The sequence below is a fragment of the Vagococcus changpingensis genome (assembly GCF_058211775.1).
This window is the reverse complement of sequence record NZ_JBYVZB010000003.1, coordinates 288,357-346,027: the sequence shown is the minus strand read 5'-3', so window position 1 is coordinate 346,027 and position 57,671 is coordinate 288,357. Positions and strand designations below refer to the sequence as shown.

Sequence of the window (57,671 nt, the reverse complement as noted above, 5' to 3'; positions counted from 1 at the left end):
TCATTTTGCACCGGGTAGTATGTTACCAAAAATTGAAGCGGCTATTCAATTTGCAAAAAATAATCCAGGTAAACAAGCAGTGATTACCTCATTAGAATGCTTAGGCGAGTTTAATGGATCAAATTCTGTCGGAACAATCGTTACACTATAATATTTGTAAAGGTTGGTTAGATGAGTGTAGAAAAAGAAATTAGTACGCAATATAGAGAATTTCAATACTTATCAGCACAAGATATAACGAAATTAAATGATGTCTGTTTAGTTCGCCATTATAAAAAAGGACAAGTTTTATTTTATCCAGGCGATGAACGTAATCATGTTTTCTTCTTAAAATCAGGTGTTATACGGTTAGAAAAAATAGATAACACAGATTCTTTTTCTTGTTTAGATTTTGTGAAGCCTAAAACCATAATCCCTAAGATTGGTTTATTTAGCGATGCAAAATATTTTTTGTCCTGTGTCGCCTATTCAGATATTGATATTGTCTTGATTCCAACTAAAACTTATGAAGAGATTATTGGGAAAAATAGTTCGCAACTTATCCAATTAGTAAATGATCAATCAGAAATTATGAAACTTCAAATAATTAAGGTACAAAAAAGTAACATGAGTAATTCGTATTACAGAGTAGTTACTACACTGGCTATTATTTTTAAAAATTTAGGTGAGGTTCAGTACCCTATAAAAATAGTGACTGTTCCTTATCCTATTACAATTAGTGATATAGCAAAGTCAAGTGGAACGACCAGAGAAACAGCCAGTGGTGTCATTAAACAATTGATAAAAGAAAAAAAAATAAAATATAACAGAAAGTATTTTAGTTTCTTAGATATTGATTTCTTCAAAAAGATTCTAACCGATTAATAATAATTTATGGAGAGGAGAGGTATAACAACGACAAGCTGTTATACATAAAAAGACATGGCTGAGACAAAACAGAAAAAGCAAAAAAAACAACTAACTTCATTTAGTATTTTGTTTATTATTATCATTGTATTAGGTATTATCACAAAGTTATTAAATGGCCAAACATTTACGCCACAAATGATTGATGGCGGAAAAGAAATGATTGATCATGTTGTTGGGGCAACAGTGTCAGATGTTGTCATGGCACCATTTAATGGATTTAAAGAAGCAATTGACATTTGCGTGTTTATTTTAGTATTGGGTGGTTTTTTAAATATTGTAACATCAACAGGGGCTCTTGAAGCCGGAATTCAAAATGTTGTAAAAAAATTAAAAGGTAATGAAATCGTTATTATTGTTATTTTGATGATATTATTCTCAATCGGTGGATCAACTTATGGTATGAGTGAAGAAACGATTCCATTTTATGCTTTGCTTGGAGCAACGATGGTTGCTTCGGGGTTTGACTCCATTGTGACAGTAGGAACGATTCTTTTAGGATCTGGCTCAGGAGTAATTGGATCAACTGTCAACCCATTCTCAACCGGTACAGCGATGGATGCGTTAAAAGGGATAGGCATTCAACCGAATGTCGGTGTTATCCTAGGCGTGGGTACTGTTTTGTGGATTACAACTACTGCGTTTTCTATCTATATTGTGACTGGTTATGCGAAAAAAGTAAAAGCAGATAAAGGTTCTTCCATTTTATCTCTTCAAGAACGAGAAGAAATGGAAGAAACTTATGGTCAAAAAGGAACTACTGAATTAGAATTTACCAAAAAACATAAAACTGTTTTGATGTTATTTGCTGTAACGTTTGTTGTCATGATTGTATCATTAATTCCTTGGCAAGACTTTGGTATTAAGATTTTTGATGGTTGGACAGCGGTTCTTACAGGTAATAGTTTTGGTGAATGGTACTTTGGTGATTTGGCAATGTGGTTCTTTATTATGGCAGTCATCATTGCTGTTGTTAATAAAATTCCAGAAAAAGATATTGTTAACGAATTTGTTGCAGGGTGTGCAGACATGTTATCTGTTGTATTAATCATCGTTGTTGCTCGTGGAGCGTCAGTATTGATGTCTACTACCCACCTAGATTTATTAATTTTAGACCGTGCGGCAAATATGTTAAAAGATTTATCTCCAGTATTATTTGTCATTGGGGCATTTGTATTGTACTTATTCTTGTCATTCCTTATTCCATCTACCTCAGGATTAGCGTATGTATCAATTCCAGTTATGGGAGCGTTAGCTAAAGAAGTTGGATTAAGCCCAGATGTTATGGTAATGATTTTTGCTTCAGGGTGTGGGTTGGTTAACTTAATCACACCAACATCAGGTGTTGTTATGGGAGGATTGGAAATCTCTAAAGTTAATTATGCAACTTGGGTGAAATTTATAACAAAACCATTGATAATTATGACGATTATAAATCTAATTATTTTAATTGGGGCAATGCTTATTTTTAGTTAGATTTTTATGATAATTCTTGATACAATGAACACAGTAGGAATGATGTTCATTAATAACTATAAATGATAATAAAATAAGTTTTAGTCAATCGAATCGTAGACTGTTTTTAAGGATACTATATTGAATAAAAAACTTGATTTATGAATATTTATGACGTCTCCTATTAAGATATTAACTTAATAGGAGACGTTTTTTTATTAAAACGAGGGGGTTTATTTATGGATTTTAAAGAAATGATTGCTAAAGATTTAGCAGCAGTACTAGGTGAGCAATTGAGTTATGAGGAAATCTTAAACCTAATTGAAAAACCTAAAATGAGTAGCCATGGGGATTATTCTTTCCCAGTGTTTTCTTTATCTAAAATTCAAAGGAAAGCACCAAATGTCATTGCAGAAGAATTATCAAAAGAAATTGACACAAAAAATTACGAACAAATTACTCCAATGGGAGGGTATATCAACTTCTTCCTTAAAAAATCAGAAGTGAGTAACGCAGTGTTAAATGAAGTAGTATCTGAAAAAAATCATTATGGTGATTCAACTTTGGGTCAAGAGAAAAATGTTGTCATTGATATGTCTTCACCAAATATTGCGAAACCAATGTCAATGGGGCATTTACGTTCAACAGTTATTGGAAATTCATTAGCCGAATTAGCTGACAAAGTGGGTTATACACCTGTTAAAATCAATCACGTTGGTGACTGGGGAACACAATTTGGTAAATTAATTGTGGCTTATAAAAAATGGGGAGACGAAGCAAAAGTCAAAGAAAACCCAATTAGTGAGTTACTTGCTTTATATGTTCATTTCCATGAAGAAGCTGAAATATACCCTGAACTTGATGACCAAGCACGTGAATGGTTTAAAAAGCTAGAAGATGGTGATACTGAAGCTATCGAATTATGGACATGGTTCCGTGAAGAATCACTAAAAGAATTCCAAAAAGTATATGATATGTTAGGGATTGAGTTTGATTCATATAATGGTGAAGCCTTCTACAATGATAAAATGCAACCAGTTATAGATAGGTTACTTGAGAAAGAATTATTAGTTTCTGATGATGGTGCAGATATTGTAAATCTTGAAAAATATGACTTGAATCCAGCGTTGATTAGAAAATCAGACGGCGCAACACTTTATATTACACGTGATTTAGCGGCAGCTATGTATCGTAAAGAAAATTATGATTTCGACGAATCAATTTATGTTGTAGGAAACGAGCAATCTATTCATTTTAAACAATTAAAAGCTGTGCTAAAAGAGATGGGTTACGAGTGGTCAGATGACATTAAACATATTCCATTTGGCTTGATTACATCAAATGGTAAAAAGTTATCGACACGTAAAGGAAATGTTATTCTGTTGGAAGAAGTGTTGAATGAAGCCATTAATGCAACACAAAACATTATCAATGAAAAGAATCCAACATTAGAAAACAAAGAAGAAGTAGCACATCAAGTGGGTGTTGGGGCAGTTGTGTTCCATGACCTTAAAAATGATCGTCTAAATAATTTTGACTTCAACCTAGACCATATTATCCAGTTTGAGGGAGAAACAGGACCATACGTCCAGTATACTCGTTCAAGATGTGAAAGTATTTTAAGAAAAGCCGACTGGATCGCTCCAACTAGTGAGGCAAATTACTCACTATCAGATGATGAATCATGGGAAGTTGTGAAAGCTTTATATAATTTCCCAAATAAAGTACAAGAAGCTTATCGTAAATATGAGCCTTCTGTAGTGGCTAAATACGTGATCGATTTAGCTCAAAAATTTAATAAGTATTATTCAAAAACAAAAATATTAGAAGATAACAGTCAAAAAGATGCACGCCTTGCTTTAGTCTATTCAGTATCCGTTGTACTTAAAGAAGGATTGCGTTTACTTGGTATTCAATCACCAGATAACATGTAATAAAAAAGAAGAGGGAAACCTCTTCTTTTTTATGGATTTTTTTGACGGTTTTTGATTGATTTTGACGGTTTGTGATTGTATAATACAGGTATGGAGTGAGAGTTATGTTGACTGAAGAAAGACAAGAAAAAATTTTAGATGAATTAAAAGCAAAAAAGGTCATAAAAGTTCGAGAATTAATTGAAGAACTTGGGGTGTCTGAATCCACAATTCGTCGAGATTTACAGGAATTAGAGGCAGAAGGTTGGTTAATTCGAATTCACGGTGGGGCAAAGTTAACATTTCGTTTAGAACCAGAATTAACGATGAAGGAAAAATCTTTCAGAAACGTTCAAAAGAAACAAGAAATTGTTCAGTATGCGGCATCATTAATAAAAGAAGGCGATGTTGTTTATATTGATGCTGGCACGACAACCTTGGAATTATTATCACTTATAAAAGTAAAAAATGTGTCAATCGTAACAAATTCCGTGCATCATGCGTGCGTTTCGACTGATTTAGGTTTCGACACGATTATAATCGGTGGAAATATTAGAAAGAACACAACAGCATCAGTGAGTCAGCTTGGTGGCGAGCAATTGGAACGGTATTTTTTTGATAAGGCTTTCATGGGTGCGAATGGCGTTCACCCAGTTTATGGATTAACGACAGCTGACCCAGAAGAAGCCATGATGAAACGAACAGCGATTCATCAAGCACAACAAGTTTATTTTTTAGTTGATGATACAAAGTTTGATAAGCTAAATTTTTCTCAAATCGAGTCAATTGATACAGGGATTATCATAACGAATCAGTTAACAAAGAAACAACGCTCACGGTATCAAGGGGTTGCAACAATAAAGGAGGTAATAAAATGATTTATGCATTAACATTAAATCCAGCTATTGACTATGTGATTAGCGTACCAGGATTTGAAGAAGGTAAGTTGAATAAAACGACGAAAGAGTACAAATTTCCAGGTGGTAAAGGAATTAATGTCTCAAGAGTATTGGCACAACTAGGTGTCCAATCTCAAAATCTTGGTTTTATTGGTGGGTTTACAGGTAAATTTATTGAAGAGCAGTTAATCAATCATGGTCTGCAAAATAACTTTATCCATGTATCAGGTGACACACGAATTAACATCAAATTAAAAGGTGAAGAAGAGACTGAGATTAATGGTTTAGGACCTTCTATTAAACAAGAAGATTTAGATGATTTGAATGTCCAAATCAGTAGTTTAACACCAGAAGATTGGTTGATTTTATCAGGAAGTCTACCAATGGGCGTGCCAAAAGATATTTATGTCACATTATCAAAAATGGCACATGAACAACATGTTCCATTTGTAGTGGATATTAGTGATGCTAGTCTGTTCGATGTATTACAGTACAAACCATCATTAATTAAGCCCAACGAACATGAATTAGCCGATTTATACAATGTTGAGTTTAAAACATTTGAAGACATGTTGCCTTACGGGGAAAAATTAGTTCAACAAGGTGCTAGAAATGTGATTATCTCAATGGGTGCCAATGGAGCTGTCTTATTTAATGAAACAGGTATTTATCGTGCCAAAGGATTAACAGGAACATTAGTTAATTCAGTAGGATCAGGAGATTCTGTTGTTGCAGGGTTTGTTAGTCAGCTAAGTCAAGGTAGTGATGCTGTAGAGGCATTTAAAACAGGGATTGCGTGTGGAAGCGCGACAGCATTTAGTGCAGATTTAGCAACAGAAGAAGAAATTAAACACCAGTTATCACGTGTTGAAATTGACGTTTTAAAAGAATACTAGGGGGAAATAAAATGAAAATTAATGACTTGTTAGTTAAAGATTGTATGATCTTGGACTTAAAAGCCACTGATAAAAAAAGTGCCATCACAGAGATGGTAAACAAATTGTATGAAACAGGCCGTATTGATGATAAAGAAGTGTTTGAAGAAGGGATTCTAGCTAGAGAAGCACAAACAACAACAGGTTTAGGTGACGGAATCGCCATGCCTCATGCTAAAAATAAAGCGGTAGTTAAACCAACTGTTTTATTCGCTAGAAGCAAAGCAGGCTTAGATTATGAAGCATTAGATGGGCAACCAACTTATTTATTCTTTATGATTGCGGCTCCAGAAGGCGCAAATGATACCCATTTACAAGCATTAGCTAGTCTTTCTCGTTTATTACTAAATCCAGGAATGATTGCTGATTTGAAAGAAGCCAATACACCTGATGAAGTATTATCAATTGTTGATAAAGCAGAGAAAAAATTAGACGAAGAAGAAAAAGAAGTCGTTGAAGAAGTAGAAGATGCCCCATTTGTTGTGGCTGTTACTGCTTGTCCAACAGGTATTGCTCATACTTATATGGCAGAAGATGCATTGAAAAACAAAGCAAAAGAAATGGGTATTAACATTAAAGTTGAGACAAACGGTTCTGAAGGGGTTAAACACAAATTAACTGATGAAGAAATCGCAAGAGCAACAGGTGTTATTGTCGCAGCTGACAAAAATGTTGAAATGGCTCGTTTTGAAGGTAAAAAATTAGTTAACCGTCCAGTAAGTGATGGAATCAAGAAAACAGAAGAATTACTTCGTTTAGCAACTGACGGTAGTGCCTCTGTTTATCACCACTCATCAAGTGGAAATGAAGAATCCAGCGAAGAAACAACGTCAGGTTCAGTTGGAGCTAAAATCTACAAAGATTTAATGAACGGTGTTAGTCACATGTTACCATTTGTTATCGGTGGTGGGATTGCGATTGCTTTAGCCTTCCTAATCGACCAAATGATGGGTGTGCCACAAAATCAATTAAGTCAATTAGGAACGTATCATCCAATTGCGGCTTACTTTAAAACTATTGGGGACACTGCATTTGGTTTCATGTTACCAGTTTTAGCTGGATTTATTGCGTCAAGTATTGCTGATCGACCAGGTTTGGTTGTTGGTTTTGCTGCAGGTGCTATGTCAGCAAGTGGGGTGGCATTTGGTCAATTAACTGACACTATTCCTTCAGGTTTCTTGGGAGCTTTAGTTGGTGGTTTCCTTGCCGGTTATGTAATTGTTTTCTTGAAATATATCTTTAAAGGCTTACCAAAAGCATTAGATGGGATTAAATCTATCTTGTTCTATCCAGTGTTTGGGTTATTGATTACCGGATTTTTAATGTTATTCATTAATATTCCAATGTCTGCTATTAACAATGGATTGAACAACTTCTTAGCTAACCTTTCAGGTGGAAATGCGGCGTTATTAGGAGCGTTACTTGCAAGTATGATGGTTATTGATATGGGTGGACCAATCAACAAAGCAGCTTACTTATTTGGTACAGGAACACTTGCAGCAACTGTTGAAAGTGGTGGTAGTGTGGTGATGGCATCCGTTATGGCGGGTGGTATGGTTCCACCGTTAGCAATCTTTATTGCGATTATGTTATTTAAAAATCAATTTACTAAAAAAGAACAAGAATCAGCATTACCAAACTTAATCATGGGATTCTCATTTATAACTGAAGGAGCTATTCCATTTGCTGCATCTGACCCATTACGTATGATTCCAAGTTTTGTGATTGGAGCTGCTGTTACAGGTGGTTTAGTTGGGTCATTAGGAATTAAATTAATGGCGCCACATGGTGGTATCTTCGTTATTGCATTAGTAAGTAATCCATTAATGTATCTATTATTCATTATTTTAGGAGCGTTCATTAGTGCCCTTGTTTTAGGAACATTACTTAAGAGAAAACATGCAAAAGCAAATGCTTAATGTTATAGTCAGTCATCACATTTGATGGCTGGCTTTTTTATGTGGGATAAACAAAAAATTATGGTTTCAAAACATAGAATGATATAATATTTCATAGAAATGACAAAGGGAAAAGGTCAATAACAATGAAAAGTTTACAAACATATTTAACAGATGAAAGAATCCAATCCGTTCTTTCTGGTTTTAAAATAGGATTAGAAAAAGAAAGTCAGCGTGTCGATGCTAATGGTGAATTGGCAACAACTGATCATCCGTCTTCTTTAGGAAGTCGTAGTTTTCATCCATACATCCAAACTGATTTTAGTGAAACACAAACTGAATTAATCACTCAAGTGTTTGATACAGATCAAGGTGCTATCGAGCAATTAGAAGCCTTACATGACGTTGTGATGCGTTCGATGGAAGATGGCGAGAGATTGTGGCCAATTAGTATGCCACCTGATTTACCAGAAGATGATCGTGATATTAAAATTGCAAAATTAGAACATCAAGGAGATATTAACTACCGTCGTTACTTAGCGAAAGTCTATGGTAAGAGAAAACAAATGGTGAGTGGTATTCATTATAATTTTGAGTTCTCACATGATTTATTAATGAGTTTGTTCCAATTGCAAACAGATTACACTGACTTTGTGGCGTTTAGAACGGATGTTTACTTAAAAGTATCTCGTCAATATTTACGCTATCGTTGGCTAATTACTTATTTATTTGGTGCAAGTCCGTTTGCTGATAAAAGATATTTTACAGATAAAGAACCAGAACAACCTGTTCGAAGTATTAGAAATAGCGAGTATGGTTATACAAATCGGCCAGAGATTGCTGTGTCCTATCAAACAATTGATCAATATGTATCTGATTTAGAAGAATTAGTAGATAAGGGTGAGTTAATCGAAACGAAAGAATTTTATTCGTCTGTTCGTTTACGTGGCAGTGATAAAGTAGAGGAACTTTTAACTCGTGGTGTAAGTTATATTGAAATTCGAAATATTGATTTAGATCCATTTGAACGTATTGGTATTTCAAAAGAAACATTGAGGTTCTTGCACTTGTTCTTACTAACACTATTGTTCTTAGATGAAGAATCAACAGATGCGACTCATATGTTAGATTTAGGAACTGAGTATAACAATAAAGTGTCATTAGAGCATCCTTTAGATAAGACCTTTTTACATGAAGAAGGGTCTTGGTTGCTAGAAAAAATGACCGAATTAAACGAGCAATTAACGACACCATTTGACTGTACGGATTTACTTAATGAAATGAAACATGTTATGGATTATCCGACTAAAACATTAGCAGGACAAATGTTAGAATTAATGGCAGAAAAAAGTTGGACAAACGAAGACTTAGGTCGTTATTTTGCTGATTTATATTATGATGAAGCATTTGCTAAACCATATCAGTTAGCTGGTTACCGAGACATGGAATTATCAACACAAATTTTTATGTTTGATGCGATACAAAAAGGTGTCAAAGTTGATGTGTTAGATAGAACAGATCAGTTTTTAAAATTATCATTAAACGGGCAAGTTGAGTATGTTAAAAATGCGAATATGACGAGTCGTGATTCTTATGTTGTCCCTCTTATGATGGAGAATAAAACAGTCACTAAAAAAGTATTAGATAAAGCAGGATTTCATGTTCCTTTAGGAAAAGAATTCTCAACAGTAGATGAGGCGCTTATTTCTTATCCGATTTTTAAAGATAGTGCGATTGTTGTCAAACCTAAAACAACGAATTATGGTTTAGGTATTTCTATTTTCAAAGATGGTGCGACAAAGGAAGATTATGATGAAGCGGTTCGAATTGCATTTAGTGAAGACAATAGCATTTTAGTTGAAGAATTTCTTCCAGGTACTGAATATCGTTTCTTTGTATTAGATGGAAAAACACGTGCGGTTATGTTGCGAACACCAGCTAATGTCCTTGGTGATGGGGAACATACTGTTGAAGAATTGGTAGCTGAAAAAAATAAAGATAGTCTACGTGGGACGCACCATAGAGCGCCTTTAGAAAAAATTCAGTTAGGTGATATTGAACAGCTGATGTTAAAAGAACAAAAATTGACTAAATCAAGCATTCCTGAAAAAAATCAACGTGTCTACCTTCGTGAAAATTCAAATGTCAGTACAGGTGGCGATTCACTAGATGTGACAGAAGAGATGAATGAACATTATAAACAGATAGCTGAGTCTGCTGTAGAAGCATTAGGAGCTAAAATATGTGGTATTGATTTAATTATTCCTGATAGTTCAATCAATGGGAATAAGGAAGATGGACAAACGTATGGGATTATTGAAGCAAATTTCAACCCAGCAATGCATATGCATATTTACCCTTATGCCGGTGCAGGACAACGACTCACGATGGATGTGTTGTTGTTATTATATCCAGAACTAAAAAAATAACTACTATCTTCAAAAAAATCTAGATTCAAGTCTAGATTTTTTTATCTTTTATATTCTAAATCGCTTTCTAATGGTGTTGTAGTTTATTTATAAAACAGACGGAGTGTAACTGATACGATCAGGCACCATCAATCCATTGTAGAAGAACTACTTTGGTTTGGTGTTTTTTTATTTCTTAAATGAGGTGATTTAAATTCTACCGATAGTGCCTATGAGGATGGTATTGCAAACAGCTTAAAGAGAAATGGTCAGCTATAATTAAATAACGTTTAAAGAAAAAAACTGTTTTTCGTTTTTTTCTTTTTTATTTGCTACACTGTAAGTAAGCATCATAAAATGAGGAGAATGAGAATGATGATTAAAACGATTCAAGCAGTCTTACAAAACCAACGTGCTTTTTTTTATTCACAGCAAACTAAAGAATTAAGTTTTCGACTAGAACAATTAGAAAAATTAAGATTGGCTATATTATCTTATGAAACAGAAATAATTGAAGCGTTACAACAAGATTTAGGGAAACATCCATTAGAGACTTATGCGACAGAAATAGGATTTGTTTTAAATAGTATTCGTACAACTCAAAAGTCATTAAAAAAATGGATGAAAGAAGAAAAAAAGCCAACTCCTTTATTCTTACTTCCTTCCAAAAGCCGAGTTATTAGTGAGCCTTATGGTGTCGCTTTGATTATTGGTCCATTTAATTATCCATTTCAATTACTAATAGAACCATTAGTAGGAGCGATAGCTGCAGGTAATACGGCTATTTTAAAACCATCTGAACTGGTACCAACTTTTTCGCAAGTGATAGAAAAAATGATTCATCATTTATTTCCTTCGTCTTATGTGGATATTTTTTTAGGTGAAAAAGAAATCACGATTGAACTATTAGCTCAACCATTTGATTACATCTTTTTTACAGGAAGTACCACCGTTGGAAAAAGTGTGATGAAAGCTGCATCAAATCATTTAATCCCTGTAACGCTAGAACTTGGAGGGAAAAGTCCGACCATTGTCACAGAAAAAGCTGACGTTTCGTTAGCGGCAAGACGGATTATCTATGGAAAAATGATGAATGCAGGACAAACATGTGTCGCCCCTGATTATGTGGTAGTGCATGAATCCGTTAAAAATCAATTTATTCATGAGTGTCAAAAAACAGTGACACGATTTTATGGAAGGAATATTAAACAAAGTAAAAGCTTTTCACGAATTGTCAACGAACGACATACAAACCGTCTGATTCGTTTAATGGAAGAATCAAAAGCCGATCTAATTAGTGGTGGGATGTATGATGTTAATTCTTGTTATATTGAACCGACATTATATGATTCTACTTGGGAATCACCATTAATGACCGATGAAATTTTTGGACCACTTTTACCTATTATTTCTTATCAGTCATTAGATGATGTGATTCATCAGATAACTACTCGACCTAAACCGCTAGCACTTTATTTATTTAGCCAAGATAAGAAGGAACAAGAAAAAATAGTATCTCATACCTCATCAGGTGGTGTTAGTATTAATAACACCATTTTTCATCTTGTCTCTGGTCATTTGCCTTTTGGTGGGGTAGGAGAATCTGGTATAGGAAACTATCATGGAAAATATAGTTTTGATACTTTTTCACATAAACGAGCCATATTATCTTCCCCTAAAATAGATACTCCGTTTATTTACCCACCTTACACAACTAACCATTTAAAATGGATTAAGCGTGTTCTGAAATGAAAAATCCTGTAAAATTCGTTGTCTAGTAAACGGATTTTACAGTTTTTTAAAGAATTTTTTTTAAAAATCACGTTTGGTTTAACTTAAATATTTAAACAGTTATATTTAAATACTTTGTTACTTGTTCCATTAAGAGAGTACTTCTAAAAAAGACCACACCGTCCTTGTATTGACGGTGTGGTCTTTTATCTATTTTAAAGATAATCACCGACATAGATGCTTTTAGAAAGTACTCTAAAAGTTGCATCTATGCCAAATGTAGCATACACACAACTTCATCTTTGCCAGTTTTGCCATGTTTTTGTGTGATTTGCTACTACCATGATGATCATCCTTTCGTTTTTATTATTGTTAGTAGTATTAACACTACTTTTTTTATAAAGCAACTAATATCTTATTTTTTTGAAAATAAGGACTTAAAAAAACTTTCAGATTTTGTTGTAGTCGGTGCTTTTTTTATATCGTGAGTGGTGTTTGAAAATTTAGTTTGTAAGGGTAATTCAATATTTTCTTTATTAACAGCATGATTGAGAGTATAAACCACCACGATAGCTTGATCAGCTAATAGGGTGTTTTCTGTGTCCACTAATTTTAGAGATACGTGATTGGTTTGTGTGAGATGGATTAACTGTTTTTGAATAGCTGGTTTTAATAACGCATTAACAAGCAATGTCCCACCAGGATATTTTTGAAATTGACTGATTGCAAAATTTTCGTAAGAAGCAGAGGTTAAATCAGACAAGGATAAAATAAAGACAACTCTTTCTCTAAAAGTACCTAGAAACTTCCTTTGTTCATCAGGTTTTAATTTGGGACTACCATATAGTCCTTTATCTAAATAGTCTTGAATATCTTTTCCCATCGTTATTCACTCCTTTATTGGCCAATTACTTTTAGTATAACATATCATCTCATGGGAAATTTGTGAAAAGATATTGCAATTAAGTTAAAATTTGGATAAAATTAACTGTAAATGAAAATCATTATCAATTAGGAGGGTTTTGGATGAAAAAATGTATACCGATAGTTAGTTTATTATTACTAGCTACCTTGTCTTTGTTTATTGGCGTTCAAAGCATTCCTATTCAAGATATTTTTCAGCTAAGTGAAATGCAGTCACTAGTGTTATGGACCACGCGTGTTCCTAGAACAATTAGTTTAATCATAGCAGGAGCAACAATTAGCGTGTCGGGATTAATCATGCAACATCTGACTCAAAATAAATTCGTGTCTCCAACGACAGCTGGAACAATGGATAGTGCACGTCTAGGTATGTTAGTGGCCATGTTATTTTTTCCAAATGGCACTATTTTGACAAAATCGATAATAGCCTTTGTTTTTGCTTTTTTAGGAACGATGTTGTTTATACAATTAATTCGTATATTACCAGGAAAAAATCAATTGATGGTACCACTTATAGGGGTTATGTTTGGAAATATTATCGGATCAGTTGTCACTTTTTTTGCTTATCAATACCAATTGATTCAAAATATGACATCTTGGTTACAAGGCAGTTTTTCAACTATTTCAAAAGGAAATTATGAATTGATTTATGTCACTGTACCAGTTCTTTTGATTTGTTATACGTATGCTTATCAATTTACGATTGTGGGAATGGGAGAAGAGTTCTCTATTTCCGTTGGTATGAATTATAGATTTGTTCATTTAATCGGTCTATTATTAATTTCTATTGCTAGTAGTGTAATTTTAGTAACAATTGGTGGATTACCATTTCTGGGTGTGATTATCCCAAATATTGTTTCTGTGTTTCTAGGTGATCATATGAAAGAGACGTTGTGGTTGACGGCTATTACGGGGAGTATTTTTTTAGTGATGGCAGATATTTTATCTCGTGTAGTTTATCCGCCATATGAAATACCTGTTAGTTTAATTGTTGGTGCTTTAGGGAGTATCATCTTTGTCGTATTACTTGTTAAGGGGGCAAAGAGATGAGCCAAAAAAGTCTTTATATAAGGGTGATTTGCTTAGTTATTATCGTATTAATTAGTATCGCTTTCTTTATGACTTATCAAACATATGGTAATTGGCAATTTGCGTTATCTATTAGAGGGAAAAAATTACTAGCTTTTATTATAGTGGGATTATTAACCAGTTTATCGACTATTAGTTTTCAAACCATTACACAAAATCATTTTTTAACGCCTAGTATTTTAGGATTTGATTCATTGTATGTATTAGTTCAAACTATTTTATTCTTTTATTTTGGTCAATCACCATCACATCCCTTATTAATGTTTGCGGTAAATGTTAGCCTAATGGTCATTTTTAGTGTTACATTGTTTGGTTTTTTATTGAAGAAAGAAACTCAAGATTTATTTTTACTACTCATGATAGGGATGGTTTTAGGAACATTTTTTAAAAGTGTTAGCACGTTTTTTCAAGTATTAATGGATCCAAATGAATACGATAAATTACAAGGAAAATTATTTGCTAGTTTTTCTAATGTTGACGTGTCTTTGTTATATATTGTCATTCCAATTGTGATTGGAATTGTTTTGTTATTTTGGTTAGTAGCACCTATTTTAGATGTCTTTCATTTAGGGACTTGTCAGGCAATAAATTTAGGGGTTAATGTCCAAAAATTTCGTTGGTTTATTTTAGTTTTAATTAGTTTGAGTGTAGCTTTATCAACTGCTTTAATTGGTCCTATTACTTTTTTAGGTTTTATAGTGGCTAACATGACATATCAATGGTTGCCTGTATACAAACATTACTGGCTGTTTACATTAGCCGCTCTACTTAGTATATTAATGCTTGTGTTAGGTCAGTTTTTAGTGGAACATGTCTTTCATATGAACACAACGTTGAGTGTTGTGATTGAGTTTAGTGGTGGCATGTACTTTATATGGAAATTGCTCTCTGAAAGGGGGAAAACACGACAATGAACATTGAAAAAGTGGTTAAAAAATATGGTGAAAAACGTGTGGTTGATACAGTTGATTATGATATTGTGCCACAAACGTTGACAGCTTTTATTGGGCCAAATGGTGCTGGGAAAAGTACACTATTAGGTATGATGAGTCGGCTTCTTGATAAAGATCAAGGTGGCATTTATTTAGATGGAGAGGAGGTGAAGGCGTGGAATCAACATGAACTTGCTAAAAAGTTATCAATACTAAAACAAGCAAATGGGATTCAGTTACGTTTAACAGTTAGAGAACTGGTAGCCTTTGGTCGATTTCCACATAGTAAGGGTCGATTGACACAAATTGATGAAAAAAAAATAGATGAGTCTTTGTCTTATTTAGGATTAGATGATTTGGCAAGTGATACAATTGATACATTATCGGGTGGTCAATTGCAACGAGCTTACATTGCGATGGTGCTTGCTCAAGATACAGAGTACATTTTTTTAGATGAGCCACTAAATAATTTGGATATGAATCATGCTGTTATGTTGATGAAAACTATTCGTCGGTTAGTTGATGAAGCAAATAAGACTGTGGTGATTGTGTTGCATGATATTAATTTTGCAGCGAGTTATGCGGATAACATTGTGGCGATGAAATCTGGGAAGGTATTTAAAGCAGGACCAACTGCTGAGATTATCACAAAAGAAGTATTAGATGACTTATATGATATGAACATGCGTGTGTGTGAATTAGAGGGAAAACGATTTTGTTTATATTTTAATGAATAGATAAAAGGAGATAGATGGATGAAGAGATTAAAAAAATGGCGTTTAGTTAGTTTAGCCATAATAGGGTTAGTGATGTTGGGGGCATGTGGGACATCCAAAACATCCGATACAACAACCAACACTTCCAGTGAAAAACAAGAAGTTGTTAAGGTGACAGACAGTAATGGAAAAGCATTAGAGTTAGCGTCACACCCTAAAAAAGTGGTTGTGTTTGATATGGGAGCATTAGATACGATTAGAGAATTTGGAAAATCAGACGTTGTTGTAGGTGCACCACTAAAAACATTACCTAGTTATTTATCAAGTTACAAAAATGTGGAATCATCAGGTGGTATTAAAGAACCGGATATGGAAAAAATAAATGCTATGCAACCAGATTTAATTATTATTTCTGGACGTCAACAAGATATGCAAAAAGAATTAGAAAAAATCGCGCCAACATTGTATCTTGCTGTAGATAGTAAAAAAGCGTGGGAATCGACAATGACGAATATTGAAACATTAGGAACAGTATTTGATAAAGAAGATGTGGCTAAAGAAAAAGTCGACGCATTAAATAAACAACGTGAAGCATTAGAAAAAACAGCAAAAGAAAGTGGTAAAAAAGGATTGATGAGTCTAGTGAATGAAGGATCATTATCAGTTTTTGGACCTGAATCACGTTTTGGTATTGTTTATGAAGGCTTTGGTGTGTTACCAGCAGATGAGACCATAAAACCGTCTCCCCATGGACAAGAAGTATCCTATGAATATGTTTTAGAAAAAAATCCAGATATTTTGTTTGTAGTGGACCGTACGAAAGCTATCGGTGGGGATACAAGTAAAAATAATGTAGCAGAAAATGCTTTAGTAAAAGAAACGACAGCAGGCAAAGAAGGAAAAGTGATTAGTTTAACACCAGATGTTTGGTATTTAGCTGCAGGTGGAATTGAGTCAACAAGAATCATGATGGAAGATGTAGAAACAGCATATAAATAACATAATTTGCTAGATACTTAGGTAACATCAAGTATCTAGTTTTTTGTTTGGATAGTTTTATCTATTTAATGATAGTATAATAGAAGTAAATAACTTATGTAGGTTGGAGGGATACTTATGAAAAGCAAACATATTCATCAAAGAGTCAAGAGTATCTATAATGATTTAACACAATCAGAAAAAAAAATTGCCAACTTAGTGTTAGAAAGACCAGAAGATGTCACAAAAATGACAGCTAGTGAGCTGGCTAAAGAATCTCAGACCAGTCCTGCATCTGTGATTCGATTTTGTAAATCCATTAATGTTCCAAGTTTTCCTGAGTTAAAAATTGCGTTATCTGCAGAGAGACAGTGGGATGTTCCAAAAGAATATTCAGATATTTTACCAACTGAAAAAATGGCTGATGTGAAGGCAAAATTATTAGGAAATGCTTATCAATCTATGCAAGAAACCATTCAATTAGTGAATGAAGAAACTTTAAAAGAAGCGATAAAATTGATTTCTAAAGCACCGTTCGTATATGTTTATGGGATAGGGTCATCTTATATTGTAGCTGAAAATATCGCTCAAAAGTGGAATCGTATAGGGAAGGTGTGTATTTGCATAGCAGATATTCATTTGTTAATAGCCAGTTTAACATCTGCTGCACCAGATTCGATTTTTATTGGCATATCGCATTCTGGTGAAACTTCTGAAGTATTAGAGATAAACCGTATTGCAAAAGAGCAGGGGATAAAAACGATTGGAATATCTCAATTTGGGATGAATACATTAAGCAAGCATGTGGATGTTTCTATGCAGACAGTGAAATCAAAAGAAGCAGAACTTCGAAGCGCTGCGACGAGTTCGTTGATGTCTCAATTTATTTTAATTGATTTATTATTCCATGTTTATGTATTAGAAGAATATGATGAAAATATGGATAATATCCGAGAATCAAGAAAATTAGTTGATGAATATAAAAAAAGAACATCCAAAAAGTAAAACCATCCAATTAGGTTTATAAGACCTAGTTGGATGGTTTTTTAAAGATGATGAATTTACTAAATAGATAATTGGCGATTAATACGACAATATTGCTAATAATTTTTGCGATAAGTGGTTGTTGGTTGAGCCATTGGACTAGTACAAATAATACAACTGTATCAATTCCAAGTGATAGAAAGCGAAATGAAAAAAAGGACATCATCTCTTTCATATTAATGAATGATGTATTATCTTCATGAGCGAAGACATATTTTTTGTTTGATAAGTAAGCAAATAAAACGGAAAAAACCCACGCAATCACGTTGGAAATAATGTAATTAACATGAAGCAAATTTTCCATTATATAGAAGATGACAATATTGATGATTGTTGTAAAGACTCCCATCACAACATACATAAATAATTCAAATAATGTGTCAGATAAACCTAACGTTTGGGTAAAAAAATGTTTTAGTTTAATCATAAGATCTCTCTTTTCTTTTTATCGGTAAAATATTGATAGCTATATCTTGCACAGTATAGGAGAACAAGCAATGTTGCCGCTATTTTAATAAAGATAACATAAGTCATATTAACAAATGGTTTGTAAGATAAAATGACAGTATTTTTTCCATTCTTAGGTGTGATAATCAAACTTCCTATATCTGACGTTTCATAATCTGATTTAGTTAATAATTTACCGTTTAGTTCAATGATGCTATGATCATAAACAATTAAAGGAAGTTGTTTCTTTGTAGTCACATTTTTTTTATTATCCCAAGTAAGTTTTATGGATCCATTCTCCAGTACAGTCGTTGTGATATTTTTTTGATTGTTGAAGATTTCCTGTTCATATACTTCGTAAGGGTCCATTTCACTATAAATAACTTGGCTAGATGTCTCTTTTGGTATAGGGAGATAATCAGGTGTTCCTTTTTCAATCGTCTCAAATATTTTTGTCAAATCAGCTCCTCTAAGATTATTTCGAATCATATCAGGATCTTTTTCAATTAGATTGGGACGATTATTCCCCATTGCCACAGGATCATCTTGCCACCTTTGAGCATTTTTTACCATGATACTGTTTGCTTCAAACAGAATAAAGCTAACGAGAATCATCAAGGAAAGGGAAATAGCTTTAAATTGTTTAATAGAAATATGTTGTTCGATAGAATGAATGGTTTTTAAAAAAACCGGAATTAATAAAATATAAGAGATAACTGAAAAACGAAATGGAAATTGAATGATTGATAAAAAAGGAAAGGTATCTATGATACTATCCCATGGAAATAAGGAAGTTGAAAGTAATAAAAATCCACCGCCTATAGTAGTCATTAATCGATCTAGTGTATCTGTATATTTTATATGTCGTATAAAGTAAATGAGTTGAAATAAAAAAATGAACCCAAAAAAGATACCAATATTTCGGTTGCCATACATTTCAGTAATAGATATGTAAGTAGAATTTTTCATGAATGAATTTGGGATAAAAGGTTGTAAGATGTTATTTGATAAAAAAACATCAATGTAAGCCGCTAAAGTGTTTAAAGATAGTAGAGTAAAAATAGTGATAGATAGGGATAATTGTTTTATCCAATTTAACTTTTTATCTGACTGAATAAAACTAACTAGATAAAAAGGGATAATAGCCAATATAGCTAATACAGCACTAAGTATATGTGTATTCACTAGTAAACTCATTGATAGTCCCAAAAAAATGGGATTAATTGGTTTTTCTTTATTTTTTATCGAGCGAATAGCTTGAATAAAAATACAAGGAAGAAATGCCGCTCCCCAACCAGAGAAACCTAGTGCTCTAACGTAATACATAATAGGAGAAGATGCCATATAAATTACTGAACCAACTGTTGATAATCGTTTGTCACAGTCAAATGTTCGCATTAAAAAATACATGGTTATCCCCGCAATCACAAGGCAAATAAAGGACGAGATGAGTTGAAATTTTAACCATGACTGTGTAAAGAAAAGTATTAGCCCATTTAAAAAGGCGATATCATACCCATATAAGGCATTAATAATTCTCCCACTAGTATTGAAACCATATAATGACATGAAATAATTGTAGTTGCCACTTCTTATTTGTTCTGATAAATCATAGAATCGATTGTAATGAAAGGAAATATCAGAACCAATAGGAATGAAGCGAATATTAATTTGAGGTGACAAAATAAATAGTGCAATTAGTACAATAGTGATAAAAGGAAAACATTTTTTTCCTATATTTTTAAACCTCAGTAGCACCATCAATCCTCCTTTAAAGATGATATTTTTTTATCTTTTATGATGTATATAGGACGCTGTTTTGTTTCTAAAAAAGTTTTCCCTAGATATTGTCCTACAACACCCAAACAAAGTAATTGTAATCCGCCTAAAGCCAAAACAATACAGACAAGTGATGGCCAACCAGAAGTTGGGTCACCAAATATAAGTGCACGAATAACAATAAAAATCAGTGCGAAGATGGAAGCAACGAAGGATATAAATCCTAAAATCGTCGATAATTTTAGTGGAAATTCAGAAAAAGAGATAATCCCATCAATTGAATATTGTAATAAATCCCAGAATGACCAAGACGTTTCACCGTCAACGCGTTCAATATTTTCAAATTCTAAATAATATGTATTGAAACCAACCCAGCTAAATATACCTTTAGAAAATCGATTATATTCTTTTAATTCGAGTATAGCATCTACCATTTGACGTGACATTAAACGATAATCTCTTGCGCCATCTACGATTTCAATATCTGAAATTTTATTGATGATTTTATAAAATTTTTTAGCAAAGAAAGAACGAATCTTTGGTTCTCCTTCACGAGTGACACGCCTCGTCCCAATGCAATCATAATCATCTTGTTGGAGTAATTCTACCATTTTAGGTAGAAGTTCGGGAGGATCTTGTAGATCAACATCCATCACCGTAATGTAATTCCCCCTAGCATGTTCTAGACCAGCATAAAGAGCAGCCTCTTTTCCGAAATTTCTAGAAAAAGATAAGTAATTATATTGTTCAGACTGCTTACTGATTTCTTTCAATACATTTAGTGTGTTATCTTTAGACCCATCATTAATAAACCAGTATTCAAAAGTTAGCTCTGGTAATAATGCTTCTATATCAGTCATCTGACTGATATAAGGGTGAATGGTATCTTGTTCGTTGTAACAAGGAACAATAATGGATAAAACTTTTTTTGACATGATAATACTCCCTTTTTAATAATAACGAATCCCGTCATAATATATACATTCTAAATGAAAATAAATTGAAAAGATAGTCGTATCTATTTCAATTACATAAAAAAGAAACACCTTAACCTATTATAAGGCTAAGGTGTGTAAATTAAAAATCATGAATTTCTTTAAGAGTACCATCTTCCATTTGGAAAACACGATCACTCCATTTTATCATACGAGTATCGTGAGTTACCATTACTGTTGCTTTTTTCTTGTTATGAGCCTCTTTTACCAGTAATTTCACAACATTATACGCATGTTCTGTATCTAAACTAGCCGTTGGTTCATCGGCTAAAATTAAGCTAGGATCGTTATATAATGAACGAGCGATTGCTACACGTTGACGCTCCCCACCAGATAGATCGCTTGGATAACTGTTTCTTAAATGGTCTATATCCAAAGATTTTAGTAAATTATCCAGCTTATCTTTGTTGACTGTCTCTTTTTTTACTTTAGCGACTAAAGTAAATTGATCTTCAATTGTAAGAAAAGGAATGAGATTTGATGTTTGTAAAATAAACCCAATCTCATCAAAACGTATTTTTGCACGTTTTTTTTCTGGAAGAGAAGTAAAATCAATATTATTTATACTGATATTTCCACTTGTTGTACTTTGTAATCCACCAGCAATGGTTAAAAAGGTACTCTTACCAGAACCAGACGGTCCGATAACACTGATAAACTCTCCTTCGTTCACTTGAAAATTTAAATCATTTAAGGCTGTCACTTCATTGTGACCTTTACCAAATTTTTTTGTAATATGTGACATATTTAAAATAGTTTTCATTTTATTTAACCTCCAATGGCATTAATAGGATCAACTTTATTAACAGTAACAATTGAGAATAATCCACCAATTGTTGAGACAATGACTAAGATAATACCATAAATGCACCATTGGGTAATGTTAATGGCAAATGGCATAGCCTCAGGTAATACTAAACTTAGAAAATAAGTTGCAACCCCAGAAAGAATGACGCCGAATACCCCAACTAAGAATGATTGGGCTAAAATTGATTTTGAAATAAACCAAGAATTAATTCCTTGTACTTTCATAACACCAAAAATAGCTGTTTTTTGAAGTGTGATGACATACATGAAGATTCCAATAACAGCCGAAGCAATAACGAATAGAACATAAATCATTGAATCGAGTGTCAAACTTTGTTCTGTATATCCTGGCAAGTTATCGATAAATTTTTGTGTAGATAGCTTAGTGAGTGAATCGTTTGATAAGGTTGTATTCGAGTCATTACTTAAGACAGCATTAATAGGATAGTTATCAGTTGTTTTAACCATGTCTTCACCAAACTTAATTTCAGTTGCAGTTTTGATGTTAGAATACATAACAGGTGTTGCAATATAAGAAGTTGATGGAACAATACCGACAACTTTAACTTTTAAATCATTGCTACCTACTGTGATAGTATCATTAATTTTAAATCCTTTATCCGCCAGATTTTGAGAAATAATTACTTCATTATCTTTTTTAAACGACTTGCCACTTGTTACACTTGGTAAGAAGAAAGCATCGTCATTTGTACCGAATAAGCTAATATTTACTTTATTATCTTTTTTGCCAATTGCTCCACTGTAAAGAGATAATGGGGCTTTTTCATTTGAAGAGATATCTTTGACATCCTCTAATTTTAGTTGAGAAGCTGCTAGGATGTTATTTGCATCATCCGATAACACAATTTCTTTTGCGTTCCAGTCATCGACTGTTTGTCTAAATTCTTGAGATAACCCATCAGCAAGGCCTGAGAGTAAAAAGACAACGAGTCCGATTAAAAACATAATACCAACAATTAAACTATAACGTAACTTTGAGTAACGCATTTCTTTTAAAGCTAAGAACATAAATATTCCTCCATTTCACTTAGTAACAAGTTGTCACTAGATAATTAAAAAGACAACTAGTCTTTTTTGATTGATTGCAACAGCACTTGAAAGAAAAATCCCAAGCCTATTGTTAAAATAACATGACCCAAACCAGCAATACCACTAATAGCAGCAGAACTTTCGATTCCTAAGACAGTCATTGTACCATGAGTTAATAACATTAATAGTGTAACACCTAATCCAATATTATAGGTAATATAAAACTTTTTGAAGTTTTTATGTTTAGTAAGATTAAAATTCTTTTCTAATAATAAGACAATTAAAAAGAAAAACATTCCTAAAATTAAGGTATGAGTATGAACAACACTTAATTGCGTCCAACCATCAAAATCATTAAATTTTGTCATTTCTCGGAAGTAAACGCCACTAATCAATCCGATAATCATATAACTTAAACTAGCTCTAGCTAACTTTTGCATCTTAAATCCTCCTATTTAATTCCTTTTATAATCCATTTAATTTTATAGTGATAATCCACAATCAACTCTTCTGGAGACCAATTATTAATAATAAAGTCTGTTAACGAGTTCATGACTACTTCCATAGTAAAGTAAAGAAAACTAATAGCTTCTTGAGTTTCATGGATTTGAAAGTCGTTGTTACATAATAGGCTAATCCATTCCTTTAACATGTAAGAAGAGTCATCTAAATCTAATCGTTTCATCGTACGTTGATAATCCGCTCGTGTTAATAACAATAGTCCTTTCCAGTAAGCACTGTCTGTTTCTAAGTGAGAACAAAAAACCAAATATTGTTCGATTCCATGGAAAAAATCATTTTTATATTGAGCAATATAATCTAAAATATCTTGATGAATAAGTAGGGATTGTTTTTTCACGATATAGGCGTAGGCATCTTCTAAATCAACAAAGTATTTATAGAATGCACCTCTTGACATTTCCATCTGCTCAACAATATGTGAAACTTTTACTTGACTAATAGATTGGTTATAAAAAGTATCTAATAAAATCATGTCCATTTTTTCTTTTTTTGGTGCAGATAGATTAAGGAATGTATCTTTTGGCATATCATACCCCCCCTTCAAAGATTAATTGATTAACTAAAAAAAATGATAACACAAAAAGTAACATATTGTCACTTATCTTGCTTGGGGATTTACAGTATAAAACATAATTTATGGTAAGAATTCTAATGCCTTGGTGATATGACTGAAAATTTTTAAAAAATTTGATATAAAAATATCAAAATAACCGATAATCATTCTTATCCACAGGTTATTTTATGAATAAATAGAGAAGGGAGGTTTATGAATGTCGCATATTCTGCAATCTATCACAATAGTGACACCCATTATCTTTGTATTGGCGTTGGGTTTTTTCGCTGGAAAAAAACAAGTTTATTGTAGAAGAGACTCAGGGTATTGAACATTTACTAGGACAACCAATTGATCTTGATTTGGAACATGAAAATTATGAAGGTGTACCACAATCAACCATTAAAAAATTTGTTGCAATGATTCATACATAACTAGCTATAGAATGTATATTAGAATTATTAGCCAAAACGCCTATTAAGTCTGAAAGTATCAAGTCAATTGAAACAGATGTACCAAAAATTACCTATGATTTTTTTTGGGGGTGTATAACATGGTAATACGGATGCAGCCATCACAACAAAAGAACAAGCTGATTATTCCCTACCATACTTGTTAGCTGTTGCTGTGTTAGGTGGACAAGTGATGCAACCTCAGTTTGAAGAATCACGTATTATAAAACCTGATGTTCAAGCACTTCTTCAAAAAGCCCTTGTGAAACCAGATGCTGATTTCACAAAACGTTATCCAAAAGATTTTTGTGCACGTATTACCAATTACACAAATGAATGGTACTGTTACAACTTATGAAGTAATCAATTACCCAGGTATGCCTTGTTGACCATTTACTTGGGAAGACTCAGTCGATAAATTTGATTGTTTAACAAAAGGATATATTAATCCAGTATTGGCTGAAAAATTAACAAAAGTCGTAAAAGATATTGAAATCAGATCGATAAAAGATTTGGTTGATATCTTAACAGGCATTAAGTATCCAACCACAAATAAATAGACAGAATAACAGTGGTCTGATAGATTTAAAGTAATCTATTTAGACCGCTTTTTTAGTGGATAATATTTGTTAGGAGTTAGTATATGTTAATGTTTAATGAAGCATGTTTTGAAGTTTTTAATATAGAAGGATTAGATAGTCGAATGATTGGAATTCGTGAAAAAATTCAACCGGTTTTTCAGTCGATTGATGAAAAATTAGTGGAAGAGTTAGAACCTTTGTTGGGTGAAAAATTGCCTATTCATATAGCACAACACAGACGACGCACAACAAATGCACCAAATTTTACGTGGAGTGCAATGGGTGGAAATAAAAGAGGTTATAAAAAATTTCCTCATTTTCAGTTGGGGATTACACCGGAATATGTAGTCATATGGTTATCATTTATTGATAACCCACAAAATGAAGTTTTAATGGCACAAACATGCTTGGATCACCTCGAGTGGTTTGAGTCATTGCCAAATGATTTTGTTGTAAACACAGACCATACAAAAAATAACTATCATGCATTAGAAAAAGAACGAGTCATTAAAGATTTAACTAGATGGAGAGATGTTAAAAAAGGAGAATTTCAAATTGGTCGAGTGATACAAAAGAATCGATTTAATACCGAATCGACTGATGTCTTATTTGACGACATATTGCAAACCTATCTATCACTTATACCAATTTATCAAGCTTGTTTCCAATTGTTTAATTAATATGCAGTAAGATAACTAGACAGATTGAAATTTTAGCTTATGATGATTTTTTTTATTGAATTATGCTATAATGAACGGTGATTATATGTCGCTGAATTTTATGAAGAGTGACTTAAAGGAGGACGAACAGTGGAAGATAAAAAAACTTTTTATATCACCACTCCGATTTATTACCCAAGTGGGAAATTACATATAGGAAGCTCGTATACAACTATAGCGTGTGATGCAATGGCTCGTTATAAACGAATGAAAGGGTTTGATGTCTTTTATTTAACAGGGCTTGATGAGCATGGTCAAAAAATTGAACAAAAAGCAGAAGAATTAGGAATTGAACCACAAGAATACGTAGATAATATGGCAATGGACGTTAAGAAATTATGGAAATTATTAGACATTGACTACACAAAATTTATCCGTACAACTGATCCTTCTCATAAACAATCTGTTCAAAAGATTTTTCAACGTTTAGTTGACCAAGGAGATATTTACTTAGGTGAATACGAAGGTTGGTATTCGGTATCAGATGAAGAGTATTTCACTGAAAATCAATTAGCTGAAGTCTTTAGAAATGAAGATGGAAAAGTTATTGGTGGATTAGCTCCGAGTGGTCATGAAGTAGAACTTGTTAAAGAACAAAGCTATTTCTTTAAAATGAGCAAATATGCAGACCGTTTATTAGAATATTACGAAGAACACCCAGATTTTATTGAACCAGTTTCTCGTAAAAATGAAATGATTAATAATTTTATTAACCCAGGTTTAGAAGACTTAGCTGTTAGCCGTACATCTTTCAAATGGGGAATTCCTGTTGAAAGTGATCCAAAACATGTGGTATATGTATGGATTGATGCGCTATCAAACTATATTACCGCTTTAGGTTATGGTACAGACGATGATAGTAACTTCCAAAAATACTGGCCAGCTGATGTTCATATGGTTGGTAAAGAAATCGTCCGTTTCCATACCATTTATTGGCCAATTATGTTAATGGCACTTGATTTGCCGTTACCAAAACAAATTTTTGCTCATGGTTGGTTAGTGATGCAAGATGGTAAAATGTCTAAATCAAAGGGGAATGTGGTTTACCCTGAAATGTTAGTAAGACGTTACGGATTAGATGCACTACGTTACTATTTAATGCGTGCAATTCCGTTTGGTTCAGATGGTGTGTTTACACCAGAAGATTTTGTTTCTCGTGTGAATTATGACTTAGCCAATGACTTAGGTAATTTATTAAATCGTACGATTGCGATGATTAATAAATATTGTGATGGTGTCGTACCAAACTACGCCTCTCAGGTAACAGATTTTGATAGTGAATTATCAACAACTGCTGCAGATGTGATTGGTAAATATAATAAAGCAATGGAAAAATTAGAGTTTAACATTGCGTTAAGTGAAGTATGGCGTCTCATTTCTCGTGCGAATAAATACATTGATGAGACTGAGCCATGGAACTTAGCGAAAGATGAAGAAAAACAAACAGAATTAAATAGTGTCATGGTTCATTTAGCCGAAAGTTTACGCATTTCTGCTATTTTACTACAACCAATTATGACGCAAGCACCAAAAGAAATCTTTAGCCAATTAGGATTGGATGATGAAACAGTCTCTATGATTGATATTCGTTTTGGAGAGTTCCCTTCTGGTACCAGAGTTGTCAGCAAAGGAACGCCTATTTTCCCACGTCTAGATGTTGAAGAAGAAGTAGCTTATATTAAAGAACAGATGGCTCAAAGTATGAATCAACAGACAGAAGAAGAAGAATGGAAACCAGAAGATGTGAAGCTTGTTTCTGTTAAAGATAAAGAAGTAAAATTTGAAACGTTTGATGAAGTTGAATTAAAAGTGGCTGAAATTTTAGACTGTCAAAAAGTTAAAGGGGCAGATAAATTATTGCAATTTAGATTAGATGCTGGTGACAAAGGCAATCGCCAAATTTTATCAGGAATTGCAGAATTTTATCCTGAACCAATGGATTTAATTGGTAAAAAAGTGGTGATTGTGGCTAACTTGAAACCAAGAAAAATTCGTGGACATATCAGTCAAGGAATGATTTTATCAGCTGAAAATTCAGATGGAAAATTATATGTTGTTGAAGCACCAAAAGGAGCAGAAAACGGCAGTATCGTTGGATAGAAAATGTAAAAGAGATTGAAAAAGTGGTCTTTTTCAATCTCTTTTTATGTTAAAATCATCGTGATAGGAGTGAAAACTATGATTTTTGATACACACACACATTTAAATGCAGAACAATTTAATGACGATTATAAAGAAGTCATTGAGCGAGCAGCACAACTAGGTGTAACTGAAATGGCAGTAGTAGGATTTGATACACCAACGATTGAACGCTCGTTAGAGTTAAGTGAACAGTACCCTTTTATTCATAGTATTATTGGGTGGCATCCGACTGAAGCAGGAAGGTACACAAAAGAGATTGAAAAAGATTTACAAGAAAAATTAACGAATCCTCGTGTTGTGACATTGGGAGAAATTGGATTAGATTACTATTGGATGAATGACGATCCTGACGTACAAGAAAAAGTCTTTCGTCGTCAAATTGCGATTGCTAAAGAGATGAATCTACCAATTAGCATCCATACAAGAGATGCGATGGAAGATACTTATAAGATTTTAAAATCAGAAGGCATTCAAGATATTGGAGGCATTATGCATAGTTTTGGTGGCGATAGCGAGTGGGCGAAACGTTTTTTAGATTTAGGGATGCATATTTCGTTTAGTGGTGTTGTCACATTTAAGAAAACACTAGAAGTTCAAGAAGCAGCAAAAATTGTCCCAATGGATAAATTATTAGTGGAAACTGATGCACCGTATTTAGCACCTGTGCCATATCGTGGAAAACGTAATGAACCTGGGTATACACATTATGTCGTTGATAAAATTTCTGAATTAAGAAATTTACCTTATCAAACAGTGGCAAAAGAAACAACAAAAAATGCACATAGATTGTTTAGGTTAGAAGAAAATGACTAAAGAAAAAATATCAGAAATAGTGGTTGTAGAAGGAAAAGACGATACAAAACGATTGCAGCAAGTGTTAGACGTTGACACGATAGAAACGAATGGTTCGGCGTTAAATAACGAAACGTTGGATAAAATTAAACACGCTCAACGTGTGCGTGGTGTGATTGTGTTTACTGATCCAGATTTTCCTGGTGAAAAAATCCGTAAGCAGATTATGGCTGTCGTGCCTGATGCTAAACATGCTTTTATCCCTCGCTCAAAGGGAGTTCCTAAAAAGAAACATGGTAGTTTGGGCGTAGAACATGCCAGTAATGAAGCAATTATTCAAGCGCTAAAAGATGTTTCAACACCCACAACCAATCATTTTGAATCTGACATCACGGTGGAAGATTTAATTCAATTTGGATTAATAGCCGGAAATGGCTCGAGAGTTAGACGAGAAAAACTAGGTGAGTTACTTAATATCGGCTATACAAATGGAAAACAATTAAAAAAACGATTAAGTATGTTTCAAATAACAAAAGAAAAATTCTTAGAGGCAATGAAAGAGATAATAGAAGGTGAAACGAATGAATGAATACAAAGACATAGCAACACCTAGTCGAACGAAAGAAATACTAAAAAGACATGGGTTCTCATTTAAAAAGAGTTTAGGACAAAATTTTTTAACAGAACCTAATATCTTAAGAAAAATTGCCGAAGCAGGAGACTTGTCAAAAGAAGATGGTGTGATTGAAATCGGTCCAGGTATCGGTGCTTTAACGGAACATTTAGCACGACATGCTGGAAAAGTGCTAGCATTTGAAATCGACCAACGTTTAATTCCGGTATTAGAAGATACGTTGTCACCTTATGATAATATTACAGTCGTTAATGAAGATATTTTAAAAGCTGATGTCGTGGCCGAAGCAAAAAAAGTATTTGATGAAGAGCAACCAATCAAAGTCGTTGCCAATTTGCCTTATTATATTACGACACCCATCATGATGCATTTATTGATGTCACCACTAGATATCACGACAATGGTTGTGATGATGCAAAAAGAAGTAGCAGATAGAATGACTGCAAAACCTTCAACGAAGGCTTATGGCTCGTTATCAATCGCCGTCCAATTTTATATGGAAGCAAAACTCGCGTTTATTGTACCTAAAACAGCTTTTGTTCCACAACCTAATGTGGATTCAGCGATTATTAAGTTAGAAAAAAGAGAGACACCGATTGTTGACGTGATAGATGAAACATTCTTTTTTGAATTAACACGTGCTTCGTTCACACAACGTCGTAAAACATTATGGAACAATTTAACGAGTCATTTTGGAAAAGATGACCAAACAAAACAGTGGTTAGAAAAATCATTGGAAGAGAGTGACATAGACCCAAAACGTCGTGGTGAGACATTAAGCATTGCAGAATTTGGAAAATTATCAAACGTGTTAATCACGAATAAAAAATAAAATTACGGTAGTGATTGTTCATTGACAATAATTTGTGCATTGTTTATCATATAAATAAATGATAAACGGAGTGAAAATAAAAAATGAAAAATAATTCGGTATTAAATATGACTTATGCAGCTTTTTTAATTGCGTTGGGGATTGTTATTCCAATGGTTATGCCAGTAAGAATCGTGATAGGACCTGCGTCTTATACTTTAGCCAGCCATGTACCAGTCATGCTAGCAATGTTCGTTTCTCCATTAGTTGCAGTACTTGTTGCGTTAGGAACCGCTTTTGGTTTCTTTATGACGACACCTTTTATTATTGGGATGAGAGCCTTATCTCATGTGATTTTTGCTTTTTTTGGTGCATTGTATTTACAAAAAAGACCTACTATCATACATTCACCTAAAAAAATGATGGTATTTAATATTGTTTTAGGACTAGCACATGCTTTATTTGAAACACTGATTGTGACAGTATTTTTTATGACAGATGGATTAGGTGAAGCAAGTTATACAATGGGCTTTTTTCAATCAGTTATCTTATTAGTTGGTGTAGGTGGATTTGTCCATAGTTTGATTGATTTTTCTATTGCGTATATGATTGCTCAAAAAATAGGGGCAAGATTTTCATTTCCAGTTTATTTAGCAGCAAAAAATAAATAAATAAAAGACCAAATTTTCTCTCAAATGAAAATTTGGTCTTTGTTATTTCTTATCTAATAACTTGTTCTGTTTGAGGATCAAAGAAGTGAGCCTTGTTTAAGTTGAAAGCTAATTCAATCACTTCTCCTGGACGATAAGTCGATCTTGCATCGACTTTTGATATGAACTCTGTTTCACCCGTTTTTGTATAAAGCATTGTTTCAGCTCCAAGTAATTCTGATACAACTACTTCAGATTTAACAATACTATTTGGAGAAGCTTCTTTTGCAAGAATTTCACTATGGATATCTTCAGGGCGAATACCAAAAATTAATGGTTTGTTAACGTATCCTTGTTCACGTAAAATTTTGAATTTTCCTTCAGGCAACTGAACGTTTAAATCATGACCATCAGTGATATGCCCATCTTCTGTTAATTCAACGTTAAATATGTTCATAGCAGGAGAGCCGATGAATCCAGCGACAAATACATTGTTTGGTGTGTCATATACTTCTTTTGGTGTCCCAATTTGTTGGATAAAACCATCTTTCATGATAACAATGCGATCGGCCATAGTCATCGCTTCAGTTTGGTCATGGGTAACGTAAATAGTGGTTGTTTCCAAACGACGATGAAGTTTCGCGATTTCTGCACGCATTGCCACACGAAGTTTTGCGTCTAAGTTTGATAAAGGTTCATCCATTAAAAATACTTTAGCATCACGCACAATCGCACGACCTAATGCCACACGTTGTCGTTGTCCACCAGATAAAGCTGCGGGTTTTCGTTGTAAGTAATCTGTTAAACCAAGAATTTCACCAGCATTTTCGACACGTTTTCTGATTTCTTCTTTGTCATATTTACGAAGTTTTAAACCAAATGCCATATTATCGTAGACGGTCATATGAGGATATAACGCATAGTTTTGGAAAACCATCGCGATATCACGATCTTTTGGCGCAACGTCATTGACTAATTTATCACCAATCCAAAGTTCACCTTCTGAAATATCTTCAAGACCAGCTACCATACGTAATGTTGTTGATTTACCACAACCAGAAGGGCCAACAAACACGATAAATTCACGGTCTTCAATATGTAAATTAAAATCTGTAACAGAATAATTAGGGTTTCCATCATATTTTTTATAAATGTGTTTTAAAGCAATTTCTACCATAGTGTACTTCCTTCTTTCATTTGTTTTATTAAATACAGTATAATGAATTTAGTGATACGCTTACAATGTAAACATGCCTATATTTTTGGGCAATATGACGAAAGGGAGAGAAAAAGATGAAAATAGCACTGATAGCACACGATAAAAAGAAAAAAGAGATGGTCGAATTAACAAAAAAATTCGAGGAAGTATTAAGTATACATGAATTATTTGCCACAGGGACAACAGGACTTCGTATTCAAGAAGCAACGAAATTAAATGTTCATCGATTTAAATCAGGACCTCTAGGGGGAGACCAACAGATAGGCGCACGTGTTTCAGAAGGAGAGATGGATATGATCATTTTTCTAAGAGATCCGTTAACAGCCCAACCACATGAACCAGACGTGACTGCGTTGATTCGTCTAAGTGATGTCTATGAAATCCCTCTAGCAACAAATAAAAGTACAGCCATGCTACTTTTTAAAGAATTAGAGAATTTGGCGAAAATTTGACAGGGATAGTCTTTATTGTAATTTTTTTCCATTATGATATAGTACGAATGTAAAACAAATAACAGAGTAGGAAATATAGCGTCAAGTGCTACTAGGATGGGATGTTGCTTAGTGGACGAAAAGTACAAGTGGTGTACTTGCGGCCTTATTTCTGCATTCGCTGCATAATGGATGTAGCAACTCTAAATAAAAGGAGATGCTAGGATGAGCAAAAATGATTTTACGCCAAAGTCAATTGCATTGATGGGAGTATTAATGGGGTTGCAAATCGTGTTAACACGATTCATTTCAATTCAAACACCGTTTGTTCGTATTAGTTTTACGTTTATTGCGGTTGTGTTGATGTGTATGATGTTCTCGCCACTTGTGGCAGGAATAGGAAATGCCTTAGCTGATTTTATTGGAATCACTCTATTTCCAGTAACAGCAGGATTTTTTCCAGGTTTTACGTTGTCAGCTTTTTTATCAGCCTTTTTATATGGATTATTCTATTATAAAAAAGAGATGACGCTAAAACGAATTATCACAGTCAATGTGATTGTGACAATTGTGGTAAATTTAGGGATGAACACATTTTGGCTATATTTAATGTATGGTCCAGGAATTGTTGCCAATATTCCAAGTCGTGTTGTGAGTTCACTGATTTTATTAGTGATTCATGTTATCGGGACTTATTGGTTAGCTAATGTCAAAGTTATACAAAAGCAATTAGTTAAATTTGCTTCATAAAAAAATCATACAAAAAGCAGAGTGTATATGGACACACTGCTTTTTTTTATGTTATAAAGTATCATATATAGAAAAAAGGAGGGTATACATGAAAAAATACCAATATATTATATTTGATATAGATAATACGTTGCTCGATTTTAGCCGTTCAGAGTATGACGCATTACAAAAAGTATTTGCTACTTATGGTGTTGTTTTTAATGAAAACACATTTAATCAATACAAAGAAATCAATCATGACTTGTGGGAGCAGTTAGAAGATGGTAAAATCAGTAAAGCAGTTGTTTTAAAGGAGCGTTTTAAACGATTCTTTTTAGCAAATAATATTGTTGTTGATGGTGTATTAGTTGATAAACAGTATCGAGGTTTTCTTGAAGAGAGAAATGATGTCATGAATGGGGCAATGAGTTTATTAACCCAATTAAAATCGAAAGGGTATACCATTTTTGCTGGAACAAATGGTGTTGGTCAGACACAACGCAAACGTCTAGCTAGTGCAAATATGACAGATTTATTTGATGGATTATATATTTCCGAGGAAGTTGGATTTGAAAAACCTGATGTTCGTTTTTTTGATTATATTTTTAATGATGCTAGAATAACAGATTTATCAAAAGTTGTGATGATTGGTGATAGTTTATCATCAGATATTGAAGGGGCAAATCGTGTCGGAATTGATTCTATATGGTTTAGTAATGGAGCTGAGACGTCAGATAAAACCTACACAAAAAAAGTAGATAACTTATCAGAAATTTTGGAATGTGTTTGACTCAAAAAAGGGTAACAGTTAGGTATGGGGAATTGTTTGATTGGTATAATAAAAGATTAAAGAGGTGTGCGTTTATGCGTCAACTATTTATGTTAAAAGAAGATTATACTAATGAAAACAAAAGAGAAATCATCACAAGAGAAGGAGATAAAGTTTATACAATCGAGTGTTTTGATGATAATGGATTAGCTTGTTATAGTGTATATAATAACAAACAAGAAGAAGTTGTTCGTGTTGAAAAACATATTGGATCAACTTTTCCATGTTTAGATGTTGTAGTTGATGAGCGTATTGCATTTACTGTAGAACAATCCGAGTCAATCTCAAAAATGTCATTTCAAATAACAAGTGATGATTTAGAAGTATACGATGATTGGTGGTCAATGGACTTTGACATCATGTCAGGTTATCGTAAAGTATCAAAAGTTCGTAATCGTTGGACAGGATTAGGCGATGCTTATGAAATCACTGTTTTTGAAAAATCAAGCGAACCAGAAACAATAGGCTTAATGTTGGCACTTGATTCAGTAAAAAAAATTGAAGCAAAAGTTAATATAGTAAAATAAAAAAACTCATTCTAGTTTAATTGTTAAGTAGTAAGCAATTAGCTAGAGTGAGTTTTTTAGTTTGTTAATGACTAAATTGTGAGTGGTAGAGACTAGAATAAGCACCATCTTTGTTTTTTAATAAGGAGTCGTGAGTTCCTGTCTCGATGATTTTTCCTTTATCCATCACAAGAATAATATCGGCTTTTTTAATTGTTGATAGACGATGAGCGATGATAAAACTAGTTTTTCCTGACATCATGTTATCAAAAGCTGTTTGGATATGTTGTTCTGTCAAGGTATCAATAGAACTTGTGGCCTCATCTAGTATAAGCATAGGAGGTTTACTAATCATCGTTCTCGCAATCGTAAATAATTGTTTTTGTCCTTCAGATAACAACACACCTGATTGCCCAATCATCGTATCAAATCCATGAGGCAATTGTTGAATAAAGTGATAGATATTTGCTTCTTCACAGGCTTTTATCACATCTTGTTTTGTTGCTTGTGTGTTACCAAACGTTAGATTGTCCCAAATAGTACCTTGGAATAACCAAGTTTCTTGTAACACCATTCCAAATGAGCGTCGCAATTCATCTTTTGGTATATCAGTGATTGGCACGGAATCAATCGTAATAACGCCTTTATCTAACGGATAAAAATTCATTAAAAGATTAACTAAGGTAGATTTACCTGCTCCTGTTTTCCCTACAATTGCCACTGTTTGTCCCTGTTTAACAGTTAAATTGAAATCTTCAATTAATGGTGATGCTGGATCATATGAGAAGTACACATGCGAAAAGGACACATTACCAATAGGTGTGAAAGGATGGGTTAGTTTTTTGACGTATGTTTCTTCTTCTGGTTCATCTAGTAAGTCGTTGATACGTTTAATACTCGAAAAAGCTGTTTGAAGTTGTGTTGTGATACTTGATAGTTCAATTAACGGTTTTGAAAACTGTCCTGAATAAATAATAAAACTAGATAGCATTCCTAAAGATAATGGTAATGAAATATTAATAATAAGTAGCCCACTCACTAAACCAATTAATAAATAGCCCATGTGATCGATAAAACGAGATAAAGGATTTGTCAGAGAAGAAATGAATTGTGCTTGTTGCCCAGTTTGTTGCAATTCAAGATTCATGTCTTGAAATTGTTGAATAACGGTTTCTTCATATTCATAAGACTTAATCGTTTTTAAATGGCTAAATTGTTCATTGATATAGCCAGACATTTTTCCCAGTAATTGCTGTTGTGCGTTGAAATATCGCTGTCCTTTTTTTGCTATCATCACATTAACTAAAAACATACCTGCTGTTATCAAGAGAATTACACCAGTTAATATAACGTTTAAAGATAGCATAATACCCAGTGCCACGATGATAATCGTTATGCTTGGAAATAGTTGATTAAATAAAGCCAGTAGAGCTTCTGAAATATAATCTAAATCCGTACTAAATCGGTTCATCGTGTCACCATGTGAATGTGTATCAAAATAATTTATCGGTAATTTATTTAGCTTATGGTATCCTTTTTTTCTTACTTCCTTCATAGAAGTATAGGCGATATGCTGACTGATTCGCTGTAAGAAATAAAAACTACTCGCCGCTAGACAAGTCAAAACGATAATGAGAAAAATCTGTGTTACTAACCCCGTCTTAGATGATAGCGTCATACTATCAATTGCTTTACCAATATACATGGTGACCAATACACTACTCAGGCCGTACAGAAAACTCAAACAAGCATTTAAGATAATCGCTTTTTTGAAAGGTTTTAGATAAGGAGAGAAAGTTGAAAGTGTTTGTTTAAACATTTAGTTATCCCCCTTTTCTTGAGATGTCACAATTTGTTGGTAAAATTGTGATTGCTTCATCAAGTTTTGATGCGTTCCTTGAGCGACTATTTCACCTTGATTTAAGACTAGTAAATGGTCTGCTTCTTTAACAGAAGAGATGCGTTGCGACACGATAATGCTATTTTTGATAAAATCAAGTCTTGCTAACGTTTGTCGAATAGCTAAATCCGTTTTATAATCTAAAGCACTTAAAGCATCATCTAAAATTAGAATACTTGGTTGAGAAATCAACGCTCTGGCAATTGCCAAACGTTGTCTTTGGCCTCCTGAAAAATTTGTCCCGTTTTCAGCAGTTGGCATACTTAAGTCATCAACGAACTCTAAACAGTCAGCCCACTCTAGTGCTCTCCAACAATCTTTTTCCGTTGCATTTGGGAATCCCATTTTTAAGTTACTCTCAATCGTTCCTGAAAAAATGACACTTTTTTGTGATACATAACCGATAGAATGTATGACTTCTCCTGAGGTTAAATCAAGTAGGTTCATATTATCTAAGAGAATAGTCCCGTCAGTTGGAAGATAAAATTTTTGAATTAATTCAATTAACGTTGTCTTACCACATCCAGTAGGTCCAACAATCCCAAGTTGTGTCCCTTTTTTTAAATCGAATTGAATCTTTCTTAACACGTCTTGAGATGAACTAGGGTAATGAAAGGATACACCTTGAAAAGATAACGTGTTTTCTGATTCAAATGGTAATACTTTATCTAGAGGTTGTGTTTGAACTTTCGGTGTTGTATTAAGTATTTCCTCGACCCGTTTTTTAGCTGAAAAAGCTCGTACGAAAATGGTCACTAAATTTGCTACAACAATTAAGGCAGCTAGCAGTTGTAGCATGTAGTTGATTAAAGCTACAATATCTCCTGTTTGAAGTTGTCCGACAGATACATTAATATCACCAACCCATAAGATTAGAGCAATAATCATATTTGTCATAAACAAGGTTAGGGGAGACATAAGAGCAGATAGTTTTGTCATATCAATGTAGCGATTGGCTAACTTTTCGCTGACCTCAGCTGATTTATCTTCCATTTTTTTTTCATTGGCAAAGGCACGAATAACTTTGACACCGGTAAGTTGTTCGCTAGTAACAGTATTTAATTCATCAATAGATGATAACACTTGTTGGTATTTTGGTACTGTTTTGCTCATTAAAATGTATAGAATAAATGAAAAAATAGGAACAGTTAACAAGAAAATAAATCCCATTGATGTATTGATGGTAAAGGCCATTACGATAGAGCCAATACTAAGGAATGGTGCACGAATAACTAGACGGATGAGCATGGCTAACGCTAGTTGTAATTGATTGACGTCGTTAATGGTTCTAGTTAAAAATGTGTCAGGTCCAAATTCATCAATTTCAGTATGAGAAAATTGTGTGATTTTTTTTACAACAGCTAAACGTAATTCTGTTCCAAAACCTTGAGACGCAACAGCTGCATAATATTGGCAAACTAGGACGCATAAAAGCCCAAGTATAGACAAACCTAACATGTATAAAGTAGCAGCGTAGACAACCGATATGTTTTGTTCTCGAATCCCTGAATCAATTAAATAAGCCATAAATAGTGGGAGTGTTAATTCGAAGATTGCTTCCATCAATTTAAAAGCAGGGCCAAGTATTAATTGTTTTTTATATTTTTTAGCATAAGAAAATACAGACAAGTTGAGCACTTCCTTTCTTTAATTAGGTTAACATGATTTTAGCGAACATCCTATAACCAAATACGGTAAAAGATGCTCGCTAAATTAGATGTATGTGGCGATCGTTTTTAATAACAATTCTTCAGAATTAACCACGACGCCATTTAGTTTAATTAACCCAATCGTGTAAAGGTTAACATAAGGGAATTGAGACTCTGCTACATCTTGCAATGCTGTTATTTTTTGCTGATTATCAGCACCTTGTTGTCTACTGTCTGTGAACAAACCGATTATTGGGACGCCAGCTTGATAAGCCACGCCGATTTCTGTTGCTACACCAACATCTATGCTTTGACCATCAAGAACAGCAATCATTAAATCGCTATTTAATAGAGCATTTGTATCATAAGTTGCAATCATTTTTGAGTCAGCATAACTATTTTTATCATTTATCTCCATTTGCTCTTGAGGTAAATACACAGAAACCTCTTTGTAAGATTCTCTGATTTGTTTTACAAGCCACTCGTTGTAATTTTTTTCCATTGTTGAGAATAAGGGACTAGCAAAGTATATATTTGTCATCAAACCACTCCTTACTATTACATTTATATAATACAATACCCTAATTTGTAATAATTTGTAAAGAGAATGTCATATTAAGCAAGAGCCATTCTTGTATAATTGGGAAAGATAAAAAGTGAACGTTATTAATTGAAAGGTGTTGGCGATTGTTGAATTATAGGAAAACTATAACTGGTCTATTGTGCTTTGTCATGCTAACAAGCATGCCAGTTTCGTTATTTGCAGCAACGAAAGAAGAAGACGTGAAAAAACAAAGTGTTGAGATTAGTGAAAAAATCGATAGTGCACTTGATAATGTAAATAAAAATTATAGAGATTTAGAAAATTTAAAATCAGAGGTAGTTAATACTGAAACTAAAATATTATCTACACAACAGCAAATTGAAAAAACAAAACGTAGTATGGATAAACGCAAAGAATTGATCGCTTCTCGTATGAAGACAATCCAAACAAATCAACAAAGTACTAAAATGGTTGATACGTTATTAAACGCTAATAGTGTGTCAGATTTTATTAATCGTGCTTATGCAATGTCAGTTTTACAAACAGCTGAAAAATCTAAAATTGATACATTAGAAACAGATACGGAAAAGTTGGAAAAATTAAGAGAAGAATTAGTGATGGACCAACAAATGTTATCTGAAAAGCAATCCAAAGTAGAAACAGATAAAGCAGCATTAGAATCACAAGTAAACGATTTAAAAAAAGAACTGGCTGATAATGAAGCAACATTGAAAAAGTTATCGGAAGAACGTGTCATAAAAGAAGCTCAAGCAGCTAAAGAAAAAGAATTGGCTAAAAAAGCACAAGAGGCTAAAGAAACAACCAAAGTAAATACTAATAATTCTTCTTCAATGAACGAAATAGCTAAATCAGAAAATAATAATAAGACAGAAGTAACTAATTCTACCAACGCAACACCTGTATCCACAGATAAACCAGCGTCAAGTGGTAATGGACGGGTTTTAACTATGCAATCGACAGCTTATTCATATAGTGAAGCTGGATTAACACCTTACACAGCAACCGGAATTGATTTAAGACAAAACTCTCGTGTTATTGCAGTTGATCCAAGTGTAATTCCGTTAAACTCACTAGTAGAAGTGTCTGGATATGGATTTGCTGTTGCTGGAGATACAGGTGGAGCCATTAAAGGCAATATTATTGATGTTCATTTTAGTACAGTAGCAGAATGTTTACAGTGGGGAAGACGAACAGTCACAGTAACTGTTCAATAAAAAAAGTATCAACCAACGAGTCATGTGTTGGTTGATACTTTTTAGTTTTCAGCACCTTTACTGCTTTTTTCTTCTATGTAATGCATTAGGCCATCATACACTGCTTCACCGATTTTTTGATGGTATTTTTTATTCGTAATATAAGAAGCATCAAAATCATTATTGATATATCCTAATTCAAGTAAAACAGCGGGTTTCGAATTTTCTCTTAGAACTTGGTAGTCTTGTTTTCCAAAACCTCTGTTATCTAATGGTAAAATATTGGCAATACTATCATTTATTGATTGAGCTAACATTTTACTGCCATCTTTTCTGTAAAAAGTTGTGGTTCCAGAAGCAGTATTTGGTTGTGCGCTAGAATCATAGTGGAAACTAATAAACGCATTTGCTTGACTAGAAGAACTAATTTTTCCAATATCTGTTAGTGAAACAAATTTATCTGTATCATGAGTCATTAAAACATTAAATCCATGAGACTGTAATTCTTTTCTCACAGCTAGTGCTGTCTTTAATGTAACATCTTTTTCAAATGTTATACCATCTGTTGTTTGAGCACCTGGGTCATCCCCACCATGACCGGGATCTAACATAATGGTAAATTCTGGCATTGGGATACCTGGCTTTTCCTCTTTGCTAGATATTTTCCTAGAAGTAACTTGCCAGGAGTTGAGAAAACCAGTTTTTCCATCTTTTGTTTTTACTTTCATCCAACCATTTTCGGTTTCAGATACATAGGTAAGAGAATCGCCATATTTTAATAAGTTACCTTTTTTACTGGAAGTTGAATGATCATTCATTAAAAAGGCAGAGGTAGTTGCAATATGGAGAGATTGATTGTCTTTATATTTATTGGGACGATTTTTTTGAATGGTTAAGCAATCATTTGGTACCCAGCCATAATCACCACCACTATAAATCCTTACCCATCCATTTAGCTCAAGGGTTGCATTGACGTACTCATTCTTTTTTAGCGTTTTAATTGTTTGACTATTTTCTGAGTTTTCTTTTTTTAGTTCGATGTTTCGTTTAGATATTAAAGCACTAAGGTTAGTGTATGGTCCACTCGTTCCATCAAATAGTAACCAATCTGGTACCCAGCCAACCGTTTTATCAGATGTCTGTATTTTATACCAGTTGTTTTTTTGATCAGAAATGGTCACTTTGTCTTCTTTATGTACTTGTGTAATGACAGTGGAAAAAGCATCAGGCTTCTCTCTAACGTTTAAAGCGGTTGTTCCCACAGTTGCAATTTGGCTATTCCCCCGCATGTAATAGAAGCCGATAAAAACAAGGGTAATGACTAAAGTATTAATGATGAACATTTTTATCGTGCGATTTATTGATTTTGTGTTTTTCACATGGTTTACCTCATTGGTTTATTAATAAAGAATATTATAGCAAAAAAAAGGAAAGATGAGTAGTGAGTTCTCCTATTGTATCTTGACTTTTTGTACAAATTTTAGTATTTTAAAGTGGAGTATCGATGAAAGAGACGTGCCTTTTTTCCCGACAGAGAGAATGAATCTGGTGAAATCATTCATAAAAAGGACTGACACTCTGGAGATGGGTAGTAAGATACCCCGCTAACGAGCGTTATATCGTTTAGAGAAAAAAGTTCTTGAACTTTTTAAAAAATAGGTGGTACCACGTGTAAGTAATTATTCGTCCTTGTTATGATATAACAGGGGCTTTTTTTTATGAATGATTAATTTTAAGGAGAGAGATAATATGCAAGAAAGAACAACGTATTGTGGGTTAGTATCGGAAAAAGATCTAGATAAAGAAGTTGTAGTAAAAGGTTGGGTGCAAAAACGCCGTGACTTAGGTGGATTGATTTTTATTGATTTAAGAGACAGAGAAGGAATCGTCCAAGTGGTCTTTAATCCAGAAGTATCACAAGAAGCATTAGACATTGCTGATTCATGTCGAAGTGAATATGTGATTGGTGTTAGAGGTAAGGTAGTAGAGAGAACAGACTCGTCTATTAATCCTCGAATGAAGACAGGTAAAGTAGAAATTATTGCTGAGGACATCATGGTATATAATGAAGCAAAGACACCACCATTTGTCATTGAAGACGATCAAACGATTAGTGATGATGTGCGTATGAAATATCGTTATATGGATATTAGACGCCCATCTATGTTAAATAATTTAAAATTAAGACATCATGTTACACGAGTTATTCGTGAATTTTTAAATGACAATGGCTTTTTAGATGTGGAAACACCTTATTTAAATAAATCGACACCAGAAGGGGCAAGAGATTATTTAGTTCCTTCACGTGTTCATCCAGGACACTTTTATGCTCTACCACAGTCTCCACAAACTACAAAACAATTATTAATGGGAGCAGGTATCGATCGTTACTACCAAATTGTTCGTTGTTTTAGGGATGAAGATTTACGTGGTGATCGCCAACCAGAATTTACGCAAGTTGATATTGAAACAAGTTTCTTAACCGAAGAAGACATCCAAAATTATACTGAAAATATGTTATCAAAAGTAATGAAAGATGTTATGGGAATTGATATTCCACTGCCATTTCCACGTATGACGTATGATGATTCAATGGCTCGATTTGGTAGCGATAAACCTGATACACGATTTGATATGGAATTAATTGACATGAAGGATACTGTCAAAGACATTGAATTTAAAGTGTTCCAAAATGCATTGAACGCAAATGGTGCTGTCAAAGCATTAAATGCTAAACAAGCTGCAAGTAAGTATTCACGTAAAGACTTGGATAAACTAGGTGAATGGTTATCTCAGTTTGGTGCTAAAGGTTTAGCATGGGTCAAAGTAGAAGAAGATGGGCTAAAAGGACCAATCGCGAAGTTTTTAGTAGACTCAAGCGAAAAAATTATTGATGTGACAGAGGCAGAGGTTGGCGATTTATTATTATTCTGCGCCGACACTGAATCAATTGTCGCAGCATCACTAGGTGCATTAAGAAATCGTTTAGGAAAAGAGTTAGACTTAATAGATCCAGATAAATTTAATTTCTTATGGGTAGTAGACTGGCCATTATTTGAATATTCTGAAGAAGAAGACCGTTTTGTAGCAGCACATCATCCATTTACAATGCCAAAGGAAAGTGACATTGAATTATTAGAAACATCACCTGAAAAAGTTTACGCCAAAGCCTATGATGTGGTACTAAATGGTTATGAGCTTGGAGGGGGTTCTTTGAGAATTTACCAACGAGATTTACAAGAGAAAATGTTTAAAGCGTTAGGTTTTACGAAAGAATCAGCTGAATCTCAATTTGGTTTTCTTTTAGATGCATTAGATTATGGATTCCCACCACATGGGGGAATTGCTTTAGGGCTAGATCGTTTAGTTATGTTACTTGCTAAAAAAGATAATATTCGTGAGGTAATAGCTTTTCCTAAAAATAGTAAAGCAGCTGATTTGATGACATCTGCACCAAGTATGGCATCAACAGAACAACTAGCTGAGCTATCATTAAACGTTGAAATAGATGAGTAGAATTATGCCACTTAATTAGTCAATAAATCGAGGAGAGGCGCAATCAGTGGAAAGATTAAAAACGTGTAAAGAATATATGAGCGACAATGGGTATATGGAAAAAGTTTCTATGGCTGTTGTTAATGGTATTTTACAAGCAATTGCACTAAATTTATTTTGGAGACCTGGACATATTTATGCCAGTGGTATTACAGGTTTAGGGCAGATTATTGTCACGTTAGCCGAAAAGGTATCAGGTATTGAATTGCCTATGGGTGTTGTATTGTATTGCTTAAATATTCCGCTGTTTATATTAGCGTGGATAATGTTGAGTAGAAAATTTACTATTTTTACGATGATTTCTGTATTTATGACAGCTTTTTTTGTACAGGTTATTCCTATTACAGTGTTATCGACCGATCCTATTATTTGTGCCATTTTTGGTGGAGGAATATGTGGTTTGGGAGTAGGATTAGCGCTTCGTAGTGGCTTATCTTCGGGTGGATTAGATATTGTTAGTATGACAATTAGAAAACTAACTGGTCGAAATGTTGGATCATTAAATATCATTTTTAATGCCTGTATTATTTTAACATCAGGTTATTTGTTTGGTTGGCCATATTCATTTTACAGTGCTTTTTCTATTTTTGTGAATGGCAAAGTAGTCGATATGGTATTTACTAAGCAAAAAAAAATGCAAGTTATGATTATTACAAGTAAGCCACAAACTGTCGTAGATGAGTTACAATCTAGGATACGTCGAGGTATTACTATTTTAAATGATGCAGAAGGAGCATTTTCTCATCATGAACAAAAAGTATTATTAACTGTATTGACGCGCGATCAAATCCCTATGCTACAACATGCAATGGAGAAAGCAGATCCAAAAGCCTTTGTTAGTATATCCGAGAATGTAACTATTATGGGGAATTTCTATGAAACGATTGATTAGCTGAGAACTAAAATAAATTTTTTCCCTTTAGGTCATTAGAAAATGAGAAAGCAGTTATATTAATACTTAAATCCCTAATTTTTTAAAAGAAAATAACTTATTTTTACAAGAAAAGATTAAAAGGTTGGTACTGAAAACGTTTTTGTATTAGAATGTTTGTGAAATTCAAAAAGATACCTTTAAATTATGAGATTAGTAGTATATAATGAGTTTAATATCATTTAATTTTAATTTTAAATTAATTTAATTGCTATTAAAACTATTGCTTAATCATTCGTTTTCTAATATAATTATAAGATATCTTAATAGTTTTCATCTATTAAGTATATAGATATTATTAAAAATGAAGAGTTATATGTACAAATAAAATCAGTACGGGAATAATATAAGAAAGGAGAATTCTATTGTTTGTTGACAACAAATTATTAGACGTGAGAAATTTACATACGGGATTTCGAATCAAAGACAATTTTTATGATGCAGTAGATGACGTGTCAATTACATTAGACAAAAATGAAATTTTAGCAATTGTTGGAGAATCTGGTTGTGGGAAAAGCACATTAGCAATGACCATAATGGGGTTACAAGATCCAAAAAATACTAGAATTACTGGGGATATCGTCTACAACGATTTAAATCTTGTAGGTCTATCCGAAACGCTTTATAACAAGATTAGAGGAAATGATATCGGGATGATTTTCCAAGATCCATTGTCAGCGTTAAATCCATTAATGCGTATAGGAGATCAAATTTCAGAAGCGTTGTTTTATCATACAGATTTAGATGAAAAACAACGGACTGAACGTGCGATTGAGTTATTAAATCAAGTAGGTATTGTCAATCCTGAACGTGTGGCAAAACAATATCCACATGAATTGTCCGGTGGGATGAGACAACGTGTTATCATCGCTATCGCTATTTCTTGTAAACCACCAATTATTATTGCCGATGAACCTACTACTGCGCTTGATGTAACCATTCAAGCACAAATTTTAGACTTATTAGGAGATTTACAAGAGGAAACAGAAGCCGGCATTATTTTGATTACTCACGATTTAGGTGTGGTAGCTGAGACAGCAGATAGAGTCGCTGTTATGTATGGTGGTCAAATTGTAGAAGAAGCACCTGTTGATGTTTTATTCTCTAATCCACAACATCCTTATACACGCTCGTTACTGAACTCAATTCCACAAGAAGACGCACATGACTCTGAATTACATGTTATCGAGGGAGTGGTTCCTTCATTAAAAAATATGCCACGTACAGGTTGCCGATTTGCCGCTCGTATTCCTTGGATACCAGAAGATGAGCACGAGGAACAACCAACGTTGCATGAAGTTGAACCAGGACACTTTGTTCGATGCACATGTTACAAACATTTCCACTTTAGAGAAGAAGGTGACGCATAATGGGACTAATAGAAATAAAAGATTTAAAAGTGCATTACCCAATTCGTGGAGGATTTTTAAATAAAGTTGTTGATTATGTTTATGCTGTTGATGGTGTTGACTTTGAAATTGAAGCAGGAAAAACATACGGTTTAGTTGGAGAGTCTGGTTCAGGCAAATCAACCATTGGTAAAACAATTGTGGGTCTTGAAAAAGCAACAGCCGGAGAAATTTTATTTGAAAACACAAATGTTGTTTCAAAAAGAGCAAGAAAATCAATTGGCTATAATAAAGATGTGCAAATGATTTTCCAAGATTCAATGTCAAGTTTAAATCCTAAGAAACGTGTATTGGATATTATTGCTGAACCCATTCGAAACTTCGAAAACTTATCTGTTCAAGAAGAAAAGAAACGTGTTCAAAACTTGTTAGATATTGTTGGTATGCCAACAGATGCACTATATAAGTACCCACATGAGTTTTCTGGTGGTCAAAGACAACGTTTAGGTGTGGCACGAGCTGTTGCAACGAATCCTAAATTAATCATTGCCGATGAGCCAGTATCAGCTCTTGACTTATCAGTTCAAGCACAGGTACTTAACTTCATGAAACGTATTCAGGAAGAATATAATTTGAGTTATTTATTTATCTCTCACGATTTAGGTGTGGTAAAACACATGTGTGACAATATTGCGATTATGAATCATGGTCGTTTTGTTGAAATCGGAACGCGTGAAGATATTTATAATAATCCACAACATATTTATACAAAACGCTTACTGTCTGCCATTCCTAAGATTGATGTAGAAAACCGTGATAAGCATAAACAAGAGCGTCGAAAAGTGGAACAAGATTTCCGAGACTTATACAGCCAGTACTATGATGAAAATGGTCGTGTATATGACTTGAAAACTATTAGTCCAACTCATCAGGCAGCAATTAAGACAACTGAAGGGGGAGGACAATGATATGTGGAAAACAATATTAAGACGTGTACTACTAATGATTCCACAAATTTTTGTGTTGAGTCTGTTTATCTTTTTATTAGCAAAAGCTATGCCGGGAGATCCGTTTACTGGATTAATTAATCCTAATATGGACCCTGCGACAATCGATCGAATGCGTGAAGCAGCAGGATTAAATAATCCTTGGTATATTCAGTATTTTGATTGGATAACCAATGCGTTTAAAGGTGATTTTGGACAAAGTTTCTTATATAAACTACCTGTAAGTGATATTATTGGTTCTCGTGTTGGGAATACCATTTACTTGTCATTATTAACAGTTATTATTACATATGCAATTGCCTTACCTTTAGGATTAGTCTCAGGTCGTTATCAAAACTCTTGGTTTGATAAAGCAGTTGTCGTTTATAACTTTGTCAGCTTTGCTGTTCCAATCTTTATCTTCGCGTTACTGATGCTATTTGTCTTTGGTTACCGTTTAGAATGGTTCCCAACAACGGGATCAGTGGCAACAGGATTAGAACCGGGGTCATTACAATATGTGATGAGTCGCTTGTATCACATGATTTTACCAGCCATTACACAAGCTTTACTTGCAACAGCTGTAACGATTCAATACTTACGTAATGAAGTGATTGATGCAAAACAATTAGATTTTGTTCGTACAGCAAGAGCAAAAGGTGTACCGACTAATAAAGTCTTTACACATCATATTTTTAGAAATGCCTCTTTACCAATAGCAGCCCAATTAAGTTATGAAATTACTGCCTTAATTAGTGGGTCAGTTGTTATTGAACAAACCTTTGCTTATCCAGGTATTGGTAAATTGTTTATTGATGCAATCAATGGACGTGACTACTCAGTGATTACAGCCATAGTATTAATACTAGGTATTGTCACAATTATCGGGAATCTAATTTCAGATATTGTCATGAGTATCGTCGATCCTCGTATTCGTATTCAGTAACACACCAATAGTTAAGAAAGGAGACTCGCTATGAGTAAAGAAAAAAAAGAAGCAACTGTAGAAGCTGTTAGTGTTCCACCAACAGGTTTTAAAATGATTGCTCGAGAATTTAAAAAAGATAAATTAGCATTATTTTCATTAGCGTTATTAGTTATTATCTTTGCAGTTATTTTTATCGGAGCACTTGTTTTAGATAAAGATGCTGTAATGAAAGTAAGTATCTTAGATAAATATGCTGCCCCAGGTAATGGCTACCTATTAGGTGCTGACGAAGGTGGGCGTGATGTTTTTGGACAATTGATCATTGGTGCTCGTAACTCTGTTGTTATTGGGTTTTCAATTACTATTTTGACATCAATCATTGGTGTGGGATTAGGGATTGTTGCAGGGTACTATGGTGGTATGGTAGATAGTATCATTATGCGAATTGTTGATTTTATCATGATTTTACCCATTATGATGATTATCATTGTGTTTGTTACAATTGTTCCAAGCTATAATGTATTTTCTTTTATTATGATTATGAGTTCATTCTATTGGGTCGCAAAAGCGCGTCTCTTTAGAGGGAAGACGTTATCTGAAGTACGTCGTGATTACATCAGTGCATCAAAAACACTTGGAACAAGTGATTTCAAGATAATGTTTGGTGAATTGATGCCAAACTTAAGCTCATTAATTATTACAAATTTGACGATGAACTTTGCAGGCAACATCGGGATTGAAACAACGTTGTCATACTTAGGATTTGGATTACCACAATCAACACCTAGTTTAGGAACATTGATTGGGTATGCGTCAAATGGTGTCGTTTTATCAGATATGACTTGGGTATGGGCGCCAGCGTCTGTATTAATTCTTGTCATGATGTTATGTATCAACTACGTTGGTCAAGCATTGAAGCGTTCAGCGGATGCACGTCAACGTTTAGGATAAAAAAATCTAAGGGGGATGAAGGAATGAAGTACAAAAAATTATTTAGCGTCGTAGCACTTGGTGCTGCAGTAACAGTTGGGTTATCAGCTTGTGGCGGAGGAAAATCTGACAAAAAATCAAGTAGTGGGAAAACAGAAAAAACGGAAGATGTATCAAAATTCCCAGTGAAAACTTCTAATAAAGAAAAAGCCAAAGAAGGCGGAACGTTAGAAGCAGCAGTTGTTATGGATACACAGTTTAAAGGAATGTTCTCTGAAACTTTTTCTGAAGACAACTATGATGCTCAATTTATGCAACCATCTCATGAATCATTATTTACAAGTAATGGTAACTTTGAGACAACAGATGACGGAGTAGCAAAAAAAGACATCGATGTTGATGGTAAGAAAATTACAATTACAATTACTAAAGATGCCAAATGGTCAGATGGTAAACCATTAGTAGCAGATGATATTATCCAACCATACTTAATCATTGGTAACAAAGATTATTCAGGTATCCGTTATGGTGAAGATTTCCAAAATATCGTTGGGATGGATGAGTACCATGATGGAAAAGCTGACACTATCTCAGGAATTAAAAAAGTAGATGACAAAACGGTCGAAATTTCTTACAAAGAAATGAATCCAGGGATGAAACAAACAAGTGAAACTGTTTGGACTTCAGCAATGCCTTCTCATATCTTTAAAGATATTCCAGTAAAAGGAATGGAATCTAGTGATGCGGTACGTAAGAATATCGTAACGTTTGGACCATACAAAATGGAAAAAATTAATACAGGTGAATCTGTAGAGTACACACCAAATGAGTACTACTACGGTGAAAAACCCAAATTAAGTAAAATCACAATGCGTGTCGCACCATCGAGTTCAATTGTAGAATCATTGAAAGCTAAAAAATATGACATGGTATTCAGTATGCCAACTGATAACTATCCAAACTATAAAGATATAGAAGGATATGAAATCTTAGGTCGTCAAGATTTAGCTTATACTTATATTGGATTCAAATTAGGTAAATGGGATGATGCTAAAGGTGAATCTGTTTACAATCCAGATTCAAAAATGGCAAATAAATCATTACGTCAAGCAATGGGATATGCCATTGATAACGAAGCTGTAGCGAACAAATTCTACAATGGTTTACGTCAACCTGCTAATGCGATTGTACCACCAATCTTTGATGAATTTAGTGATAAGAGCTTAGTTGGTTACTCTAAACAAGATATTGATAAAGCAAACAAATTATTAGATGAAGCTGGATACAAGAAAAAAGATGGCGAAGAATTCCGTCGCGATCCAAAAGGTGAAAAACTAGAAATTAATTTTGCTTCTATGTCAGGTGGCGAAACTGCCCAACCATTAGCTGAATACTACATGGACTGCTGGAAAGAAATTGGTTTAGATGTTAAATTATCAACTGGTCGTTTAATTGAATTCCAATCATTCTATGATAAATTGAAAAATGATTCACCAGACGTTGATGTTTATCAAGCGGCTTGGGGATTAAGTTCAGATCCATCTCAATCAGGATTATACGGACCTAAAGCAGCGTTTAACTACACTCGTTTTGTCAGTGATGAAAATACTAAGCTATTGAACGAAATTGATTCTGAGAAATCATTTGATGGTAAATACCGTACAGATAAATTTAAAGAATGGCAAGAATATGTTGCTGACGAAGCATTTGTCATTCCAACATTGTTCAGAGATGCTGTATTACCAGTAAGTGACAAAGTAACTGGATTTGACTGGGCTTATGATGTAACAAGTAACCCATGGTCTCACGTTGGTGTAACAGATAAAAAATAACGTTTAATGACTATCAATTTGGCTATTTGGTCAAATTGATAGTTTTTGTTTTCTTTCAAACAAAAAAAACGTATAATAAGAGTATCTATCGTTAAAAGGGAGAGGCACATTCAATGGAACAAACGTTAACACAGTTATTAAAGACAGACTATAACATCATTTTTAAAGACATCTCGTTGTTGGAACAAGCGTTTACCCATTCATCCTATGTGAATGAGCATCGACATTTTGAATTACAAGATAATGAACGATTAGAATTTCTAGGAGATGCTGTCTTAGAGTTAGAAGTATCTGATTATTTATACCGTCATTTTCAAGATTTACCAGAAGGGAAATTAACAAAACTACGTTCAACCATTGTTAGAGAAGACAGTCTAGCAATGTTTGCTAAAGAATGTGGGTTTGATCAATTTGTTAAACTTGGTAAGGGTGAGGAAAATTCAAATGGTAGAAGTCGTTCATCATTGTTGTGTGATTTATTCGAAGCTTTTTTAGGAGCTCTATATTTGGATCAAGGAGCTAAAAAATCGAAAGAATTTATCTACCAAGTAGTCGTAGCAAAAATTGAAACTGGTGCTTTTTCACATGAGATGGATCATAAAACAGCTCTACAAGAAGTATTACAAAAAAATGGTGATATCTTGATTGAATATCATTTAATTGATGAAGAAGGACCAGCACATGCAAGAGTTTTTCATGTTGAAGTGTGTGGTGGAGGAACACCTTTAGGTAAGGGGTCTGGAAAATCTAAAAAAGCGGCAGAACAAAATGCAGCAGAAGCAGCATTAGCTAATATTTTGGCAGAAGAATCCTAGGAAGGGGACTTATTTTTTGTGTATTTGAAACGAATAGAAATTGCGGGATTTAAATCCTTTGCAGAACGAACGATAATAGAATTTAATGAAGGCTTGACGGCCGTAGTTGGTCCTAATGGAAGTGGAAAAAGTAATATCACAGAAGCCGTTCGATGGGTTTTAGGGGAGCAGTCAGCAAAAAATTTACGTGGGGGGAAAATGCCGGACGTTATTTTTGCTGGCTCTTCTTCACGTTCCCCATTAAATATTGCAGAGGTAACGCTTGTGTTAGATAATGAAGACCATTTCTTACCCATTGAATACTCTGAAGTGAGTGTCACAAGAAGGTTAACACGAGATGGTGAGAGTGATTTCTTTATTAATAAGCAACGTTGTAGATTAAAAGATGTGATTAGTTTGTTTATGGATTCAGGTCTAGGTAGAGATTCTTTTTCGATTATTTCTCAAGGGAAAGTAGAAGAAATATTTAATAGTAAGCCGGAAGAACGTCGAGCTATATTTGAAGAAGCAGCAGGGGTATTAAAATATAAAAACCGAAAAAAACAAGCTGAAAAACATCTTGGTGAAACAGATGATAATTTAAGTCGAGTACAAGATATTATTTATGAGCTAGAGATACAATTAGCTCCATTAAAGAAACAAAGTGATAATGCGACACAATATCTGGCTTTAAAGGAGACTTTATCTGAGCAAGATATCAGTATGACAACCCATCTTATTGAAGAAACGAAAGAAAAATGGGAAAAAAATAAAGAACAATTACGTCAAAAAAAACAAGCTCTAGAGGCTAGAGAATTAGAAAAAATCACATTGGAAGAAACATTAGAACAACTAAAATTAGAACAAGAAACACTAGAACAAATGTTAGACAATCATCAACAGAGACTACTTGATTACAGTACGCAATATGAACAGTTAGAAACACAAAAAAGAGTGTTGGAGGAAAAGCAAAAATTTTCTGTCCAAACGAAAGAATCACAGCAAAAAACATTGAGAGATTTAGATACACAAAAAGAATTATTACGACGTGAGATTGATACATTAAAGCAAGATGAACAAGAATTAATACAAGAAAAGCAAGCGATACAAAAAGATACTTATCGTATGAGAGAAGAACTGGTTCAATATAGCAAATCAGCAAAAGAACAATTAGATGATATGCGTAGCGATTATTTAGAATATATGCAACAACAAAGTCATGTGAATAATGAGTTAAAACATTTAGAAAAACAGTATAGTCAAGAAACCAATAAAAATTCGCGTGAAATCAATCATTATGAACAGCTTATCTCATTGATTAAAGAAAAACAAGAAACCCTAGAAAATTTAGAGAAAGAGTATGACATAAAAAAAGCGAATGTCGTGACTTACTTGGAAGATTATCAGCAAAAAAGACAAGTCAAAGAACAGTTAAATACGCAACTTCAAAAATTAAATACACAATTAATGGATGCGTTACGTATTTTACAGCAAGCTCAAGCAAAACAAAAAAGCTTGAAAGAGCTACAAGATAACTATGCTGGATTTTATCAAGGTGTTAGAGCAGTACTAAAAGATAAACAGCAATTTCCTGGAGTAGTGGGTGCTGTTGCTGAATTAATTGAGATTCCAGAAGCATACCAATTAGCATTGGAAACAGCACTTGGGACAAGTGTTCAGCATATTGTAACAACTGATGACCAAAGTGCTAGAGAGGCCATTTCTTATCTAAAAAAACAACGATTGGGACGTGCGACATTTTTACCATTAACAACCGTCAAAGCTCGTTTTATTCGTCAAGATGTATTAGATAAAGTGTCTCATATGTCTGGATTTATTGGTGTAGCAAGTGAGTTGGTATCTTATGATGAGACAGTTGCAGCGATTATGAAAAACTTACTTGGATTAACGATTGTGGCTGATTCATTGGATTCTGCGACACACATTGCGAAACAAATTAAGTTTCAATATCGTGTGGTATCGTTAGATGGTGATGTGATGAATCCTGGTGGCTCGATGACTGGTGGGATGAGTAAAAATGGTCAGTCGATGCACTGGTTTTCACAATCAAAAGAATTACAGGAAATAGAGAAACAATTGTCTCAAATGACGACTTTGTATCAGCAAAAAGAAGCAGAAGTGTCTCATATAAAAGAGGAACTAGTTGTAGTAGATGAGTCTCTTGAACAGTTGCGTCAATTAGGCGAAGAAGCAAGATTAACAGAGCAACAGTTAAGCACTCAAGTGTCTCTTTTAACACAAGATGTGAGTCAATTAGAAAAAGAGAAAAAAGTGATAGAGTATGAGCAAAGTGAATTGAACCAATTTCTAACGTTATATCAACAAGATAAAGAAAATTACGAGCTTGAACAAAAAGAGTTAGAAAAAAAAATAGCCGAGCTTGATAAAAAAATGGCTGATGTGGATCAATTAGAGGCTACTAATTTAGAGAAAAAAGAAGAGTTGACGCAATCACTTGCTAAAAAAGAAGCTGAGTTAGCAGTGGTGAAAGAAAAACTCAGTCAGTTGAACGAAAAACAAAAAGAGCGTATAGAACGCTTAGATGTTGCGGATAAGAAAATGAGTGACATGCTACAAGAAACGCAGTCTAATGAGCAAGATAGCAGTCATTTTCATGAAGAAGAAGCCAGAATTATAAAAGAGATGGGTAGTGTTTCTAATAAGCGCGAGGAGATTTTAACTCAAATTACGGAAGCCAAAACACAGCGAGAACACTATACAACCAGTATCAAAGAACAAGAAAAAATTGTTGAGAAAAACCGACAAGATATTCAAGTCTTGATTAGTCAACGAACAGAATTAGACATTATTCAAGGAACATGTGATAATCAGTTAGATAGTTTATTAACTTACTTACAAGAAGAATATAGTTTAACGTTTGAGGCAGCAAAAGAGCGTTCTTTCATCATTGAAAACGTAGCAAGCGTGAGTCAAAACATTAGAGAGTTAAAAAGAAAAGTAGCTGACTTAGGACCTGTTAATATTTCGGCTATTGCTCAACATGATGATATATTGGAGCGTTATGACTTTTTAACGAGCCAACGTGATGATTTGAATTTAGCGAAAGATGAATTGAAAGAAACAATGGATGAGATGGATATGTTAGTCATGAAGCAATTTCATGAAGTATTTTGTGACATTCGTGAAGAATTCCGTCAAGTATTTCCTAAGATGTTTGGTGGAGGACATGCTGATTTAATTTTGAGTGATGAAACAGATTTACTGCATACAGGGATAGACATTGTGGCTCAACCACCAGGTAAAAAATTACAGCAATTGAGTTTACTTTCAGGAGGAGAAAGAGCCTTAACAGCTATTGCTCTGCTATTTTCTATCATTCAAGCAAGACCTATCCCATTTTGCATTTTAGACGAGGTAGAGGCAGCATTAGATGAAGCAAACGTGACACGTTTTGGTAATTATTTACGTCATTTTGGTGATGCGACACAATTTATTGTGATTACTCATCGTAAGGGAACGATGGAATCTGCTAAAGTATTATATGGGGTCACAATGCAAGAATCTGGTGTATCGAAGATTGTTTCCGTACACTTAGAAGAGATGGAAAAATTAGAAACCACATTAAAATAGATAGGAGACATAACATGATTAAGTTGATTGCGATTGATTTAGATGGCACATTATTAACTGATGATAAAAAAATCTCTGATAAAAATAAAACAGTGTTAACTCAAGCGAAAGAACAAGGAGTAAAGGTTGTCATTTGTACGGGACGCCCATTATTTGCAATTGAGCCTTACTTGGATAGGCTTGAGTTAAGAGATGAAGGGGACTATAGTATCACCTTTAATGGTAGTTCTGTGCAAAAAAATGATACTGGCGAGACGCTATTAGCTCATTCTTTATCTTTTGACGAAGTGAGTCGAGTGGCTAACGTGATGATGTCATTAAATTTACCGTTAGATATTATTTCAGTGGATACGGTTATTCATTTAGAAACTGCTAAAGAACCTTACACTTCTATTTATGAAAGTATGAATCCACTACTTAAGGTGGAGCATGCGACACTTGATACATTGGATAAAAATCGTTTGTTTAACAAAATGGTTGTAGCCGTTGAAACAAGTTATTTGGATGAAAAATTAGCCCAATTACCAAAAGAGTTATTAGAAGAGTTTAATATCATGAAATCACGTGACAATTTATTAGAAATTATCCATAAAGAAGCGAGTAAAGCTGCTGGCATTGATGAATTGGCAAATTATTTAGGGATTAAACAATCAGAAGTGATGGCAATTGGTGATGAAGAAAATGATTTTTCAATGATTGAGTATGCTGGGTTAGGTGTTGTGATGGAAAACGGCAGTCAAGGTGTGAAAGACATTGCTAAATTTGTTACGAAAAGTAACCAAGAAGATGGCGTGGCGCATGCCGTTGAAAAATTTGTGTTAATTAATGAGTAGGAGGCAGTGACATGGGATTTTTTGATAAGATTAAAAAGGCAGTTCTTGGTGAGAAAAAAGTTGAAGAAACACCAAAAAAAGAGATCGTCGAGGAATTAGAACAAAGCATTGAAAAAATAGATAAAGAAGATAGTCTTGATGCCAAAGAAACTGTGGTTGTAGAAGAACCAAAGGAAGATGTAACGGTTGAAGAGATCATTTATTCAAAACAAGAAGAACCAAAAAAAGAAGTAGTCAAAGAAGTGGTGATTGAAGAAAAACCACAAGATACCGTTCAAAAATATGACAAAGGATTAGAAAAATCAAGACGATCTTTTGGTCAATACATGAATGAATTATTTGCTAACTTTAGAATGGTTGATGATGAATTTTTTGAAGATTTAGAAGAAGCATTGATTTCTGCTGATGTCGGGTTTGAAACGGCAATGCGTATTTCTGATGAGTTGCAAGAAGAAGTGAAATTAAAAAATGTTAAAAAGAAAAAAGATGTTCAAGCGACAATTATCGAAAAATTAGTTGAGATTTATGAAGCTGAGGGCGTTGAAGAAAACAATGATTTAAATATTCAAAAAGATAGTCCAACCATTATGTTATTTGTTGGTGTAAATGGCGTGGGTAAAACCACAAGTATTGGAAAACTGGCTAAACGATACAAAGACGAAGGAAAAAAAGTGTTGTTAGCAGCAGCTGATACCTTTAGAGCTGGAGCCATTGATCAATTAGTTGTCTGGGGAGAACGTGCTGGTGTTGATGTGGTTCGGCATAATGCAGGTAGTGATCCAGCTGCTGTTGTGTATGATGCAGTAGAAAAAATGAAAAATGAGCATTATGATATTTTGTTAGTGGATACGGCAGGGCGTTTACAAAATAAAGTCAATTTAATGAAAGAATTAGAAAAAATGAAGCGTATCATTGAGCGTGAATACCCTTCAGCTCCTCATGAAGTGTTATTAGTAGTAGATGCAACAACTGGGCAAAATGCACTGATTCAAGCAAAAGAATTTAAAAATACCACAGATGTGACAGGGATAGTTTTAACTAAGCTAGATGGAACAGCTAAAGGTGGGATTGTCTTAGCTATTAGAAATGAATTACATTTACCAGTAAAATTAGTTGGATTAGGAGAGAAAATCACTGATTTAGAAGCCTTTAATCCAAATCAATTTGTTTACGGATTGTTTAAAGATTTAATGGAAGATTATGATGGGTAAATAAAAAACGATAAAGCCTTGATAGGTTTTATCGTTTTTTATTATTTATATGAATGTAAAACGTCAATATTATGCTCAACAAAATAAGAAGAGTATGGATCAGTAAATTTCTTATTTGTAATTAATAGATCGACAGCACTCAAATCTGCATAAGTTAATAAAGTCGAATGATCAAATTTTGTTTCATCAGCTAGTAAAAAGATTTTATCCGCTTTATCAATGACTTGTCGCTTGATCTCGTATTCCATAATGTCAGAATTCATTAAGCCACTATTGATAGAAACAGCTGTTGCTGCCATAAATGCTTTTGTAATATTGTATTTAACAGATAATTCGTCATTTTCTACTCCAACAAATGAACGGGTAGGCTTCTTAAAAATATGACCAATCAGAAAAATATTTGCTTTTCTTAATTTTTCAGCTTTTAATACAACATCTAAACTATTGGTAATAATCGTAAGAGGAATGTTTTCATCTACATAATCTAGGATATATTTCGTTGTAGTACCAGAATCAATATAGATTAAGTCATCTGACTCAATAAAAGAAGCCGCTTTTTGTGCGATGGCTTTTTTATCTTCCTTATTTTCAACGTTTCGATACTCAAAATCAACAAGAGTCCCCTCTTTTACACTAACACCGCCGTAAACTTTTTCAAAACGTGAGTCTTTGAGTATCTTATTGACATCTCGTCTAATAGTATTCATGGATACGTTGAATTCCTCTTCCAATTCTTTTAAGCTCACATGGCTGTGATCTAAAATATATTGTTTCATTAATTCAAATCGTTTCTCTTTCATAAGTATTCTCCACTTTCTGTCATTTTTTTTATCATATCACCTATACATAAGTTTATCAATAGTTAATCAAATTATGTTTTAATTACCAGTTATTATTATAAAATTAACAAAAAATATTGACTGTTGA

At 33.7% G+C, this 57,671-nt stretch carries 52 protein-coding genes and 1 riboswitch (1 of these 53 only partly in view); of the genes, 38 read left to right on the top strand and 14 right to left on the bottom strand.

Features of this window, described 5'->3' with window-relative positions; translation table 11 throughout:
• From arcC to AC37UB_RS08115, 9 genes are all read left to right on the top strand, one after another.
• A protein-coding gene (arcC, locus tag AC37UB_RS08155; RefSeq protein ID WP_117973633.1) for a carbamate kinase crosses the window boundary here: on the top strand, positions 1–151 show its 3' portion. Its footprint begins 785 nt before the window's first position; 151 of the gene's 936 nt are visible here — the last part of the coding sequence; its start codon lies off the left edge, out of view; the stop codon is at positions 149–151.
• Positions 152–171: 20 nt separating this feature from the next.
• Entirely contained in the window at positions 172–864 is a 693-nt protein-coding gene (locus AC37UB_RS08150) for a Crp/Fnr family transcriptional regulator (RefSeq protein WP_117973631.1), read from the top strand.
• Between the two features lie 57 nt (positions 865–921).
• Positions 922–2,382 carry a YfcC family protein gene (locus tag AC37UB_RS08145; protein WP_117973629.1) on the top strand — a complete coding sequence of 487 codons (1,461 nt, stop codon included), beginning with the start codon at positions 922–924 and terminating at the stop codon, positions 2,380–2,382.
• 218 nt (positions 2,383–2,600) lie between these two features.
• Positions 2,601–4,295, top strand: coding sequence for an arginine--tRNA ligase (gene argS, locus AC37UB_RS08140; protein ID WP_490685571.1), 1,695 nt, complete (start codon positions 2,601–2,603; stop codon positions 4,293–4,295).
• Between the two features lie 104 nt (positions 4,296–4,399).
• Complete coding sequence (locus tag AC37UB_RS08135; protein WP_490685570.1) at positions 4,400–5,152, top strand: DeoR/GlpR family DNA-binding transcription regulator; 753 nt, start codon at positions 4,400–4,402, stop codon at positions 5,150–5,152.
• Positions 5,149–6,069 carry a 1-phosphofructokinase gene (pfkB, locus tag AC37UB_RS08130; protein WP_490685569.1) on the top strand — a complete coding sequence of 307 codons (921 nt, stop codon included), beginning with the start codon at positions 5,149–5,151 and terminating at the stop codon, positions 6,067–6,069. The genes AC37UB_RS08135 and pfkB overlap by 4 nt, the downstream gene beginning before the upstream one ends.
• 11 nt (positions 6,070–6,080) lie before the next feature.
• Positions 6,081–8,027: a PTS fructose transporter subunit IIABC gene (locus AC37UB_RS08125; protein WP_490685568.1), complete on the top strand. Its 1,947-nt coding sequence runs from the start codon at positions 6,081–6,083 to the stop codon at positions 8,025–8,027.
• A gap of 125 nt (positions 8,028–8,152) precedes the next feature.
• Positions 8,153–10,435, top strand: coding sequence for a bifunctional glutamate--cysteine ligase GshA/glutathione synthetase GshB (gene gshAB, locus AC37UB_RS08120; protein ID WP_241699540.1), 2,283 nt, complete (start codon positions 8,153–8,155; stop codon positions 10,433–10,435).
• Between the two features lie 351 nt (positions 10,436–10,786).
• Positions 10,787–12,166 carry an aldehyde dehydrogenase gene (locus AC37UB_RS08115; protein ID WP_241699541.1) on the top strand — a complete coding sequence of 460 codons (1,380 nt, stop codon included), beginning with the start codon at positions 10,787–10,789 and terminating at the stop codon, positions 12,164–12,166.
• 394 nt (positions 12,167–12,560) lie between these two features.
• On the opposite strand, the gene AC37UB_RS08110 is transcribed toward AC37UB_RS08115, so the two are convergent.
• On the bottom strand, positions 12,561–13,028 hold the full coding sequence (locus tag AC37UB_RS08110) for a DUF1694 domain-containing protein (RefSeq protein WP_117973615.1): 468 nt from the start codon (positions 13,026–13,028) through the stop codon (positions 12,561–12,563).
• A 143-nt stretch (positions 13,029–13,171) separates the two neighbouring features.
• Here AC37UB_RS08110 and AC37UB_RS08105 point away from each other — a divergent pair, with 143 nt between their 5' ends.
• From AC37UB_RS08105 to AC37UB_RS08085, 5 genes are all read left to right on the top strand, one after another.
• Entirely contained in the window at positions 13,172–14,119 is a 948-nt protein-coding gene (locus AC37UB_RS08105) for an ABC transporter permease (RefSeq protein ID WP_117973613.1), read from the top strand.
• A complete protein-coding gene (locus AC37UB_RS08100) occupies positions 14,116–15,072 on the top strand; it encodes an iron chelate uptake ABC transporter family permease subunit (RefSeq protein ID WP_117973611.1) in 957 nt (318 codons plus the stop codon). Before AC37UB_RS08105 ends, AC37UB_RS08100 begins: the two co-directional genes overlap by 4 nt.
• Complete coding sequence (locus tag AC37UB_RS08095) at positions 15,069–15,827, top strand: iron ABC transporter ATP-binding protein (RefSeq protein ID WP_117973608.1); 759 nt, start codon at positions 15,069–15,071, stop codon at positions 15,825–15,827. The genes AC37UB_RS08100 and AC37UB_RS08095 overlap by 4 nt, the downstream gene beginning before the upstream one ends.
• Before the next feature lie 18 nt (positions 15,828–15,845).
• Complete coding sequence (locus AC37UB_RS08090; RefSeq protein ID WP_117973606.1) at positions 15,846–16,805, top strand: siderophore ABC transporter substrate-binding protein; 960 nt, start codon at positions 15,846–15,848, stop codon at positions 16,803–16,805.
• A 117-nt stretch (positions 16,806–16,922) separates the two neighbouring features.
• Positions 16,923–17,789, top strand: a complete 867-nt coding sequence (locus AC37UB_RS08085) for a MurR/RpiR family transcriptional regulator (protein ID WP_490685567.1) — start codon at positions 16,923–16,925, stop codon at positions 17,787–17,789.
• 25 nt (positions 17,790–17,814) lie between these two features.
• Here the strand turns inward: AC37UB_RS08085 and AC37UB_RS08080 are convergent, their stop codons facing one another.
• The 7 genes from AC37UB_RS08080 to AC37UB_RS08050 form a co-directional block, all read right to left on the bottom strand.
• A complete protein-coding gene (locus AC37UB_RS08080; protein WP_117973602.1) occupies positions 17,815–18,255 on the bottom strand; it encodes a GtrA family protein in 441 nt (146 codons plus the stop codon).
• Positions 18,252–20,033 (bottom strand): putative glycosyltransferase family protein, encoded by a 1,782-nt coding sequence (locus AC37UB_RS08075; RefSeq protein ID WP_147340783.1) that lies wholly within the window; start codon positions 20,031–20,033, stop codon positions 18,252–18,254. The genes AC37UB_RS08080 and AC37UB_RS08075 overlap by 4 nt, the downstream gene beginning before the upstream one ends.
• 2 nt (positions 20,034–20,035) lie before the next feature.
• Complete coding sequence (locus AC37UB_RS08070; RefSeq protein WP_117973598.1) at positions 20,036–20,989, bottom strand: glycosyltransferase family 2 protein; 954 nt, start codon at positions 20,987–20,989, stop codon at positions 20,036–20,038.
• 142 nt (positions 20,990–21,131) lie between these two features.
• Positions 21,132–21,812, bottom strand: a complete 681-nt coding sequence (locus AC37UB_RS08065; protein WP_490685566.1) for an ABC transporter ATP-binding protein — start codon at positions 21,810–21,812, stop codon at positions 21,132–21,134.
• 5 nt (positions 21,813–21,817) lie between these two features.
• Entirely contained in the window at positions 21,818–22,885 is a 1,068-nt protein-coding gene (locus AC37UB_RS08060; protein ID WP_117973595.1) for an ABC transporter permease, read from the bottom strand.
• Positions 22,886–22,941: 56 nt separating this feature from the next.
• Positions 22,942–23,346, bottom strand: a complete 405-nt coding sequence (locus tag AC37UB_RS08055) for a DUF2871 domain-containing protein (RefSeq protein WP_117973593.1) — start codon at positions 23,344–23,346, stop codon at positions 22,942–22,944.
• An 11-nt stretch (positions 23,347–23,357) separates the two neighbouring features.
• The gene (locus tag AC37UB_RS08050) at positions 23,358–23,954 is read right to left on the bottom strand and encodes a TetR/AcrR family transcriptional regulator (protein ID WP_117973591.1); all 597 of its coding nucleotides are present in this window, start codon (positions 23,952–23,954) and stop codon (positions 23,358–23,360) included.
• 290 nt (positions 23,955–24,244) lie between these two features.
• On the opposite strand from AC37UB_RS08050, the gene AC37UB_RS08045 reads away from it, so the two are divergent.
• From AC37UB_RS08045 to AC37UB_RS08010, 8 genes are all read left to right on the top strand, one after another.
• Positions 24,245–24,415 (top strand): hypothetical protein, encoded by a 171-nt coding sequence (locus tag AC37UB_RS08045; protein WP_490685565.1) that lies wholly within the window; start codon positions 24,245–24,247, stop codon positions 24,413–24,415.
• 139 nt (positions 24,416–24,554) lie between these two features.
• The gene (locus AC37UB_RS08040; RefSeq protein ID WP_490685591.1) at positions 24,555–24,791 is read left to right on the top strand and encodes a hypothetical protein; all 237 of its coding nucleotides are present in this window, start codon (positions 24,555–24,557) and stop codon (positions 24,789–24,791) included.
• Positions 24,792–25,076: 285 nt separating this feature from the next.
• Positions 25,077–25,694: a DUF1054 family protein gene (locus AC37UB_RS08035; protein ID WP_199500925.1), complete on the top strand. Its 618-nt coding sequence runs from the start codon at positions 25,077–25,079 to the stop codon at positions 25,692–25,694.
• A 129-nt stretch (positions 25,695–25,823) separates the two neighbouring features.
• Complete coding sequence (gene metG / locus AC37UB_RS08030) at positions 25,824–27,833, top strand: methionine--tRNA ligase (protein WP_117973587.1); 2,010 nt, start codon at positions 25,824–25,826, stop codon at positions 27,831–27,833.
• A gap of 78 nt (positions 27,834–27,911) precedes the next feature.
• A complete protein-coding gene (locus AC37UB_RS08025; protein WP_241699543.1) occupies positions 27,912–28,688 on the top strand; it encodes a TatD family hydrolase in 777 nt (258 codons plus the stop codon).
• Entirely contained in the window at positions 28,681–29,256 is a 576-nt protein-coding gene (gene rnmV, locus AC37UB_RS08020; protein ID WP_117973583.1) for a ribonuclease M5, read from the top strand. The genes AC37UB_RS08025 and rnmV overlap by 8 nt, the downstream gene beginning before the upstream one ends.
• On the top strand, positions 29,249–30,133 hold the full coding sequence (rsmA, locus tag AC37UB_RS08015) for a 16S rRNA (adenine(1518)-N(6)/adenine(1519)-N(6))-dimethyltransferase RsmA (protein ID WP_117973581.1): 885 nt from the start codon (positions 29,249–29,251) through the stop codon (positions 30,131–30,133). Before rnmV ends, rsmA begins: the two co-directional genes overlap by 8 nt.
• Positions 30,134–30,216: 83 nt before the next feature.
• Entirely contained in the window at positions 30,217–30,783 is a 567-nt protein-coding gene (locus AC37UB_RS08010) for a hypothetical protein (protein WP_490685564.1), read from the top strand.
• A gap of 49 nt (positions 30,784–30,832) precedes the next feature.
• On the opposite strand, the gene AC37UB_RS08005 is transcribed toward AC37UB_RS08010, so the two are convergent.
• Positions 30,833–31,939: an ABC transporter ATP-binding protein gene (locus AC37UB_RS08005; protein WP_117973577.1), complete on the bottom strand. Its 1,107-nt coding sequence runs from the start codon at positions 31,937–31,939 to the stop codon at positions 30,833–30,835.
• Positions 31,940–32,055: 116 nt separating this feature from the next.
• On the opposite strand from AC37UB_RS08005, the gene AC37UB_RS08000 reads away from it, so the two are divergent.
• The 4 genes from AC37UB_RS08000 (at position 32,056) to AC37UB_RS07985 (ending at position 34,497) form a co-directional block, all read left to right on the top strand.
• The gene (locus AC37UB_RS08000; RefSeq protein WP_117973575.1) at positions 32,056–32,433 is read left to right on the top strand and encodes a methylglyoxal synthase; all 378 of its coding nucleotides are present in this window, start codon (positions 32,056–32,058) and stop codon (positions 32,431–32,433) included.
• 60 nt (positions 32,434–32,493) lie between these two features.
• Positions 32,494–32,598, top strand: a riboswitch (THF riboswitch).
• A 39-nt stretch (positions 32,599–32,637) separates the two neighbouring features.
• Entirely contained in the window at positions 32,638–33,162 is a 525-nt protein-coding gene (locus AC37UB_RS07995; protein WP_117973573.1) for a folate family ECF transporter S component, read from the top strand.
• 88 nt (positions 33,163–33,250) lie between these two features.
• Positions 33,251–33,931, top strand: coding sequence for a YjjG family noncanonical pyrimidine nucleotidase (locus tag AC37UB_RS07990; protein WP_117973572.1), 681 nt, complete (start codon positions 33,251–33,253; stop codon positions 33,929–33,931).
• Positions 33,932–34,005: 74 nt separating this feature from the next.
• A complete protein-coding gene (locus AC37UB_RS07985) occupies positions 34,006–34,497 on the top strand; it encodes an LURP-one-related family protein (protein ID WP_117973570.1) in 492 nt (163 codons plus the stop codon).
• A 64-nt stretch (positions 34,498–34,561) separates the two neighbouring features.
• On the opposite strand, the gene AC37UB_RS07980 is transcribed toward AC37UB_RS07985, so the two are convergent.
• The 3 genes from AC37UB_RS07980 to AC37UB_RS07970 all read right to left on the bottom strand — a co-directional run bounded on the left by AC37UB_RS07980 (position 34,562) and on the right by AC37UB_RS07970 (position 38,566).
• Complete coding sequence (locus AC37UB_RS07980) at positions 34,562–36,295, bottom strand: ABC transporter ATP-binding protein (RefSeq protein ID WP_242093865.1); 1,734 nt, start codon at positions 36,293–36,295, stop codon at positions 34,562–34,564.
• A complete protein-coding gene (locus tag AC37UB_RS07975; RefSeq protein WP_233519202.1) occupies positions 36,296–38,005 on the bottom strand; it encodes an ABC transporter ATP-binding protein in 1,710 nt (569 codons plus the stop codon).
• Between the two features lie 84 nt (positions 38,006–38,089).
• Positions 38,090–38,566 (bottom strand): nucleoside 2-deoxyribosyltransferase, encoded by a 477-nt coding sequence (locus AC37UB_RS07970; RefSeq protein ID WP_117973566.1) that lies wholly within the window; start codon positions 38,564–38,566, stop codon positions 38,090–38,092.
• Positions 38,567–38,715: 149 nt separating this feature from the next.
• Between AC37UB_RS07970 and AC37UB_RS07965 the strand changes: the two genes are divergently transcribed.
• The gene (locus tag AC37UB_RS07965; RefSeq protein ID WP_242093862.1) at positions 38,716–39,804 is read left to right on the top strand and encodes a 3D domain-containing protein; all 1,089 of its coding nucleotides are present in this window, start codon (positions 38,716–38,718) and stop codon (positions 39,802–39,804) included.
• A 41-nt stretch (positions 39,805–39,845) separates the two neighbouring features.
• Here the strand turns inward: AC37UB_RS07965 and AC37UB_RS07960 are convergent, their stop codons facing one another.
• Positions 39,846–41,162, bottom strand: a complete 1,317-nt coding sequence (locus AC37UB_RS07960) for an N-acetylmuramoyl-L-alanine amidase (protein ID WP_117973562.1) — start codon at positions 41,160–41,162, stop codon at positions 39,846–39,848.
• A gap of 370 nt (positions 41,163–41,532) precedes the next feature.
• Here AC37UB_RS07960 and aspS point away from each other — a divergent pair, with 370 nt between their 5' ends.
• From aspS to ftsY, 11 genes are all read left to right on the top strand, one after another.
• The gene (gene aspS, locus AC37UB_RS07955) at positions 41,533–43,299 is read left to right on the top strand and encodes an aspartate--tRNA ligase (protein ID WP_490685563.1); all 1,767 of its coding nucleotides are present in this window, start codon (positions 41,533–41,535) and stop codon (positions 43,297–43,299) included.
• Positions 43,300–43,375: 76 nt separating this feature from the next.
• The gene (locus AC37UB_RS07950; protein ID WP_241699559.1) at positions 43,376–44,230 is read left to right on the top strand and encodes a YitT family protein; all 855 of its coding nucleotides are present in this window, start codon (positions 43,376–43,378) and stop codon (positions 44,228–44,230) included.
• Between the two features lie 404 nt (positions 44,231–44,634).
• Positions 44,635–45,639 carry an ABC transporter ATP-binding protein gene (locus AC37UB_RS07945; protein WP_241699552.1) on the top strand — a complete coding sequence of 335 codons (1,005 nt, stop codon included), beginning with the start codon at positions 44,635–44,637 and terminating at the stop codon, positions 45,637–45,639.
• Entirely contained in the window at positions 45,636–46,586 is a 951-nt protein-coding gene (locus tag AC37UB_RS07940) for an ATP-binding cassette domain-containing protein (protein ID WP_117973556.1), read from the top strand. Before AC37UB_RS07945 ends, AC37UB_RS07940 begins: the two co-directional genes overlap by 4 nt.
• A gap of 1 nt (position 46,587) precedes the next feature.
• Entirely contained in the window at positions 46,588–47,550 is a 963-nt protein-coding gene (opp4B, locus tag AC37UB_RS07935; RefSeq protein WP_071456144.1) for an oligopeptide ABC transporter permease, read from the top strand.
• 30 nt (positions 47,551–47,580) lie between these two features.
• Entirely contained in the window at positions 47,581–48,483 is a 903-nt protein-coding gene (locus AC37UB_RS07930; RefSeq protein ID WP_117973554.1) for an ABC transporter permease, read from the top strand.
• A 23-nt stretch (positions 48,484–48,506) separates the two neighbouring features.
• Positions 48,507–50,294, top strand: coding sequence for an oligopeptide ABC transporter substrate-binding protein (locus AC37UB_RS07925; RefSeq protein WP_117973552.1), 1,788 nt, complete (start codon positions 48,507–48,509; stop codon positions 50,292–50,294).
• A gap of 113 nt (positions 50,295–50,407) precedes the next feature.
• Positions 50,408–51,109 carry a ribonuclease III gene (rnc, locus tag AC37UB_RS07920; RefSeq protein ID WP_117973550.1) on the top strand — a complete coding sequence of 234 codons (702 nt, stop codon included), beginning with the start codon at positions 50,408–50,410 and terminating at the stop codon, positions 51,107–51,109.
• Between the two features lie 18 nt (positions 51,110–51,127).
• On the top strand, positions 51,128–54,700 hold the full coding sequence (gene smc, locus AC37UB_RS07915; RefSeq protein ID WP_241699553.1) for a chromosome segregation protein SMC: 3,573 nt from the start codon (positions 51,128–51,130) through the stop codon (positions 54,698–54,700).
• 14 nt (positions 54,701–54,714) lie between these two features.
• Complete coding sequence (locus tag AC37UB_RS07910) at positions 54,715–55,533, top strand: Cof-type HAD-IIB family hydrolase (protein ID WP_241699554.1); 819 nt, start codon at positions 54,715–54,717, stop codon at positions 55,531–55,533.
• A gap of 11 nt (positions 55,534–55,544) precedes the next feature.
• Complete coding sequence (gene ftsY, locus AC37UB_RS07905; protein WP_117973545.1) at positions 55,545–56,744, top strand: signal recognition particle-docking protein FtsY; 1,200 nt, start codon at positions 55,545–55,547, stop codon at positions 56,742–56,744.
• A gap of 41 nt (positions 56,745–56,785) precedes the next feature.
• On the opposite strand, the gene AC37UB_RS07900 is transcribed toward ftsY, so the two are convergent.
• The gene (locus AC37UB_RS07900) at positions 56,786–57,544 is read right to left on the bottom strand and encodes a DeoR/GlpR family DNA-binding transcription regulator (protein ID WP_117973543.1); all 759 of its coding nucleotides are present in this window, start codon (positions 57,542–57,544) and stop codon (positions 56,786–56,788) included.
• Between the last annotated feature and the right edge of the window lie 127 nt (positions 57,545–57,671).

Excerpts from the sequence above, each read along its gene's own strand:
- rnmV (WP_117973583.1), top strand. The coding sequence starts at position 28,681 with ATGACTAAAGAAAAAATATCAGAAATAGTGGTTGTAGAAGGAAAAGAC.
- ftsY (WP_117973545.1), top strand. The coding sequence starts at position 55,545 with ATGGGATTTTTTGATAAGATTAAAAAGGCAGTTCTTGGTGAGAAAAAA.
- rsmA (WP_117973581.1), top strand. The coding sequence starts at position 29,249 with ATGAATGAATACAAAGACATAGCAACACCTAGTCGAACGAAAGAAATA.
- gshAB (WP_241699540.1), top strand. The coding sequence starts at position 8,153 with ATGAAAAGTTTACAAACATATTTAACAGATGAAAGAATCCAATCCGTT.
- AC37UB_RS07995 (WP_117973573.1), top strand. The coding sequence starts at position 32,638 with ATGAGCAAAAATGATTTTACGCCAAAGTCAATTGCATTGATGGGAGTA.
- argS (WP_490685571.1), top strand. The coding sequence starts at position 2,601 with ATGGATTTTAAAGAAATGATTGCTAAAGATTTAGCAGCAGTACTAGGT.
- AC37UB_RS08100 (WP_117973611.1), top strand. The coding sequence starts at position 14,116 with ATGAGCCAAAAAAGTCTTTATATAAGGGTGATTTGCTTAGTTATTATC.
- AC37UB_RS07910 (WP_241699554.1), top strand. The coding sequence starts at position 54,715 with ATGATTAAGTTGATTGCGATTGATTTAGATGGCACATTATTAACTGAT.
- AC37UB_RS08005 (WP_117973577.1), bottom strand. The coding sequence starts at position 31,939 with ATGGTAGAAATTGCTTTAAAACACATTTATAAAAAATATGATGGAAAC.
- AC37UB_RS08025 (WP_241699543.1), top strand. The coding sequence starts at position 27,912 with ATGATTTTTGATACACACACACATTTAAATGCAGAACAATTTAATGAC.
- AC37UB_RS08090 (WP_117973606.1), top strand. The coding sequence starts at position 15,846 with ATGAAGAGATTAAAAAAATGGCGTTTAGTTAGTTTAGCCATAATAGGG.
- AC37UB_RS07900 (WP_117973543.1), bottom strand. The coding sequence starts at position 57,544 with ATGAAAGAGAAACGATTTGAATTAATGAAACAATATATTTTAGATCAC.
- AC37UB_RS08065 (WP_490685566.1), bottom strand. The coding sequence starts at position 21,812 with ATGAAAACTATTTTAAATATGTCACATATTACAAAAAAATTTGGTAAA.
- opp4B (WP_071456144.1), top strand. The coding sequence starts at position 46,588 with ATGTGGAAAACAATATTAAGACGTGTACTACTAATGATTCCACAAATT.
- pfkB (WP_490685569.1), top strand. The coding sequence starts at position 5,149 with ATGATTTATGCATTAACATTAAATCCAGCTATTGACTATGTGATTAGC.
- AC37UB_RS08035 (WP_199500925.1), top strand. The coding sequence starts at position 25,077 with ATGTTAATGTTTAATGAAGCATGTTTTGAAGTTTTTAATATAGAAGGA.
- AC37UB_RS08135 (WP_490685570.1), top strand. The coding sequence starts at position 4,400 with ATGTTGACTGAAGAAAGACAAGAAAAAATTTTAGATGAATTAAAAGCA.
- AC37UB_RS07930 (WP_117973554.1), top strand. The coding sequence starts at position 47,581 with ATGAGTAAAGAAAAAAAAGAAGCAACTGTAGAAGCTGTTAGTGTTCCA.
- AC37UB_RS08095 (WP_117973608.1), top strand. The coding sequence starts at position 15,069 with ATGAACATTGAAAAAGTGGTTAAAAAATATGGTGAAAAACGTGTGGTT.
- AC37UB_RS07990 (WP_117973572.1), top strand. The coding sequence starts at position 33,251 with ATGAAAAAATACCAATATATTATATTTGATATAGATAATACGTTGCTC.
- AC37UB_RS08105 (WP_117973613.1), top strand. The coding sequence starts at position 13,172 with ATGAAAAAATGTATACCGATAGTTAGTTTATTATTACTAGCTACCTTG.
- AC37UB_RS07980 (WP_242093865.1), bottom strand. The coding sequence starts at position 36,295 with ATGTTTAAACAAACACTTTCAACTTTCTCTCCTTATCTAAAACCTTTC.
- AC37UB_RS07950 (WP_241699559.1), top strand. The coding sequence starts at position 43,376 with ATGAGCGACAATGGGTATATGGAAAAAGTTTCTATGGCTGTTGTTAAT.
- AC37UB_RS07985 (WP_117973570.1), top strand. The coding sequence starts at position 34,006 with ATGCGTCAACTATTTATGTTAAAAGAAGATTATACTAATGAAAACAAA.
- AC37UB_RS08085 (WP_490685567.1), top strand. The coding sequence starts at position 16,923 with ATGAAAAGCAAACATATTCATCAAAGAGTCAAGAGTATCTATAATGAT.
- AC37UB_RS08060 (WP_117973595.1), bottom strand. The coding sequence starts at position 22,885 with ATGTTCTTAGCTTTAAAAGAAATGCGTTACTCAAAGTTACGTTATAGT.
- AC37UB_RS08150 (WP_117973631.1), top strand. The coding sequence starts at position 172 with ATGAGTGTAGAAAAAGAAATTAGTACGCAATATAGAGAATTTCAATAC.
- AC37UB_RS08070 (WP_117973598.1), bottom strand. The coding sequence starts at position 20,989 with ATGTCAAAAAAAGTTTTATCCATTATTGTTCCTTGTTACAACGAACAA.
- AC37UB_RS08115 (WP_241699541.1), top strand. The coding sequence starts at position 10,787 with ATGATGATTAAAACGATTCAAGCAGTCTTACAAAACCAACGTGCTTTT.
- aspS (WP_490685563.1), top strand. The coding sequence starts at position 41,533 with ATGCAAGAAAGAACAACGTATTGTGGGTTAGTATCGGAAAAAGATCTA.
- AC37UB_RS08000 (WP_117973575.1), top strand. The coding sequence starts at position 32,056 with ATGAAAATAGCACTGATAGCACACGATAAAAAGAAAAAAGAGATGGTC.
- AC37UB_RS08055 (WP_117973593.1), bottom strand. The coding sequence starts at position 23,346 with ATGCAAAAGTTAGCTAGAGCTAGTTTAAGTTATATGATTATCGGATTG.
- AC37UB_RS08145 (WP_117973629.1), top strand. The coding sequence starts at position 922 with ATGGCTGAGACAAAACAGAAAAAGCAAAAAAAACAACTAACTTCATTT.
- AC37UB_RS07970 (WP_117973566.1), bottom strand. The coding sequence starts at position 38,566 with ATGACAAATATATACTTTGCTAGTCCCTTATTCTCAACAATGGAAAAA.
- AC37UB_RS08050 (WP_117973591.1), bottom strand. The coding sequence starts at position 23,954 with ATGCCAAAAGATACATTCCTTAATCTATCTGCACCAAAAAAAGAAAAA.
- AC37UB_RS08125 (WP_490685568.1), top strand. The coding sequence starts at position 6,081 with ATGAAAATTAATGACTTGTTAGTTAAAGATTGTATGATCTTGGACTTA.
- AC37UB_RS08110 (WP_117973615.1), bottom strand. The coding sequence starts at position 13,028 with ATGGGAAAAGATATTCAAGACTATTTAGATAAAGGACTATATGGTAGT.
- AC37UB_RS08080 (WP_117973602.1), bottom strand. The coding sequence starts at position 18,255 with ATGATTAAACTAAAACATTTTTTTACCCAAACGTTAGGTTTATCTGAC.
- AC37UB_RS08010 (WP_490685564.1), top strand. The coding sequence starts at position 30,217 with ATGAAAAATAATTCGGTATTAAATATGACTTATGCAGCTTTTTTAATT.
- rnc (WP_117973550.1), top strand. The coding sequence starts at position 50,408 with ATGGAACAAACGTTAACACAGTTATTAAAGACAGACTATAACATCATT.
- AC37UB_RS07925 (WP_117973552.1), top strand. The coding sequence starts at position 48,507 with ATGAAGTACAAAAAATTATTTAGCGTCGTAGCACTTGGTGCTGCAGTA.